At 63.4% G+C, this 57671-nt stretch carries 47 protein-coding genes and 2 tRNA genes (1 of these 49 only partly in view); 24 read left to right on the top strand and 25 right to left on the bottom strand.

All coding sequences use genetic code 11. The features are described from left to right. The 4 genes from ABFX19_RS09285 to ABFX19_RS09270 form a co-directional block, all read right to left on the bottom strand. On the bottom strand, positions 1-378 hold the 5' portion of the coding sequence (locus tag ABFX19_RS09285) for a DAK2 domain-containing protein (RefSeq protein ID WP_346028413.1). Its footprint begins 597 nt before the window's first position; the window shows 378 of its 975 coding nt (coding positions 1-378); its start codon is at positions 376-378; its stop codon lies beyond the left edge, outside the window. A 22-nt stretch (positions 379-400) separates the two neighbouring features. Further along, positions 401-1405 carry a thiamine-phosphate kinase gene (locus ABFX19_RS09280; RefSeq protein WP_346028167.1) on the bottom strand — a complete coding sequence of 335 codons (1005 nt, stop codon included), beginning with the start codon at positions 1403-1405 and terminating at the stop codon, positions 401-403. Between the two features lie 85 nt (positions 1406-1490). After that, the gene (locus tag ABFX19_RS09275; protein ID WP_346028166.1) at positions 1491-2144 is read right to left on the bottom strand and encodes a DedA family protein; all 654 of its coding nucleotides are present in this window, start codon (positions 2142-2144) and stop codon (positions 1491-1493) included. Next, positions 2119-3147: an LCP family protein gene (locus tag ABFX19_RS09270; RefSeq protein ID WP_346028165.1), complete on the bottom strand. Its 1029-nt coding sequence runs from the start codon at positions 3145-3147 to the stop codon at positions 2119-2121. The genes ABFX19_RS09275 and ABFX19_RS09270 overlap by 26 nt, the downstream gene beginning before the upstream one ends. A gap of 118 nt (positions 3148-3265) precedes the next feature. Here ABFX19_RS09270 and ABFX19_RS09265 point away from each other — a divergent pair, with 118 nt between their 5' ends. The 8 genes from ABFX19_RS09265 (at position 3266) to ABFX19_RS09230 (ending at position 11258) form a co-directional block, all read left to right on the top strand. Continuing rightward, positions 3266-4516 (top strand): MFS transporter, encoded by a 1251-nt coding sequence (locus ABFX19_RS09265; protein ID WP_346028164.1) that lies wholly within the window; start codon positions 3266-3268, stop codon positions 4514-4516. A gap of 33 nt (positions 4517-4549) precedes the next feature. Then, positions 4550-5482, top strand: coding sequence for a PfkB family carbohydrate kinase (locus ABFX19_RS09260; RefSeq protein ID WP_346028163.1), 933 nt, complete (start codon positions 4550-4552; stop codon positions 5480-5482). A 43-nt stretch (positions 5483-5525) separates the two neighbouring features. Continuing rightward, the gene (locus tag ABFX19_RS09255) at positions 5526-7868 is read left to right on the top strand and encodes a glycoside hydrolase family 65 protein (RefSeq protein WP_346028162.1); all 2343 of its coding nucleotides are present in this window, start codon (positions 5526-5528) and stop codon (positions 7866-7868) included. Between the two features lie 138 nt (positions 7869-8006). Next, positions 8007-8129: a hypothetical protein gene (locus ABFX19_RS09250; RefSeq protein ID WP_346028161.1), complete on the top strand. Its 123-nt coding sequence runs from the start codon at positions 8007-8009 to the stop codon at positions 8127-8129. 52 nt (positions 8130-8181) lie between these two features. Next, on the top strand, positions 8182-8673 hold the full coding sequence (locus tag ABFX19_RS09245) for a DUF3515 domain-containing protein (RefSeq protein WP_277358486.1): 492 nt from the start codon (positions 8182-8184) through the stop codon (positions 8671-8673). Between the two features lie 147 nt (positions 8674-8820). Further along, complete coding sequence (locus ABFX19_RS09240; RefSeq protein ID WP_346028160.1) at positions 8821-9594, top strand: hypothetical protein; 774 nt, start codon at positions 8821-8823, stop codon at positions 9592-9594. Positions 9595-9600: 6 nt separating this feature from the next. Beyond that, positions 9601-10278 carry a class F sortase gene (locus ABFX19_RS09235; protein WP_346028159.1) on the top strand — a complete coding sequence of 226 codons (678 nt, stop codon included), beginning with the start codon at positions 9601-9603 and terminating at the stop codon, positions 10276-10278. Positions 10279-10331: 53 nt separating this feature from the next. After that, entirely contained in the window at positions 10332-11258 is a 927-nt protein-coding gene (locus tag ABFX19_RS09230; RefSeq protein ID WP_277358484.1) for an aldose 1-epimerase family protein, read from the top strand. A gap of 11 nt (positions 11259-11269) precedes the next feature. Here the strand turns inward: ABFX19_RS09230 and ABFX19_RS09225 are convergent, their stop codons facing one another. From ABFX19_RS09225 to leuC, 7 genes are all read right to left on the bottom strand, one after another. After that, complete coding sequence (locus ABFX19_RS09225; RefSeq protein ID WP_277358483.1) at positions 11270-12265, bottom strand: LacI family DNA-binding transcriptional regulator; 996 nt, start codon at positions 12263-12265, stop codon at positions 11270-11272. 19 nt (positions 12266-12284) lie between these two features. Beyond that, positions 12285-13418 carry a D-alanine--D-alanine ligase family protein gene (locus ABFX19_RS09220; protein ID WP_404800718.1) on the bottom strand — a complete coding sequence of 378 codons (1134 nt, stop codon included), beginning with the start codon at positions 13416-13418 and terminating at the stop codon, positions 12285-12287. Continuing rightward, the gene (locus tag ABFX19_RS09215; RefSeq protein ID WP_277358481.1) at positions 13415-14440 is read right to left on the bottom strand and encodes an NAD(P)H-dependent glycerol-3-phosphate dehydrogenase; all 1026 of its coding nucleotides are present in this window, start codon (positions 14438-14440) and stop codon (positions 13415-13417) included. Before ABFX19_RS09215 ends, ABFX19_RS09220 begins: the two co-directional genes overlap by 4 nt. Beyond that, positions 14437-15195 (bottom strand): lysophospholipid acyltransferase family protein, encoded by a 759-nt coding sequence (locus ABFX19_RS09210; protein WP_277358480.1) that lies wholly within the window; start codon positions 15193-15195, stop codon positions 14437-14439. Before ABFX19_RS09210 ends, ABFX19_RS09215 begins: the two co-directional genes overlap by 4 nt. A gap of 17 nt (positions 15196-15212) precedes the next feature. Further along, complete coding sequence (murA, locus tag ABFX19_RS09205) at positions 15213-16556, bottom strand: UDP-N-acetylglucosamine 1-carboxyvinyltransferase (RefSeq protein ID WP_056548381.1); 1344 nt, start codon at positions 16554-16556, stop codon at positions 15213-15215. Between the two features lie 196 nt (positions 16557-16752). Continuing rightward, a complete protein-coding gene (leuD, locus tag ABFX19_RS09200) occupies positions 16753-17352 on the bottom strand; it encodes a 3-isopropylmalate dehydratase small subunit (RefSeq protein ID WP_277358479.1) in 600 nt (199 codons plus the stop codon). A 23-nt stretch (positions 17353-17375) separates the two neighbouring features. Continuing rightward, positions 17376-18848, bottom strand: a complete 1473-nt coding sequence (leuC, locus tag ABFX19_RS09195; protein ID WP_346028158.1) for a 3-isopropylmalate dehydratase large subunit — start codon at positions 18846-18848, stop codon at positions 17376-17378. 114 nt (positions 18849-18962) lie between these two features. On the opposite strand from leuC, the gene ABFX19_RS09190 reads away from it, so the two are divergent. Then, a complete protein-coding gene (locus ABFX19_RS09190; protein ID WP_056548220.1) occupies positions 18963-19682 on the top strand; it encodes an IclR family transcriptional regulator in 720 nt (239 codons plus the stop codon). 94 nt (positions 19683-19776) lie between these two features. Beyond that, on the top strand, positions 19777-20307 hold the full coding sequence (locus ABFX19_RS09185; RefSeq protein WP_346028157.1) for a DUF1697 domain-containing protein: 531 nt from the start codon (positions 19777-19779) through the stop codon (positions 20305-20307). Between the two features lies 1 nt (position 20308). Here ABFX19_RS09185 and ABFX19_RS09180 read toward each other — a convergent pair whose 3' ends face one another. From ABFX19_RS09180 to ABFX19_RS09150, 7 genes are all read right to left on the bottom strand, one after another. Then, positions 20309-21967, bottom strand: coding sequence for a GTPase family protein (locus tag ABFX19_RS09180; protein WP_346028156.1), 1659 nt, complete (start codon positions 21965-21967; stop codon positions 20309-20311). Beyond that, a complete protein-coding gene (locus ABFX19_RS09175) occupies positions 21964-23769 on the bottom strand; it encodes a dynamin family protein (RefSeq protein ID WP_346028155.1) in 1806 nt (601 codons plus the stop codon). Before ABFX19_RS09175 ends, ABFX19_RS09180 begins: the two co-directional genes overlap by 4 nt. Positions 23770-23871: 102 nt before the next feature. Further along, positions 23872-23944: transfer RNA gene (locus tag ABFX19_RS09170), tRNA-Glu, on the bottom strand. Positions 23945-24074: 130 nt separating this feature from the next. Further along, a tRNA-Gln gene (locus ABFX19_RS09165) sits at positions 24075-24146 on the bottom strand. 68 nt (positions 24147-24214) lie between these two features. Continuing rightward, the gene (locus tag ABFX19_RS09160) at positions 24215-24943 is read right to left on the bottom strand and encodes an HAD family hydrolase (RefSeq protein ID WP_346028154.1); all 729 of its coding nucleotides are present in this window, start codon (positions 24941-24943) and stop codon (positions 24215-24217) included. Then, positions 24933-26432: a glutamate--tRNA ligase gene (gltX, locus tag ABFX19_RS09155; protein WP_346028153.1), complete on the bottom strand. Its 1500-nt coding sequence runs from the start codon at positions 26430-26432 to the stop codon at positions 24933-24935. The genes ABFX19_RS09160 and gltX overlap by 11 nt, the downstream gene beginning before the upstream one ends. Positions 26433-26479: 47 nt before the next feature. Next, on the bottom strand, positions 26480-27253 hold the full coding sequence (locus ABFX19_RS09150; protein WP_277358472.1) for a fumarylacetoacetate hydrolase family protein: 774 nt from the start codon (positions 27251-27253) through the stop codon (positions 26480-26482). Between the two features lie 457 nt (positions 27254-27710). On the opposite strand from ABFX19_RS09150, the gene ABFX19_RS09145 reads away from it, so the two are divergent. Beyond that, positions 27711-28739: a hypothetical protein gene (locus tag ABFX19_RS09145; protein WP_346028152.1), complete on the top strand. Its 1029-nt coding sequence runs from the start codon at positions 27711-27713 to the stop codon at positions 28737-28739. Positions 28740-28818: 79 nt separating this feature from the next. On the opposite strand, the gene ABFX19_RS09140 is transcribed toward ABFX19_RS09145, so the two are convergent. Beyond that, complete coding sequence (locus ABFX19_RS09140; RefSeq protein WP_277358470.1) at positions 28819-28971, bottom strand: hypothetical protein; 153 nt, start codon at positions 28969-28971, stop codon at positions 28819-28821. Positions 28972-29209: 238 nt separating this feature from the next. Between ABFX19_RS09140 and ABFX19_RS09135 the strand changes: the two genes are divergently transcribed. Continuing rightward, positions 29210-30253, top strand: a complete 1044-nt coding sequence (locus tag ABFX19_RS09135; RefSeq protein ID WP_346028151.1) for a hypothetical protein — start codon at positions 29210-29212, stop codon at positions 30251-30253. 58 nt (positions 30254-30311) lie between these two features. Here the strand turns inward: ABFX19_RS09135 and ABFX19_RS09130 are convergent, their stop codons facing one another. Further along, complete coding sequence (locus ABFX19_RS09130; protein WP_346028150.1) at positions 30312-31871, bottom strand: chitinase; 1560 nt, start codon at positions 31869-31871, stop codon at positions 30312-30314. Positions 31872-32108: 237 nt separating this feature from the next. Between ABFX19_RS09130 and ABFX19_RS09125 the strand changes: the two genes are divergently transcribed. Genes ABFX19_RS09125 through ABFX19_RS09115 form a run of 3 tightly spaced genes read left to right on the top strand, consistent with a single transcriptional unit; the run spans position 32109 to position 36420 of the window. Continuing rightward, entirely contained in the window at positions 32109-34433 is a 2325-nt protein-coding gene (locus ABFX19_RS09125; protein WP_346028149.1) for a glycosyltransferase family 2 protein, read from the top strand. A gap of 60 nt (positions 34434-34493) precedes the next feature. After that, entirely contained in the window at positions 34494-34877 is a 384-nt protein-coding gene (locus tag ABFX19_RS09120; protein ID WP_277358466.1) for a DUF7793 family protein, read from the top strand. Further along, entirely contained in the window at positions 34867-36420 is a 1554-nt protein-coding gene (locus ABFX19_RS09115; RefSeq protein WP_346028148.1) for a putative bifunctional diguanylate cyclase/phosphodiesterase, read from the top strand. Before ABFX19_RS09120 ends, ABFX19_RS09115 begins: the two co-directional genes overlap by 11 nt. Before the next feature lie 60 nt (positions 36421-36480). Here the strand turns inward: ABFX19_RS09115 and ABFX19_RS09110 are convergent, their stop codons facing one another. Together ABFX19_RS09110 and ABFX19_RS09105 are read right to left on the bottom strand one after the other, a co-directional pair. Then, positions 36481-37587, bottom strand: coding sequence for a branched-chain amino acid aminotransferase (locus ABFX19_RS09110; RefSeq protein ID WP_277358464.1), 1107 nt, complete (start codon positions 37585-37587; stop codon positions 36481-36483). A gap of 117 nt (positions 37588-37704) precedes the next feature. Beyond that, the gene (locus ABFX19_RS09105) at positions 37705-38760 is read right to left on the bottom strand and encodes a 3-isopropylmalate dehydrogenase (RefSeq protein WP_056548199.1); all 1056 of its coding nucleotides are present in this window, start codon (positions 38758-38760) and stop codon (positions 37705-37707) included. A gap of 195 nt (positions 38761-38955) precedes the next feature. On the opposite strand from ABFX19_RS09105, the gene ABFX19_RS09100 reads away from it, so the two are divergent. The 6 genes from ABFX19_RS09100 (at position 38956) to ABFX19_RS09075 (ending at position 45938) form a co-directional block, all read left to right on the top strand. Further along, positions 38956-40065 (top strand): hypothetical protein, encoded by a 1110-nt coding sequence (locus tag ABFX19_RS09100; RefSeq protein ID WP_346028147.1) that lies wholly within the window; start codon positions 38956-38958, stop codon positions 40063-40065. A 53-nt stretch (positions 40066-40118) separates the two neighbouring features. Then, complete coding sequence (locus tag ABFX19_RS09095; RefSeq protein ID WP_277358462.1) at positions 40119-41318, top strand: sensor histidine kinase; 1200 nt, start codon at positions 40119-40121, stop codon at positions 41316-41318. Beyond that, complete coding sequence (locus ABFX19_RS09090; RefSeq protein WP_277358461.1) at positions 41319-42011, top strand: response regulator; 693 nt, start codon at positions 41319-41321, stop codon at positions 42009-42011. Positions 42012-42122: 111 nt separating this feature from the next. Next, entirely contained in the window at positions 42123-42890 is a 768-nt protein-coding gene (locus ABFX19_RS09085) for an ABC transporter ATP-binding protein (RefSeq protein ID WP_346028146.1), read from the top strand. A gap of 2 nt (positions 42891-42892) precedes the next feature. Then, a complete protein-coding gene (locus ABFX19_RS09080) occupies positions 42893-45370 on the top strand; it encodes an ABC transporter permease (protein WP_346028145.1) in 2478 nt (825 codons plus the stop codon). A 58-nt stretch (positions 45371-45428) separates the two neighbouring features. After that, positions 45429-45938, top strand: a complete 510-nt coding sequence (locus ABFX19_RS09075; protein WP_277358542.1) for a hypothetical protein — start codon at positions 45429-45431, stop codon at positions 45936-45938. Between the two features lie 66 nt (positions 45939-46004). Here the strand turns inward: ABFX19_RS09075 and metG are convergent, their stop codons facing one another. Then, positions 46005-47573 carry a methionine--tRNA ligase gene (gene metG, locus ABFX19_RS09070; protein WP_056548187.1) on the bottom strand — a complete coding sequence of 523 codons (1569 nt, stop codon included), beginning with the start codon at positions 47571-47573 and terminating at the stop codon, positions 46005-46007. Between the two features lie 99 nt (positions 47574-47672). Here metG and ABFX19_RS09065 point away from each other — a divergent pair, with 99 nt between their 5' ends. After that, positions 47673-48215 carry a hypothetical protein gene (locus tag ABFX19_RS09065; RefSeq protein WP_277358544.1) on the top strand — a complete coding sequence of 181 codons (543 nt, stop codon included), beginning with the start codon at positions 47673-47675 and terminating at the stop codon, positions 48213-48215. A 188-nt stretch (positions 48216-48403) separates the two neighbouring features. Further along, positions 48404-49387 (top strand): AfsR/SARP family transcriptional regulator, encoded by a 984-nt coding sequence (locus tag ABFX19_RS09060; RefSeq protein WP_277358545.1) that lies wholly within the window; start codon positions 48404-48406, stop codon positions 49385-49387. Positions 49388-49639: 252 nt separating this feature from the next. Here ABFX19_RS09060 and ABFX19_RS09055 read toward each other — a convergent pair whose 3' ends face one another. Continuing rightward, positions 49640-55351 carry a peroxidase family protein gene (locus ABFX19_RS09055; protein WP_346028144.1) on the bottom strand — a complete coding sequence of 1904 codons (5712 nt, stop codon included), beginning with the start codon at positions 55349-55351 and terminating at the stop codon, positions 49640-49642. 147 nt (positions 55352-55498) lie between these two features. Between ABFX19_RS09055 and lepB the strand changes: the two genes are divergently transcribed. Then, complete coding sequence (gene lepB / locus ABFX19_RS09050; protein ID WP_277358547.1) at positions 55499-56011, top strand: signal peptidase I; 513 nt, start codon at positions 55499-55501, stop codon at positions 56009-56011. Here the strand turns inward: lepB and serA are convergent. Then, positions 56008-57597, bottom strand: a complete 1590-nt coding sequence (gene serA, locus ABFX19_RS09045; protein ID WP_346028143.1) for a phosphoglycerate dehydrogenase — start codon at positions 57595-57597, stop codon at positions 56008-56010. The two genes, lepB and serA, sit on opposite strands and share 4 nt — an antisense overlap. Positions 57598-57671 lie beyond the last annotated feature (74 nt).

Below are 57671 nucleotides of genomic sequence, written 5' to 3'. Positions count from 1 at the left end.
CACCGAAAGCATGGTGCCGGGAACAGGGTCACTGAGTGCCGACCAACTGCGGATCTGGGCGCGGTTCAGTGCGGTGGCCAACAACGGCCCCGAGAGACGGGACGCGCCGTGCAGCGGCTCTGCTATTGCTGACAGGAAGACGGCGAAGAGCGTCCCGGAGTTGCCACGCGCATCTTCCATGGCGGCCTGTCCGGCAACCTTCAGCAAGTCACCGAGGTCATGGGTGTCATGATCCGCTGCAGCCTGCGCTGCTGCCCGAACGGTCAGGTAGAGGTTGGTGCCGGTGTCCCCGTCAGCTACAGGAAAAATGTTGATGGCATTGAGGCGGTCGCTGTGGTTGCCAAGGGAGACTTCAGCCTTGCTCAACCATCGCTTCATCGCAGTCGCGTTTGCGGTGATTTTAGTCTGCAAAGTGATCCCATCCCACGTTGGCTGGAGACTGTGACCCGACGGTCACTTCGGCATGTCCGGCCTCTACCGAGCCTACCGCAGTGAATCCTGCCAGCGGCATAACGTTTGGGTTAACGGTGGCCAGCAGCCCATGGTCTTCGCCCCCGCCCAGAACCCATTCCAGCGGGTCCATTCCCAGCAGGCTCGCGACTCCGCGAAGCGGTTCGCCGAGATACCGCAGGGCTTCGGGATCCAGGTCAATGTGTACGGAGCTGGCCGCGGCGATCCTTCCTGCATCACGCACCAGGCCATCGGAAACATCCATCATTGCGGTTGCACCGGCCGCTGCGGCCGCTGGTCCCGACTCCAGCGGCGGACGCGGCCGGCACTGCGCACGAATGAACCCACGTAGTTTCTCTTCCAGCGAACCGTATTCATGCACTGACTCCAACAGCGCCAATCCTGCCGCGGCGCGCCCTACCGTTCCGGCCAGTACGACGACGTCTCCCGGCTGCGCTCCTGACCGCAGCACCGGAGGGCGCCCGTCCAGTGAACCCGTAACCGCCGCAGTGACCGAAATTTCGGTTCCACGCCCCAGGTCACCCCCGACTACTGCACAGGTGGAAGCCCTCAGCTCATGAATTGCCGCCGTGAGGCCGTCCGCTAGGTCCTCAACCCACTCGACCGTTGTGTTCCCGGGCAGTGTGAGACTGACGACGAGGGAGGTGGCACGACCACCCATCGCGTTGATGTCACTCAGGTTCTGCGCGGCGGCCTTCCACCCGACGTCAAACCCGGTGGTGCTGTACCCATTGGGCCAGTGCAGCCGAAAATCCATGTCCTGGACCTGGGTATCGATGGAGATGAGCACCCGTGCGTCCGCAGCGGCAACGATGGCGGCGTCATCCCCCGGGCCGAGAAGCACACTTGGGGGGCTGCCAACAGGGCTGTGAAGACGCGGCAGAATGCGTTCGAGCAGGGCCGATTCGCTCAGCTGGCTGACGGTAAGTGGCATACTTCCACCGTACTTTGCACCCCGCACATTCGGGTGTCGCCTGTGGACAAGGGCAGTCAGCACCCACAGGAAGGGAGCCGCGGGACTAGCCTGCCCTCCGTCGTCGTACCCGTCGGAAGATGAGCCAACCGAGAAAAGCGGCGAGAGCCGCATAAAGAAAAAGGTCAAAGTACTGGGAGTACTGGTCAACAAGGTGGTACTGGGTTCCGAGGAAATAGCCCAGGCCGATGAGCAGCACATTCCACAGCAGACTTCCTGCGACGGTGAAGAGAGTGAACGTGGCCAGCGGCATGTGTTCGGCACCCGCCGGCAGGGAAATCAGGCTCCTGACACCCGGTATCAACCGGCCGAAGAAGACCGCCGAGCGACCATGGCGGTGAAACCAGCGCGCCGCCCGCTCGAAGTCGTCGCGGTCCACCAGCGGCAGCCTGGAGAGCCCGCGCACCACACGTTCCTCGCCCAGCTTCGCACCGAGTAGGTACAGGAGCAGAGCGCCGATGAAGCTACCAAGGGTGGCAAGCGCGAGTACAAGCACCGCGTTCATCTCGCCTCGCTGGGACAGGAAGCCGGCCAGCGGCAGGACGACTTCACTCGGGATCGGAGGAAAGACCGTTTCCAGGAGCACGAGTACGCCGACACCAATCTCGCCGAGCGCACTCATGACATCCGTGATGACTCCGGTCAGCCCTGACTGATCCTGGGCTCCACCCGTACTAGCCTGCGTTGGTGTTGTCCACATACTCCCCCAGTGTTCCCTGATCGAGTGCCTCAGCGATGCGGGCTATTGCTTCCTCATCCTTCACGACGATGGACTGGCCGTCCGGCGAAGTTCCGACTCCCAGATTCGGCAGCGTGAAGAAGACGACGTCCTCGGACCGGACCTGCCACATACCGAGCGCGAGGGAACCGGCGGTCAGCGCGCCGAAGTCCGCATCGACGCTCAGGTAGGGGGATATTTCATTCACGACCCGGCTGAGCTTCACGGGGTTGGTGAAGGTCTCGGCAGTCAACAGTTCGGACATGATGCCCTTGATGAAGAGTTGCTGGTTCTGTACCCGCTGAAAGTCACCGTCTCTGAACGCCTTGCGTTCACGCACGAACTTCAACGCCGACTCGCCGTCGAGCGTGACCGGGCCCTGTTCGAAGAACTCCCCCTCTGTTCCTTCGGACTCGAAAGCAATGGGATTGTCGACGGTCACTCCTCCCAGAGCGTCCGTGAGGCCTTTGAAACCCTCGAAGTCGACAATCATCACGTGATCAACGGGCGCATCAAACATGTTCTCGACGGTCTGGACAACCAGCGGCACTCCTCCGAGCGAGATCGCAGCGTTGATCTTGTTCTCGCCGTGCCCGGGGATTTCCGTCCAGGTATCACGCAGGATTGACATGACATAAACGTTCTCCCGGTCCGCAGGGATGTGCACAAGCATCATGGTGTCGGATCGGGAATCGGTGAATCCGTCTTCTGTTGCCTCCGGCCTCGCGTCACTGCCCATCAGCAGGATGTTCATGGCGCCTTCTGCGGCCGCTGTACGCTCGGGCCGCGTTGACGAGTCCGGAAACGCTGGTTCGATGGTGTTCGTTTTGGTCTCGAACGCTATGGCGAGGCTGATCAGGTAGCCGGCAAGAAGTGCCGCAAGTGCGAGAACGACGCCGAGCAGCACCAGCACGGCCGTGCGCAGCGGCCGCTTTTTCTTCGTGGCGCGTTGCGGAACGGGATCAGTGTAGTCATGCGTGGTCAATACGGACGCTCCCTGCCATAGTTGCTGGCCCTATGCTACCGAGCGGGCAGGAGAGCTCCCTGAGCAACTCCCTCCCCTTGTCCTTGAGTTTTCCCAATCGCTGTGGGACTGTTCACCCATGGTTAGCGAATCAGTGCAGGTCAATGAACAGGCCCGTGCGCCGCTCGGCGCTTCCTACTGGAAGCTATGGACATCATCCGGTCTCTCAAACCTCGCCGACGGTGTGTTCAAGATTGCGCTGCCGCTGCTTGCCATCCAGTTCACGCAGTCGCCCACCCTGATCGCCGGGGTGTCGTTCGTCGCTACCCTGCCATGGCTTCTCTTTGCGCTGACAGCCGGCGCCCTTGCGGACCGCCTGGACCGCCGTCGGCTGATGCTCGTCGCCAATCTCACCCGGGCAGCCTTACCGGCCATGCTCATTGCGGTGATCCTGCTCGATCTCGGCTCGATCTGGGCCCTTTATGTCATCGCACTGCTGGTGGGGGTCGCTGAAACGTTGTATGACACGTCCGCGCAGTCCATCATGCCGCAGCTGGTGCACCGCGATCAGCTTTCACGGGCCAACGGGCGGCTGTACGCCGTTGAACTGACCACCAACCAGTTCATTGGTCCTCCGTTGGGCGGGCTGCTCGTGGCAGCCGGAGTAATCGGCGGGTTCGCAGTTCCAGCCGTCCTGTGGCTCGCAGCCGTGGGTTCACTGTTCCTGGTGCGAGGAAACTTCCGGATCGAACGGGAACAAAAAACGACGCTGCGGCACGACATCGCCGAGGGCTTACGCTTCCTCTGGCACCAGAAGATCCTGCGCACGCTCGCCGTCATGACCGGCACCTTCAACTTTGCCTCGAGTGCGGCCTTTGCCCTGTTCGTGCTCTTTGCCGTCGGACCGTCGTCAGCGATGCAACTTTCAGAGGTCGGCTTTGGAGTGCTCCTCACAACCTCGGCGGTCGGCGCACTTCTCGGCTCTTTCATCTCGGAATGGGCGGAGCGGAAACTGGGCCGGTCAAAGTCGCTGGCGCTGACGATCTTCGGCGGATCGTTCTTTGTGGGCGCGCCTGCGCTCACGGACAACCCCTACATCCTTGGCTTCGTGTTCTTCGTGGGCGGTGTGCTGGTCATGCTCTGGAATGTCATCACCGTCTCCCTCCGGCAGCGCATCACGCCCAATCACCTGCTGGGGCGCGTCAACAGCGCCTACCGTCTCCTCGCCTGGGGCACCATGCCGCTGGGCGCAGCGGCCGGCGGTCTTCTTGCGACGTGGCTTGGACTTCAGGCAATGTTCGGAATCATGGGAGTGCTGACGCTGGCCCTGCTGGTTCTGATGCCGATTGTCACCGACAAGGCAATAGACGCAGCCGACGTCGAATCCTGACTGTTTCTGCGGAACCAAGCAAGGAGGAAAGCGATGCCGAGTGTCGTGGTTGTGGGTCAGGTGGCGAGGGATCTCGTGCTGAGGATCGAAGGGATGCCGGCAGAAGGACGCTCGGTTCCCGTGCAGGAGCGTTCCGAGCTGCTCGGCGGGAAGGGAGCTAATCAGGCGGTCGCGTGCCGTCAGCTGAAGGCAGAAGTGGAACTTGTCGGCGTCGTCGGGGATGACGAGCCCGGCCGCACCGTTACGGGTCAAGCCGCAGCGGACGGTATCGGCGTTGGCGGTGTCATTCGGCGGAAGGGTGCCCCAACCGCCCTGCTCGTGGACATCGTCGAGTCCGGTGGAGTTCGACGCCTCTTTGAAGATGTCGATGAACGGGTGCTGCTGACGGCGGAAGACCTCCGCGCGAGCAAAGAGGTGCTGGGTGCGGCGGACGCCGTGCTCGTTCAACTGCAGCAGCCCGCTCAGGCCGTCTCGATGGCGCTCGACGTCGCTGCATCCGGCGGCGCAATGGTAGTGACGGACGGCGCCCCGCCGGATAGGGAGACGCGTGAGCTGGTACTGCGCTGCGCCGCCGTCGTGCGCGCCGATGCGGAGGAAACCGAAGCACTGCTTGGATGGAAACCCCGCGATCTGGCTCACACCATCAAAGCTGCGCAGTCCCTCGTCGAGGCCGGTCCGCGCATCGCCGCCCTCGCTTGCCCCACCGGCGGAAACGTGGTGGCGTGGGCTGAAGGGCTCGTGGTGCTGCCACTGCTAGATGAAGATCCAGTGGACCCCACCGGCGCCGGTGACGCGTTTGTCGCCGCCCTGGCTATCAGCCTCCTGCAGGACGATGACCCGCGGTCCGCCGCATGGCTGGCAGCAGCAGCCTCCGCGGAGGTAGTTGGTAAGTCCGGCGGCAGACCCCAACTCAACCTCGGTGAACTGCGTGCCGCAGCGCGCCGGGCGCGGGACGTACACGGGTAGGCCTGCCGTGCGGGCCAATCATCAGTACGGTTAGCATTACTGTGTGGCCGACCTTCCGATCGAGACAGACTTCTGGCGGATTACAGAGTCCGCATTCGCTTGGGATGGGCCTGAAGTCGCAGAATCCGTCTTTGCACTGTCCAATGGATACATCGGGACGCGCGGCACCTTGGACGAAGGAGAACCGGGCGTTTTCCCCGGAACATTCATGTCAGGCGTGTTCGAGTTCCATCCGCTCTCCTACCCGGAGGACGGATACGGGCATCCAGACCGGGGCCAGGCAATAGTGGGCGTTGCAGACGGCACACTGATCACGGTGGAGGTCGACGGCGAGCCGCTCGACATCCGGCACGCACCCCTCGAACGGCATGCGCGCACTCTCGACCTGCGCGCGGGAACGCTGGATCGCGAGACGGAGTGGACTACAGCCGGTGGCCGCCGCATGCGGTTGCGCTCCACCCGGCTGGTTTCATTGACGCAACGCTCAGCCACAGCAATCCGTTATGAAGTGGAAGCGGTGGACTCAGCGGTCCAAGTAGTTGTTCGTTCGGACCTGGCTGTCAACCGGACCGCCCGGCAGGTGGATAACCCCGATCCCCGGGTCGGCGAAGCGCTCACGCAGCCCTTCGCTCCTTGCTTCCACCGGGTCTACGAAGTCGGCGGGCTGCTCGTACATAGGACACGCGGCAGCCGGATCGGTGTAGCCGCGATGGCTCAACACGACGTTCAGCTTCCTGCGGGCGCCCACGTTTCCACCTCCGGCAGCCAGGACGAGGTGCTCACAACCGTGGTTGCTGACCTCGAGCCGGGCGAAAAGGTGGCGTTCGTCAAATACCTGACCCATACACGGTCAGCCGATGACTCCCCTACCGACCTCGCCGCCCAAGCGCTCGCGGCGATGAGTGATGCGCGGAGCCGCGGTTGGGAAGGCCTCGCCGCTGACCAACGCGCTTTCCTCAATGGGTTCTGGGACGACTCGGACGTGGAAGTGGACCCCGAGACGGACCTTCAGCTGGCTCTCCGCTTCGATCTGTTTCATATTCTCCAGGCATCGGTTTGCCTCAGTAACGCCCCGATCGGAGCCAAAGCGCTCACCGGACCGGGATACAGCGGGCACACGTTCTGGGACATCGAAGGGTTCGTCGCACCCACGCTGACGCTGCTCAATCCTGACGGCGCTGCGCGGCTCCTTCGCTGGAGGGCATCAACCCTGGATGCCGCCCGCGAGCGCGCCGACGTCCTGGGCGTGAAGGGAGCTTCATTCGCCTGGCGCACGATCGATGGGAACGAGGTCTCGGCATACTGGCCAGCGAGCACTGCGGCCATGCACCTCAATGCCGGCATCTCCCGTGCCTATACCCTGCATGCCAACGCAACGGGACGGCCGCTCACCGAAATTGCCGGCGTGGATGTCCTTATTGAAACAGCCCGCATGTGGGCGTCGACTGTTCATCAGGACGACGACGGGCGCTTCCACCTGCGCGGTGTGACCGGGCCTGATGAGTACACAGGGGTGGTGGACGACAACGTCTTCACGAATCTCATGGCACAGCGCAATCTCACCGCGGCGGCTGACGCTTGTCTTGCCTATACCGAACCCGCCGCACGGCTCGGCGTGAACCAGTCCGAGGTGGATCAGTGGCGCGCAGTGGCCGGTGCCATGTACGTGCCGTACGACGACCTCCGCCAGGTCCACCCGGCCAATGACGGCTTCACGACCTACCGGGAATGGGACTTTGAGGGCCGCCGGGACGCTTATCCGGTGCAGGAGCACTCGCACTACGCCAAGATCTACCGACGGCAGGTTGTGAAGCAGGCGGACCTGGTACTTGCTTTGTGGTGGTGTTCGGAGTCCTTCACCGAGGACCAGAGCGCCCGCAATCTTGAGTACTACGAGCAGCGCACCGTCCGTGATTCATCGCTGTCCGCCGCCGTTCAGTCGGTTGTCTGTGCACGGACAGGGCATCTCGACCTCGCCCTCGCCTACCTGCGTGAATCTGCGCTGGCGGACTTGCGGGATGTGCGGGGCGACAGCCACCGCGGCGTGCACCTCGCGGCGATGGCCGGAGCGTGGCTCGCGCTGGTCAGTGGTTTCGGTGGTCTGACAATGGATGATGTGCAACTGCGCCTTGCTCCCCGCCTACCTGCACGGTTGAACCGAATTGCTTTCCGGCTGAGGTGGCAGGGCAGCCGGATCGCTGTCGAGATCCTCCGCTCGGGGACCACAGTGCGGATGCTTGATGAGGATGGGACGGATCAGCAGGTGTGGATCGACGGTCGCCTCTTGCGTCTTACAGCAGCGCAACCGGTAACAGTACCGCTGGTCGAGCCAAGACCAATAACGACGACGCCGCGCCAACCGCCGGGGAGGGAACCACGAACCTGAACACCTCGCTGCCCCTCGCCCTAGGGCGATACTCGGAATGGATGCGCCGATGAGGAAAGTAACGCTTGGGCTGGTTGCCGACCCCGGCGGGACAGCGCTGGAGCGCCCTGCCGGTCTCGTCCACTGCGCGAAACTGTCGTGGCTGGCACCATCGCAGGAGCTCTCGGCTCGAACTTCGACAGCGACGAGGCGATTCGCGAGGCCACCTACAGCAGACGCCAACACGAACGCAGGAAGCTTGCCGATTCCTACGAGGACTGACAGTCCAGTGCCCTCGGGTCCTTGCCGCCTGAAACACCCATAAACTGGGTCAATGCCTCTGAAACCGCGTTCCTTCATGCCGGTCGCCGCTTTACTCCTCGCGGCGTCGCTGAGCGCATGCTCCCCCATTGTCGATGTCGATGCTGCTCCGGATGCGGTCAACCCGGCCTGCGCGAGCGTGATGATCGCGCTGCCCGAGCAGGTCGCAGGCAACGAACTGCGTGAAACCAACAGCCAGGCAACAGCAGCATGGGGTGACCCGTCGCAGGTTGTCCTGCGCTGCGGTGTCCAGATTCCGGGACCCACCACCGATGCCTGCGCGTCGGTGAACGATGTGGATTGGATCATCCAGGAATCCACGGAAAATGACATCTGGACAGCCACCACGTATGGCCGCGACCCGGCCGTGGAAGTTCTCTTCGATCCGAACCAGGTCGCTTCCAGTACGGTTCTGGTTGACCTCGGCGGCGCAGTTTCTCAGGTCGAGCAGACCGAGCAGTGCCTGAGCCTGAATGACACGGTGGACCTGCCCTCGGAAGGTTAGCGGCCGTCGTCGGTCTGCACATTGGCGACTTCCGCGTTATCGAATCGAAACCGGAAGCACCCCAATCCCTCACGGAAGGCACTCCGAAGGCCAGATATGTGGGTTCAAGAGCTGAACCTTGCATTTTCCGATGAGGAGGTAACTCTGATGAAGAAGAAACTAGCTCTGCTAGCCCCCGCCGTAGCCCTCGGGCTCACCACCATGGCAGCAGCACCTGCAATGGCCGATCACGCGGCCGGGTCCTATTCCACGACGTTGAACCAGCTGAACAACAGCGGTGCGTCGGGCACAGCGTGGATCGACGTCAATGGAACTGAGGCCACCGTGACGGTGAAGACCAGCGGTCTTGCCGAGACATTCATGGACGGTCCCTACCCGCACGTGCAGCACATCCACATCGGCGCGCAGGGCACCTGCCCAACCATGGCCGATGACGCCAACGGCGACGGTGTTCTCAGCACCGTCGAGGGCCAGCCTGCCTACGGCTCAATCGGTACCACCCTGTCCCTCGAGGGCAGCACCGGACCTGAAGCCGGCACGGATATAACCGTTGCCCCTTCGGGCAGCAGCTACACCTACGAGCGGACGTTTGAGCTGAACCAGGAAACCCAGGACGCCCTTGCTGCCGGAACGGGCGTAGTGGTGGTTCACGGACTGGATCCGGCAAACCAGCCGGCTGCAGCCACCGAAACCATGAGCGGACTTCCCGGCGCTGAGGAGCTTCCCCTTGCCGCAACCGCACCGGCACTGTGCGGACCGCTTGAGATGCAGCCCGTCGGCGGCGCAGACACGGGTGTGACCGCTTCCGAACCGGTTGCTTCCGATGCGAACGGCACGGGCGTCGCTCTGCTCAGCGGCGGCCTGCTTGCCGCAGCCGGTGGTGCGTACGCAGTTCGCCGGCGCATGGTTGCCGACCGCTAAGCACTCATGAACAACAGTGCTCGGGATCGCCGCCTCCGCCTTACCGCGGGGGCGGCGCTCCTCTTCCTGCCTTTGACCTCCTGCGGTACGGGCGGGGAACCGTCCGGGAACCCGCACACCGCCTCATCGTCGCCCTCCCCGGTGGCGCCGACACCGCCGTCCACACCTTCTGAGGTGCCGTCGTCGTCCGCTGCCGATGCGCCGCCAGAGATGGAGCTGGCGATGGACGCCTCGAAACCGGTGAGCTTCACCATCCCAGCCCTGGACAGGCAGGCGGAAATCATCGAAACAGGGTTGCGGGACGATGACACGCTGGAGGTGCCGCCGGAGCATGAAGGGGCACCGGCGAGCTGGTACAACGGCTCTCCCACGCCAGGGGAGCAGGGACCGGCTGTCCTGCTCGGACACGTGAATTCCACGGCCGACCAGAGCGGGGTGTTCTACAACCTCGAAGCCCTGAAACCGGGAGACCGGATCACGGTGGATCGTGAAGACGGCTCAACCGCTATCTTCGAGGTCTATCAGAGCGAGGTTTATTCCAAGAACGAGTTCCCTACGAAAGCCGTCTACTTCCCGGTGGACCAGGCGGAACTGCGGCTCATCACCTGTGATGACTTCGCGGCGTCGTCGGGCGAGTTTGAGGACAACCTGGTGGTGTACGCGAAACTGGTGGACACGGCCTGACCTGTGTCCTGAAAATGCCACGTCGGAGAGGCCACGCCCTAGACTTGGGTTCGATGAAGACCACCGATTCCACTCCACTGTCCGGTACCCAGTACACCCTCCAGCACGGCGCGTACACGGCGTCGATCGCCAGCGTCGGAGCAACCCTGCGGTACCTACGCCGGAACGACCGCGACCTCGTGGTCCCCTATGATGCCGAGGAGATCCGTCCCTCCTTCCGCGGCGCGGTGCTGGCGCCCTGGCCCAACCGGGTGGTGGACGGCAAGTACTCATTCAACGGCGCGGCACATCAGCTCGCCCTCACCGAGCCTCAGCGCTCCCACGCCATTCACGGCCTCCTCGGGTGGGTGGACTGGACGCTCGCAGGCCAGGCGCCGGCCTCGGTCCGCCTGAGCGCATCCGTTATCCCGCAGAAGGGATACCCGTTCCGGCTTGAGGTCGAAGTGCTCTACTCCCTCGACGACAGCGGCCTCACCACTACGATCACCGCCGCGAATCCAGGCCCGTCAGCAGCACCCTATGGGGCGTCGGCGCATCCTTACCTGGTAGCCGGCGAAGGACTGGTGGACGACTGGACGCTGGAGGTGCCGGCGTCATCGGTCCTCCAGGTGACCGAAGACCGGCTGATCCCGATGGAACTGACCGACGTCGCGTCGTCGCACTTTGATTTCCGCGAGCCTCGCCTCATCGGGGACACATTCGTGGACCACGCCTACACGGGCATCAACTACGACGACGACGCCACCGCCACCGTCTCGGTGCGCGCTTCAGACGGCAAGGGAACGGCCATCACCTTCGACCGTGGCTGCCCCTGGGTACAGATTCACACCGCGGACAAGCCGGATCCAGCGGTCTCGCGGCTCGGCCTGGCCGCTGAGCCTATGACCTGCCCGCCGGACGCGTTCAACTCGGGGACGGACCTGATCGTGCTCGAACCCGGCGCATCCCACTCGGTCGGCTGGCGCATTCACGCACTGTAGGCATCTGCCGGCTAAGGCGCAGAAGTGCAGCGCCCGGTTGAGCTTCGCACGAGGAACTCGGGGCGGAACGAGACAGAGGCCGGAGCATCGTCGTTCACCACTGACTCAATTCCGGCGGCCACAATCGCGGCTTCGTCCCAGCCAAAGGTGGTGAGGGCGGGGCTGATGAGGGGAGCCAACTCGCTGTCGTCGAAGCCCAGAATCGAGACGTCTCGGGGGATGTCCAGATTAAGGGACCTGGCGGCCCGGTACGCGCCGAAGGCGAGCGAATCACTCAGGCACAGCAACGCCGTCGGACGCGCTTTACGGGCAAGGAGGGCCGTTGCCGCTTCCGCTGCACCGGCAACTGAGGACGCCGACGACGCAACGGCAACGCTCATTCCCCTCTCCTGGCCCAGTTGCTGCACCAGCAGCTGCGCCGGGCGGCCGGGCGTCGACGGCAACGACGGCGCAAGAAGCCCGATGGACTGATGCCCCAGTTCGGCGAGGTGTCCGAGTGCGGTGCTGATCCCGTACTCATTGTCGAACAGTACGGTGTGTGCAACCGGCCGGTGCAGGAGCGCGTCCCCGATCGATACCAGTTGAATTCGCTCGGGAACCTCAGCCCAGTAGAGCGCGGATGGATCGACCGGTAGCACTATTGCTGCATCCACCCGGCGAAGCGTGAGGGCGCGCAGCGCGTTCCGCTCGCGTTCAGGGGATGTATCGACGTCGGAGATTGCCGAAAACATGCCTTGCTCGTGCAGCGCCTCAGACAGCATCACCGCCAGGCCCTGACGCCAGAGGTCTCCCAGCGATCCGATGATTGCCACGTTTCCGCTGCGGCCTCCCGCGAGGGCGCGGGCTACCGGATCCGCAGTCCAACCCATGTCCCGGGCGATGCCCTGTACCCGGGCGATGGTTTTCTCAGAGCCACGAATCCCCCGCAGCGCGTAGGACGTGGCTGCTTTGGAAAGACCCGCCGCGAGGGCGATATCACGGAGGGTAGGCCGCCTTGGCTCGTCCATGAACTGGTCCCGGCTGCGCCTAGCGCAGGCCCGTCTTGCGTTCGAGCGCCAGCTCGATGAGTTCGTCGATCAGTTCAGTGTAGGTCAGCCCCGACTTTGCCCACATTTGCGGGTACATGCTGATCGGGGTGAAGCCGGGCATCGTGTTGATCTCGTTGATGATGAGCTCGCCGGCAGGAGTGTAGAAGAAGTCAACCCGGGCAAGCCCCTCGGTGCCAAGTGCGTCGAATGCATGGGCAGCCAGCGCCCGAACACGATCCGTGACATCCGGCGGGAGGTCAGCCGGGCAGCTCAGCTCCGCTGCGGCACCGTCAACGTATTTTGCCTCGAAGTCATACCACTCGTGCTCCCCGGGCTGGACTGCAACCTCCCCAGGCAGGCTGGTGCGCGGCTCATCCAGGCCCCGACCCTGCAGGACCGCGACCTCGATCTCCCGGCCAGTGATCCCGGCCTCGACGATCACCTTCGGGTCGAACTGGCGCGCGGTTTCCACGGCTGCCTCAAGTTCCGCCGGAGAGGCCGCCCGCGAGATGCCCATCGACGAACCCGCGCGGGCCGGCTTGACGAAGACCGGGAATTCGAGCTTCCCGGCACGTTCAAGGCATCCTGAACGGTTGCGTGACCATTCCCGGTCGGTGAGCACCTCGTACGGACCGACGCTAAGTCCCGCGGAGGCAAATACGACCTTCATATAATGCTTGTCCATCCCCACGGCGGACGCCAGAACGCCTGCGCCGACGTAACGGATGTCGGCCATCTCGAGCATTCCCTGGAGGGTGCCGTCCTCGCCGAAGGGGCCGTGCAGCAGCGGCAGCACGACATCCACTGCGCCAAGGCTGCGTGGCATCCGTTCCGTTGCGGTTGCCACGAGTTCCTGTGCTGCACCGCCGTCGGAAGCTGTTGCCAGCACCACGGACTCCGGCGACACCGGAACCTCCGGAAGCACTGTCGAGCGCAGCGACCACTGGGACGGATCCAGGGACACCAATGACCACTGACCGTTCTTCGCAATACCCACCGGAACGACCTCATACTTGCTGCGGTCAATCGCTTCCAGCACGCCTGCGGCAGTCACGCAGCTCACTGCATGTTCACTCGAGCGCCCGCCGAAGAGCACAAGGACGCGGGGCTTCGCAGATAGGGTCACAATCAGCCTTCGGATTTCAGTTCGCGGGCCAGCAGTCGCGGGCCGAGATCATGTACGGACAGGTTGCCCTGAAGTACCGCAACAACACTATCCGTAATGGGCATATAGACCTTGAGTTGGTGCGCGAGATCAAGCACCGCCTGTGCGGATTTGATGCCCTCGGCCGTCTGGTTCATGTGCGCTGTTACTTCATCAAGGCTGAGCCCCTGGCCCAGCAGCCTGCCAGCCGTGTGGTTACGTGAGAGCGCGGATGAACACGTGGCGATGAGGTCTCCCATACCGGCAAGCCCGGACATTGTCTCCGGTTCCCCACCCAGCGCAACGGCGAGCCGCGTTGTCTCGGTGAGACCACGCGTGATGACCGAGGCCTTGGTGTTATCCCCCATCTGCTTGCCCTCGCAAATGCCGACCGCCAGTGCGATGACGTTCTTCACGATGCCGCCGATTTCCACCCCGACCACATCGGTGTTGGTATACGGCCGGAAATATGTTGCCGTGCAGGCTGCGGCAATCCACGTGGCCACTTCGGCATCCGGGCAGGCCACCACAGAGGCGGTCGGCTCACAGCGGGCGATCTCCATGGCCAGATTGGGACCGGAGACAACGGCGATGCGGTCCTCGGGAAGGCCGAGTTCTTCGGCAAGAACCTGGCTCATGCGCGCGTCGGTGCCGACTTCCAGGCCCTTCATCAGCGAAACGACCACTGCATCCGGTGAGATCAACGGCTTCCAGGCTGAAAGCTGCGAGCGAAGGGACTGAGCCGGCACCGCAATGACCACGAGCTCCACGCCGTCAAGGACGGCAGCAGTATCAGTGGAGCAGCTGATGTTGTCAGGTAATACCGTCTCGGCAAGGTAGCGGCTGTTTGTGTGGTGGGTGTTGATTTCATCGGCGATCTCCCCGCGACGCGCCCACAGGCGCACCTGTGTGTCAGCACTCTCACCGGCGTCAGCCAGCACCTTCGCGAACGTGGTCCCCCAGCTACCGGAGCCCAGAACGGCAACGACGGCGGGAGGCCGACGGGTCACTGAGCCTCACCCGCAGGCGACCGGAAGTTTCGACCCGTCTGCTTCTGGTTCTTTGACGCAGGGTCCCACCGCTGGGCCGGCGGTGTTTCGCCGCGCAGCTCGGCAACGAGCTCGGTCAGCGCATCCATGATGCGGGTAGTTGCCGCATCCAGCGTGGTACGGGTAATGGGGCCGCCGTGGAACTCAGAGAGGTCCACAGGCTTCCCCACGAGGACGCGGGACTTCTTGCGCGGAAACAGGTAGAGGCGCTTCGCGTAGCGCGGAAAAACCTCCTGCGCGCCCCAGTGTGCAATGGGAACAACCGGCGCACCCGTCTGAAGGGCCAGGCGCGCAGCACCGGTCCGGCCCTTCATGGGCCACATGTCAGGATCCCTCGTCAGCGTCCCTTCGGGGTAGATGATGATTCCTCCGCCGCCGTCGATCGCCTCTCTGGCGACATCGAGCGAGTGGTTGGCTCCCGCCGTCGTCCGTTCCACCGGCACCTGCAGTGTGGCACGCAACGCGGCGCCGAATACCGGAACCTTGAACAGCGATGCTTTCGCGAGGAAGTGCGGCAGCACCTTGTTGTTGTAGAGGAAATGCCCGATCACAATTGGGTCGATCTCCGTGACGTGGTTGGGGCACACGATGAAGCCGGTGTCGCGTGGGAGGTTCTCGGCGCCTTTCCATTCCTTGGCCATCATTGCATTCATGAGGGGCCGGAGAATGGTGGCTAGAATCGCGAAGGTTGCGCGGGACGAAGCGGGTTCGGTCATGCTGTGTGCGGCCGCGTTCAGCGGCCGATTCCCGCGTCTGCCGTTTCGGCGACGTCAAAATCAGCGCCGAGTCCTTCAAGCTTGTCCTGGAACCGCTCGTAACCGCGGTTGATGAGCTCGATACCGGTGACGCGGGAAGTTCCGTTCGCCGCCAATGCGGCGATGAGGTGGCTGAATCCGCCGCGAAGATCCGGCACGTCGATATCGGTTCCGTGCAGTTGCACAGGCCCGGAGATGACGGCTGAATGCAGGAAGTTCCGCTGGCCGAATCGGCAGGGGACGCTGCCGAGGCATTCGCGGTGCACCTGAATGTTGGCGCCCATGCGCACGAGGGCGTCAGTGAAGCCGAAGCGGTTCTCATACACGGTCTCGTGCACGATCGAGACGCCCTCCGCCTGCGTAAGCGCAACCACCAGCGGTTGCTGCCAGTCAGTCATGAAACCGGGGTGGACGTCCGTCTCCAGAACCAGAGGCGAGAGCTTGCCGCCCGGGTGGTAGAAACGGATGCCGTCGTCATTCACATCGAAGGCACCGCCGATTTTGCGGTATGTGTTCAGGAAGGCGGTGAGGTCCAGCTGGCGTGCACCTTCAACATAGATGTCGCCGCGCGTTACCAGAGCAGCAGAAGCCCACGACGCCGTCTCATTGCGATCGGAGATGGCCTTGTGGTTGAAGCCACCCAACTCGGCCACGCCCTCGATCCGGATTGTCCGGTCCGTCTGCACGGTGATGATGGCGCCCATCTTCTGCAGCACGGCGATGAGATCCATGATCTCCGGCTCAACAGCTGCGCCCTTGAGCTCGGTGATGCCCTCTGCGCGGGTGGCGGTCAGCAGCACCTGCTCGGTGGCACCGACACTCGGGTACGGCAGCTCGAGCTTTGCTCCGTGGAGACCCTTGGGCGCGGAGATCGAGATCCCGCCGGGACGCTTGTCGACCACGGCACCGAAATTCCGCAACACCTGAAGGTGGTAGTCAATGGGCCGGTCACCAATTTTGCATCCACCGAGGTCCGGGATGAATGCCTCACCGATGCTGTGCATGAGCGGACCACAAAAGAGAATGGGAATGCGGGAATCGCCGGCGTGCGCGTCGATGTCCTTCGACGCTGCCATTTTGGCGTTGGCGGGATCCATAGTGAGGTCTCCGGTGACCGGATCCTTGCTCACCTCGACGCCATGCAGCTTCAAAAGGCTGGTGACGACCTCGACGTCCTTGATCTCAGGGACGTTCCTGAGAACCGACGGAGAGTTCCCCAGAAGCGCAGCGACCATCGCTTTCGGTACCAGATTCTTGGCACCGCGGACGGTGACCTTGCCTGCGAGAGGGACACCACCACGGATTGTCAGAACGCTACCCATGAACACCTATTTCCTTCAACGTGTAAGCCCCAACAGCAGATAAGACTCCTGCTAAGCATAGGAGCTACTGTTACCAGACTGAAATACCGACGGCTTGTCAGCGGGACCGTGTTGGTCCCTTCACGGAGTGCAAACAGCCCGGCTCAGTCCGAAATTCCGGTGCGGGACGTGATTTTCCTTGCACCGGTGAACCAGGTCAGGTTCGGGCAGGCAGGGTTGTGGGCTTGAAGCTCGGGCGCACGGCTTCATAAGCGGTGATGGCCTCTTCATGGCGCAGCGTCAGTCCAATGTCATCGAGCCCTTCCAGGAGACGCCAGCGTGTGTAGTCATCGATCTGGAACCCGGCGATGATCGCCCCGCAGGTAACCAGACGTGACTCAAGGTCGACTGTAATCTCGGTGCCCGGATGGTTCTCGAGCTCTTTCCAGATCAGCTCGATGTCGTCCTGGGCCACCTGAGCGGCTACGAGCCCCTGCTTGCCGGAGTTACCGCGGAAGATATCGGCGAACCGCGACGCGAGCACAGCCCTGAAACCGAAATCCTTCAACGCCCAGACGGCGTGCTCCCGGGAGGACCCGGTACCGAAGTCAGGTCCTGCAACCAGCACCGAACCGTGGTTGAACGGCTCCCGGTTGAGGATAAAGTTCTCGTCCTTCCGCCATGCGGCGAACAGCGCGTCTTCGAACCCGGTTCGGGTGATCCGTTTCAGGTAGACGGCCGGGATGATTTGGTCAGTGTCCACGTTGCTCTGCCGCAGGGGAACGCCGATCCCGGTGTGTGTAGTGATCTTTTCCATGGTCTTCTCCTCTTGCCCCGGTCTCAGGCAGCGTGGATGGTGGAGCTGTTTCCGGCCTGCACCGCCGCGGCGGGCGGTACGGGGTCCAGATCGGAAGGCGAACTCAGCGTTCCGCGCACGGCAGTGGCTGCCGCGACGACGGGAGAAACCAGGTGCGTCCGCCCGCCCTTGCCCTGACGGCCTTCGAAGTTGCGGTTCGATGTCGACGCGCACCTCTCCCCCGGCGCCAGCTGGTCCGGGTTCATGCCCAGACACATCGAGCACCCGGCGAAGCGCCATTCCGCACCGAATTCCTTGAAAACCTTATCCAGTCCCTCTGCCTCAGCCTCAAGGCGCACGCGGGCGGAACCGGGCACCACCATCATGCGGATGTCCGGATCTTTCTGCCGTCCACGAATGATGTCCGCTGCCAGCCGCAGGTCCTCAACGCGGCTGTTGGTGCACGAACCCAGGAAGACGGTGTCCACCCGGATGTCCTTCATTGGCGTACCGGCTTCAAGGGCCATGTACTCCAGCGCCCGGCTGCAGGCCGCCTTCTCATTTTCGTCGGCGAAGTCATCCGGAGACGGGACTGCCTGGCTGAGCGAGACGCCCTGACCGGGGTTGGTTCCCCACGTGACGAATGGTTCGAGCTCATCCGCGTCCAGGAAGACCTCCGCGTCGAACACCGCGTCATCGTCGGTTCGAAGCGTGCGCCAGTTCTCGACGGCGGCGTCCCAGTCCTCACCCTGCGGTGCGTGGGGACGACCCTTGAGGTACTTGAAGGTGGTGTCATCCGGTGCAACCATGCCGGCCCGGGCTCCGGCCTCGATCGACATGTTGCAGATGGTCATGCGGGCGTCCATGGACAGGGCACGGATAGCGGAGCCCCGGTACTCCAGGACATAACCCTGCCCGCCGCCGGTTCCGATCTTGGCGATGACAGCCAGGATGATGTCCTTGGACGTAACGCCCGGCTTGAGCGTCCCCTCGACGTTGATCGCCATGGTCTTGAACGGGTTCAGGGAAAGGGACTGGGTGGCCATGACGTGCTCGACCTCGGAGGTTCCAATGCCCATGGCCAGCGCTCCGAAGGCGCCGTGCGTGGAGGTATGCGAGTCTCCACACACCACGGTGAGTCCGGGCTGGGTGAGGCCGAGCTGCGGACCGATGATGTGAACGATGCCCTGCTGCGCGTCCCCCAGCGAGTGCAGCCGGACACCGAACTCCTTGCAGTTGGCGCGCAGGGTCTCTATTTGCGTGCGGCTCGTCACGTCCGCGATCGGCTTGTCAATGTCGATCGTCGGAGTGTTGTGGTCCTCGGTGGCAATTGTCAGATCCGGCCGGCGCAGCTTCCGGCCGGCCAAGCGGAGGCCCTCGAACGCCTGCGGGGAGGTGACCTCATGGACGAGGTGCAGGTCAATGTACAGCAGGTCCGGCTCGGCCTGTCCATTGACAACCTCACCCTTGCGCACAATATGCGATTCCCAGACTTTTTCTGCGAGCGTCTTGCCCATGGCCGGTTCCTCCGCGTGCCTTGATCAGATCTTTCAATAACTGAAGCAGGAGCGTGTCCATGCGCGCCACTCCGAACACTTGCGTCTCAGATAATGAGACGGCAATATCAGTCTATGGACAATTCTAGTGGTGTCGGCGTCATTGATAAAGCGGCTCTTGTTCTGGACGCGTTGGAAGCCGGCCCAACTACGCTCGCCCAACTGGTTACGTCCACCGGCCTGGCACGTCCGACAGTTCACCGGCTCGCCCTCGCGCTGGTTCACCACCGACTGGTCAGCAGGGATATCCAGGGCAGGTTTGTGCTGGGTAGCCGCCTTGTGGAGCTAGCCTCCGCCGCAGGAGAGGATCGGCTGATTGCCTCCGCCGGTCCCGTCCTCCTCCAGTTGCGCGATGCAACCGGCGAGAGCGCCCAGCTCTTCCGGCGCCAGGGAGACGCACGGGTCTGCGTCGCCTCTGCCGAACGCCCGATCGGCCTGCGCGACACCATTCCGGTAGGTACCCAATTATCGATGAGAGCCGGATCAGCCGCCCAGTGCCTCCTCGCCTGGGAAGATCACGACCGCCTTCTCCAGGGCCTCCAGAACGCACGGTTCACGCCCACCGTGCTGGCAGGAGTACGACGGCGGGGCTGGGCTCAGAGCCTCGGTGAACGTGAGGCCGGGGTCGCCTCGGTTTCGGCCCCGGTGCGCGGCCCTTCCGGGCGCGTCATCGCCGCCGTGTCGATCTCCGGACCCATTGAACGCCTCACTCGCCAGCCCGGCAGGATCCATGCCGAGGTTGTTGTGACCGCCGCACTCCAGCTGACCAACGCAATCGGCAAGTCCGCGGAATAACGGAACTTTTGCGGATCTATGGCGACTTCGGATGCTGACCACGTCGCCGCAGCTGCCCGAAATTTCCTGGAACCTGGAGCGCTAGGCTGACCTTATGACCAGATATGCGGTCTTTCTGCGCGGCGTCAACGTAGGCGGCGTCACCATCAAGTCAGCAGACCTTCGGGCAACCTTTGAGGTGCTCCCTGTCTCCGGTGTGAGAACCTTGCTGGCGTCCGGCAACATCGTCTGCAGCAGCGACCTCACAGCGGATGAGCTGAAATTCCAAAGCGAACAATTGCTGCGGCAGCGCTTCGGGTATGAAGCCTGGGTGGTTGTGCTGGACGCCGCCACCGTGGGAAGCATTGTTGAGGACTGTCCCTTTCCTGCGGACGATCCAGACACGCACACCTACCTCACGCTCTTCTCCGACCCCGCCGTGCTGACCGGGATGGTCGAGTTCGGTTTCTCGATCAATGAACCGGTCCAGCCCCTCGGGACCATCGCCGCTGCCTGGCAGACGCCGAAGGGCGGAACCCTGGACAGTCCGCTCAACGCCTTCACCAACCGGGCTGCCTTCAAAAGGGCAACGACCACGCGAAACCTGCGCACGCTACAGAAGGTGCTCGCCGCCCTGCAGGGCTGACTTACCGGCGTGAACCCGCTGCAGCCACAGCGCGGACGAAGCCGTTGTAGCGTTCGATCTCCGCCGCCGCCGGCCCAACCGCCACCGTCTCTGTGGTCTCGCTGATCGAGGCGACCAGCCGCCGTCGTACGCGCTTTCCCCGCCTCCGGGCTCCGAGGCGAGCCAGCCCGGCACACAGAATGCCGATCGCTATGCCTGCTGCCACTCCCCCTACGGCCAGCAGCGTCGGAACGGGAATCCCCTCTACGGTCGGTGATTCCGGAACAGGAAACTGCAGGAATGCCAGCGCTGCCAGCAGCGCCAGCCAACCGATTCCCACCACCATCGCGGCCAGGAAGAGCCATTGCAGCACCCCGGCCACCGGCCACCACCAGGCCCGTGAACCGGAGGCGAAATCAGTGCGGGCAACAGCCTCATCCAGATGCTCCAGAAGCTCCGGTTCAGGGCTCTTCGCTGCGTCGCGAATGGCTGTCCGCCACGGTTCCACCGCACCGGCTGAGAGCTCGTCGCCGAACGTTCTCAACGCCCGGTCAACGGACGCCCGCTGCGCCGGGCCGGGTTCCGGGAGGGACGTCCGGCCGACGAAGTCCTGCACGTCCCCACGCCGGAGGTTGAGGCGCCGCAGCGGATCCGAGCGGAGTCTGCCGAGCCAGCGCGTTACCGGCCACCCCGTGACAGCGTGGGCGTCCCGGCGGTAGGAACGGACGACGGCGTCGATCACCGCATCAGCACCTGTGGCCCCCGCGAGGCGGTCCGAGAGCGCAGCACGCGCCGCTTTCGACGGCGGCGGAAGTTCTGGGCCGCTGAACTTTTGCAGCGATTCAACGGCGACGTCGACGTCCGCTGACAACCGACCGGTCGCGGCCTCCTTCCGGCGCACGATGCTTCTGATCTCTTCGGCGAGGCCACCCAAGCCTGTTCCGGTGAGTGCGGAGACCGTGTGGACTACGGCGGAGCCATGGCCTTCAGCGGCCAGAATCTGTTTCAGCGATCCGGTTACCTGCGTGAGGTCGGATTCCGAGAGCCTGTCAGACTGATTCAACGCAACCAGTATGACGGACTCGTGGGTTGCCAGCGGTTCCAGAAACTCCCGGTGCAGGGCGGCGTCCGCGTATTTCTGCGGATCGGTGATCCACAGCAGGACATCCACCTGCCCTGCAAGACGCTCCACAATCACGCGGTGCCCTAGCTCCGTCGAATCGAAGTCCGGCAGGTCGAGCAGGATCAACCCGCCGTCAACGCCGCCGTCGCTGCTGCCACGTCTGCGGTCGCCGGAAACGGCGAGCAGTTGCGCGCCGTCCGGCATGACGTGGCGGTTGGGCACCTGCAGCCAGTCGAGCAGATCCTCGCTTCCATCCTCGTTCCAGATCACTGCAAGAGGTTCGGCGGTTGTTGGGCGGCGTGCGGCAACCCGCGCCAGATCAGTTCCGGTGAGCGCGTTCAGCAGCGACGACTTGCCGCTGCCTGTCGGTCCGAAAATACCCACCACAGTGTGTGCTGAGGACAGAGACCTGCGCGAGCTCGCCCGGTCCAACACCTCGTAGACGGCGCCGAGCTGATCCTCATCAACCCGCCCCTCAGCCAGCTCCCGGGCTGCGTTGAGCGACTCGAGGCGAACCTGCAGTCGCGAGGATGATCCCTCTCCGCGGTGCCGGCTCACTGCCCACCCTCCGGCAGGGCGCCGTCGTTCCGCAGATCCTCAGCCACTGAGCGCCGCTGCGTCAGATTCACAGCCAGTGCGCGGAGGTCCTGCGAAGTTGGTTCCCCAGCCAGTACGTGCAGCGTGTCGGTGAAGCGCTTCCGCTCTTCTGCGAGCAGCTTCTCGCATCGTTGCTGCAGCTGCATGCGCGCCGTCCGTGTAAGCCGCCGTACCGCTTCTTCGCCGAAGATGGCCTCCAGCAGCTTCTGCCCGACGACGGCGGAGCCGCCTGCAATGAGGACCTCACCTCCCGTGAGGCCGGCAGTGGATGCGAATACAACGATCATGAGCGCCACTGCAACACCGTTGACCCCGAAGGAGAGCATCCTGGCGGCGAAACGCTTGTCTGCACCCTCGGAACGCACCAGGTCCAACAGATCTTTCTGCCACGCACGGATTTCGCGGGCGACGGTGTCGGTGAAATCAGGTGACATGACGGGGGTTCCAGGATCCAGCAGCGCGCGCCCTGCAGGTTCGGCTCGCCATTGCCGCTGGGTGCGGTCGGCAGCCTTCGCCGCTTCCTCGACGATCACGGTCTGCAGTCCGCTTTCAATTGCATCCTCGACGGTTACCGCACGCGGGGGTTTGCCGGTAAGGAATCCGCCGATCCGGTCCCGGATGCGCCCAACCGTGGATTCCAGACCGCGCATGAACTCTCCGGTACCGACGAAGTCCTGCCACCGGGCAAGCACCTCACCGCGAAGCAGGGTGCCGTCCTTGGTCGACTCAAGGACGGCGTCGAGCGCTGCGGCGTATGACTCACGCGCCGCTTCCCCGAGCCGTGCGGCGGTTTCCGCCTGATCGTCGAGGGCATCGGCAACGTTCTGCACGCGGTGCCCGAGTGCCCTCAGCGCACCCTCCAGAGTGCGCCGGGCAATTTCCCGCCGGCCCTCCGCGTCAGCCGAAATAGCACGCAGCCAGCGCTGCAGCGGCTCCACGCTCTCCGGCGGGAGCATGCCGAGCGGGTCAAGCTGTTCTTCGGGAACCACGAAGATAGGAGCATGCCCCAGCTGCTCGGCGGCTAGCAGAGTGTGCAGATCAGCGCGCACCTCCTCCTCCACGCCGTGCGGAACCCGGTCAAGAACAATGGCGAGCAGAATGTCACGCTGCGCCGCTTCCCTCAGCAGCTTCCAGGGGACGGCGTCGGCATAGCGGTTCGCTGTAGTGACGAACAGCCACAGATCAGCTGCCGCCAACAGCTGTGAGGCGAGGCGGCGGTTTTCGTCTGCGATGGAATCGATATCCGGTGCATCCAGCAGGGCAAGCCCGAGGGGGATCATCGTGTCCGGTTGTAGCAGCAGTTGGGCCGCGCTGCCGGCGTCGTGCGTTGAAGGGATGTGGGACGCCGGCACGGTTTCCGCTTCCTCAGTGACGACGACGGCGCGCTGTCTGGTGAGCGAGGGCAGCACGCGGTCATCGGCGAACCAGTGCCCTTCCGCCGGGTGGTGCAGCAGGATCGGTTGGCGGGTAGTGGGCCTGATCGGTCCGGAGCGGGTCACCGGATGTCCCACCAGAGCGTTCACCAGTGTTGATTTGCCCGCTCCGGTGGAGCCGCCTACGACCGCCAGGAGCGGTGCGTCCAGGCTCTTGATGCGGGGCAGGATGTAGTCGTCGAGCTGCTCGGCCGCGGTGCGCGTTTGAAGTTTGGCGGCAGTAGCCCCGGGAGTGTCCAGGGGGAAGGTGAGACGGCTGAGCGTTTCGCGGACACTGCCCAGCAGATCGGCAAGCCCCGCAACATCAGCGTCCGGCAGCGAGGCATTCATGGTCCCATCATGCCAGTTCTGCACGTGTTGTCCGGGATTTGAGGAGTCGGCCGCTTAAATGAGAATCCGCCTCAACCGGAATGGTTGAGGCGGACCCTTGTGTGACCCCAGCGGGATTCGAACCCGCGTTACCGCCGTGAGAGGGCAGCGTACTAGGCCGCTATACGATGGGGCCAGTACTGAGTTGTTTGCCGGTCTCCCGCCAAACGAGCTAGATGATTCTTTCACATCCGATGCTGTGAAACCAAATTGAAGCAGACCGTTCCGCCGAGGCTTCTGTTCGCTCAATTTGTGCTTTTACAGCGCTGGGGTACCAGGACTCGAACCTAGAATGTTGGTACCAGAAACCAGTGTGTTGCCAATTACACCATACCCCAATGGCACTTTCGGGTGATGTTTACCCTGCTTCGCAGCAGGTCAACCCCCTCCGCGCCGAGAAACAACTTTACCGGATCTCCTGCACGATGCGCAAAACGTCGGTCAGGCTGGTGATCCGGTGGCCGCTGAAGCCCTCGTCTTGCCGACTGCGACGGTCCAGCCAGATCCCGATGAGCCCCGCCGCATCCGCTCCCTCTGCATCGACAACAGGGTTGTCCCCAACATAAAGGGTGTTTGCAGGATCGGTTCCGAGCAGCCGCGCACCCTCGAGGTAGATCGCTGCATTGGGCTTTGCGACCCCGACGGCGTCGATTCCGACGAGCGCGGCGACCCGATGCAAGCCAGCTTTGTCCAGCTTTGCACGCTGGTAATCGTGCACGTTGTTACTGACCGCACCGTACGGGATTCCCAGCCGGTCCAGCTCATCGAGGACGGGAACGACGTCCTCATACGGTTCGAAGTGGAGCGGCAGTGTTGCCTCGTATGCTTTGTTCCACCGTGCCGCTGAAGCGCCTTCAAGCGGTTCACTGAGGAACTCGGCCTGGGCGTGCCGAGCGCGGTGGATCCGTTGCTCCGTGAAGCTCAGTTCTCCGGCCAGGAACTGGTCGTAGTAGCCGTGCGGATCCCGGGTGTACAACGACTTGTATTCCGCCCAGTCGGCCTCGGTGAGATGCGCCAGGGTTTCAGCCCCGATGTGGTGCAGGGTGCGCCCCATCGCAGTCTCAAGGTCCACCAGGGTGTCATCGATATCGAAGAGGACCCCCTGAATGGAATGCGCGGTTAGCTCACTGACCACGCAGAGTCCTTATTCGGGCGAGCGACGACTCCTTGCCGAGAATCACCATGGATTCGAACAACGGCGGTGAGATTTTGCGTCCCGACACCGCAGTCCGCACCGGCCCGAAGGCGAGCCTGGGTTTGAGCCCAAGCTCGTCGACGAGGGCAGCGCGCAGAGCCGCCTGGATGGAGTCAGCGGTCCAGTCCCCGATGGGTTCGAGCGCTCCGAGCGCGGCATCGAGAACCTCTTCGTAGTTGGCGGGCAGGCCTTTGCTGGCATCGGCAGCGACCTCCACCTCGCCGTCCGGATGGAACAGGAAGCCGAGCATCTCAGGTGCCTCCCCCAAAAGGGTGATCCTTTCCTGGATGAGCGGCGCTGCCTCAGTGAGAATGGACAGCTCGCCGGGGCTGAGAGTCTGACCGACCAGACCTGCCGACTGCAGGTATGGAACCAGCCGCATCCGGAAGTCCTCAGGGTCCAGCAGACGCACGTGTGAACCGTTGATGGCTTCGGCCTTTTTGACATCAAAGCGTGCCGGGTTGGCGAGGACATCATGGATGTCGAACTTCTCAACGAGTTGGTCCACGGTGAAGATATCCTCGTCAGCGCTAAGGGACCAGCCGAGCAATGAGAGGTAGTTAAGGAGTCCTTCCCGGATGAACCCGCGCTCCCGGTGCAAGAAAAGGTTCGACTCGGGGTCACGCTTGGACAGCTTCTTGTTGCCCTGGCCCATGACATAGGGCAGGTGACCGAAGAGCGGCATATACCGGGCCACGCCGATATCGATGAGGGCCCGGTACAGCGCAACCTGGCGGGGCGTCGAGGAAAGGAGGTCCTCACCGCGCAGCACATGGGTAATGCCCATCAGCGCGTCATCGACCGGGTTTACCAGCGTATAGAGAGGTGCGCCGTTTGCCCGCACTACTGCAAAGTCCGGCACGCTCCCGGCTGCGAACGTGATGTCTCCGCGCACAAGGTCGGTGAAGGTGATGTCCTCGTCCGGCATGCGTAAACGCAGAACGGCAGGACGACCTTCCGCTTCGTAGGACGCCTTCTGATCCGCTGAAAGATTGCGGTCAAAATTGTCGTACCCGAGCTTCACATCCCGGCCGGCGGACCTGTGCCGCTGCTCGACCTCGTCCGGTGTGGAATAAGACTTGTACAGATGCCCGGCAGCGACGAGCCGCGAGATGACATCCTGGTAGATCCCGCTCCGCTGCGACTGACGGTAGGGAGCGTGCGGTCCTCCGACCTCCACGCCCTCATCCCAGTCGATCCCCAGCCACTTCAGCGCATCGAGGAGCTGCTCGTAGCTCTCTTCGCTGTCACGCGCGGCGTCCGTGTCCTCGATGCGGAAGATCATCTTTCCACCGGTATGTCTCGCATATGCCCAGTTGAACAGGGCGGTCCGGATCAAACCGACATGCGGGACTCCGGTAGGCGATGGGCAGAAGCGAACCCGTACGGGAGTTTCGGGCGTGACAGTGGGGAGATCAGCAGTAGTCATGATGGGCTCAGTCTACTGTCCTGGCTGTTGGCCACGGGGCATTCCTGTCAGCGGCGTACCGGGTTGGACAGCCTGCCGATCCCCTCGATCTCCACGTCATACCTCTGCCCCTCGTTGATCAGGCCCACACCGGCAGGGGTTCCGGTAAGAATGATGTCGCCGGGCAGGAGAGTGAAGGCCTGGGAGACGTAGGAAACCAGCTCTTTCACACCCCAGATCATCTGGCTGGTGGTGCCGTCCTGCATCAGTTCTCCGTCGAGCCATCCGCGGACGGCAAGGTTCTCGGTATCAAGCTCCGTTTCGATCCAGGGCCCGATCGGGCAGGAAGTGTCAAACCCCTTCGCCCGGGCCCACTGGTTGTCAGTCTTCTGGATATCGCGGGCCGTGAGGTCATTGGCGCAGGTATACCCGAATACGACGTCATCCACCCGCTCTATGGGCACGTCCTTGCAGATCCGGCCGATGATGACGGCCAGTTCGGACTCGTAGGAAATCTCGTCAGAGAAAGACGGAAGCACGACAGGATCTCCGGGACCCACAACCGATGTATTGGGCTTGAGGAACATCAGCGGCGCCGGCGGCACCTCGTTCCCCAGCTCGGCGGCATGGTCAGCATAGTTGCGGCCGATACCGATGACCTTACTGCGCGGAATCACCGGCGCCAGCAGCCGGACATCCTCCAGTTTGTGGCGCACGCCCGTCGGCTGTACCCCTCCGTAGAATGGGTCGCCGCTGATGACGGCTACCTCTTCTTCGCCAACGAGGCCCTCAACAAGGCCGAACGCTGGATCATCATTGAGCACAAATCGGGCTATACGCATGAACACAGGCTAGTACAGACCTGGTCAGTAAACGCTAGAAACCGTTCAGAGAACATTGGTCCTCTGAACGGTCCCAGTGTCAAACTTCAGCGGTGATCAGTGAGGCCAATTGTCAATGAGCGTGCCATAGGTGACAACACCCGTCCTCTGTGCGGGCGCGCTGTCGTTGGCGACAGCCGCGGCCCCCCCTCCCACTGCCAGGGCTGCTGTAATCAGGAGAACTGCGGAAAGTCGTTTCATAACGGATTCCTTAACGGTAGGAGTACAGCGTCACTGACACCAGATAAGTTCAGTATACGAAGCATCTGTGATATGCAACACCCCTAACGAGCGGATCTCTTTAGCTTTGCCCGACTCTGTCTCAACCGGAACTTTGCGCATAAACTCAAGGACAGTCACGTCGAGTGCGCCGGGAGTCCCCTGCCTGTCCGACGCAGCCTTTGAATGAGGGGGAAGTGTGGCAGCACAGCAGTCAGGCGAACTCGTGATGTATGAGCTGCGTGCGAGGGAAGCTTGGAGCCAGCGGGATTACCGGACAGCACGGCTTCTCGCAGCTGCCGCGGTAGAACTTGGTGCACATACGGAAGACCACCATGCCTGGTGGAACATGACGTTCCTTCAGGCTGAATGTCTGCGGGAGGAAGGGTCGCTGGAGGAATCCCTCCGATGCGCTGAGGCCTTAGAGGAAAGCAGCCTCACCCTGGAATCGGAAGCTCTGAGCGCACGAGTCCATACCCTGGCTGCCGTCTGTCAGCAGGGTCTGGGACATCTTGATCAGGCTGTGAACAACGCCAGTATGGCGGTGAAAAGCGCTTCAGTGGTAGCCGACTCCCCTGAGCTTCAGATTGAGGCCCATCACGCTCTGATCGCTGCGCTTGCCGAAAGCGACCGGTTGGATGAAGCCTGGAGCACGTGCCTGGACCTTTCAACCCACATTACGCCGGCCATCCACACGCAGACCGCGGGTAAGGCCCATTGGGTCATTGGAAATGTGGCGTTCATGCGCCACCAGGTGGGCGACGGCATCCGGTTCCACGGGCTCGCAGCCGAACAGCTCACTCCAAACAACGACCTGGAGTTGTGGGCTCATTTCAACCGTGCCTCGGCTGCGCTACGCCTCACCGCCGGAGTTGTCGATGCGGAGACGCTTGAGTGCATTGAGCGGGCGGAGATCGCCAGCTCAATTGTTGGCGGCACGGAGCGGGACCAACTCCAGCTTTCTCTCACCAGGGCTCACTGGCTCTTCCTCACAGGCCAACTCAACGCCGCAGTCGAACGCCTGCGGCCAATCTGCACTGAGGGCTCGGCGCTCTCCCGGCAGACAGAGGGAGAGGCAAACCTGCTGCTAGCCCAGGCGCTGTCGGCCCGCGGGGAGGAGCTCGAGGCGTTCGCTCACTTCGAAACCAGTGAACAGTGCTTCGACGACGCCGGTGCACCGGACAGGGCCGCGCACGTCCGCGACATTGTGGCCGACATTCGAAGCTGAAGTTACTCCTGTAGGCATGCAAAAGGCCGTGAAGATCAGCTAATTAGCTTGCTCTCCACGGCCTTTGGAACAATGACGACTAAACAGCCTGGTATGTGCTGTCCGGCCAGTTGCCGCTCTTCGTCGTTGTGACCGTGTCCGGCCAGTTTCCACTCTTGGCAGCTTGAGCAGCCGTGCCGCCCCCAACCAGAAGCAACGCAGTCAGCAACAGAGTTGCGGAGACCTTCTTCATACTTGTTCCTTGTCACTTGATGGACGCAGAAGAACGATATGCCTTCTGCGTTGCACAGCATCCCCAGTATATGGATCGAGTTACGATAATTCAGAGACTTTTGTCTCATCTTTTCCGCAGTTTTTTCCTGCACTCTGAAGAAATGGCAAACTCGATACTTGCCCGAGGGAATATTGGCTAGTCATTCTGACAGAATGATCCGCGGGGACCCATCACAGCACACCGTTGGAGCGAGGCCATGGAGCATACACAGGAACCCGGACAGCACGTTTTCCTGGAACTGCGTGCCCGGGATGCGTGGACTCAGCGAGACTATGGGGCAGCGCGGGAAATTGCCGGAGAGGCTCAACGTGCTGCCGATGCCAACGGGGATGAAAACGCATCTTGGAATATGGCCTTTCTGCAGGTTGAATGCCTGAAGAAGGAAGGCTTTTTTGAGGACGCGGCTGCGACCGCGGAGACGGTTCGAATGCATCCCTTGACCCAGCACTATCCGGACCTGGCCGCCAGGGTCTCGACATTTCTCGCCGACACCCTCGTAGGCATGGGAAATCTGGAGTCGGCAGTAATCGAAGCACGCCACGCGGTTGCTGAATCTGAGCAGGCTTCCGGATCTCCTGATCTTCGGATACGAGCGCAGCACGCACTCATTGCAGCCCTCGCGGAGAGCGACCAGCTTGATGATGCATGGGAAGAGTGCCTCCGCCTGGCTGAACTCATCACACCTGACGTCAACTCACAAACTGCCGGCAAGGCCTACTGGGTCATCGGGAATGTGGCCTATCTTCGGCGGGATGCAGCTACAGGAACTGATTACCACCGGCGCGCGGCCAGTAATCTTTCACCCTCGAACGACCTTGACCTGTGGGCCCGGTTCAATCGCGCTTCCGCCGCGCTTCGCCTGGCCGGCGGCGTTGTGGAGCCTGAGACGCTTGAGTGTATCGAAAGGGCTGAGCTGGCTGCCTCCATTGTGGGCGGAAGCGAGCGGGACAAGCTTGAGCTGTCCCTCACCCGTGCACACTGGCTGTTCCTTACTGCACAGTACGATGCTGCCGTAGAACGATTGAGGCCTATCTGCGACGCGTCTTCCCTTATTGCCAGCCAGACGGCCGCGGAAGCGTACCTGCTGTTAGGGCAGGCGCTCGCGCGGTCCGGCGATGCGCTGGAAGGGCTGTTCCAGCTCGAAAAGAGCCAGGAACTGTTCAGGCAATCAGGTGCCCCCGACCGCGAGGCGCAGGTCGGGAAGCTGATCGACGAGGTCCACCGACGGGCCGAAGCCTAGGCCCCCGGACGTTCTCGCCGCCAACGGCCAGTCAAAGCTTCTCCCCGCCAACGTCCAATCAAGGCTCCAGTTCCTCGAGTACGTCCTGAACCTCATCATTGGAGAACTTACGCCACGGGGACGCATCGGAGGTCTGTAGTGCTGCCTCCGGGCTGTCGCTCCGATTCCACCACTTCGCTTCGAAGACATGGCCGTCGAACAGGATCCGATCGCCCTTCTCATACGTCTTCTCGGCATCCCAGCCGGGGTAAGTTCCTGCCGGAGCAGTCACAACAGGGACCGGCTTTTCTCCGGGCAGTACCGGACCGATCAGCGTCCACGGGGTCTCGGCAGCCTGCAGCACCGGGTTGTCCGGCAGGTCACCCGAGGTCCAGTACTTCGCTGAATACACTTTGCCGCGCCACACGACGCGGTCATCCAACACGTAGGTCGCTTCCTCTGACCAGATCGGGTACGGGCTGGTCTCCGGATCATCAACGACCAGCTCGGGTGTGGGTTCGTCTGTGGTGGGTGCCGAATTCAGGGTCGCCGCGCGCCCCTCGAATCCTGCGCCCAGAACGTCCGCGAACAGCGTGCCGTCCTGCTCAATGCCGCTGCAGCTGTCCGACACGATCTTCGCGTTGCCATAGTTGTCGCTGCAGGTGGCATCACGGTTGAGCGACCACATTGACATCCGCCCAACGCCTGTTTCCAGGGCGAAGGCGTTGAAAGCGGCAGCTGCTTCCAGGTCGAACACCTCCGCCGGGACATCATTTTGACCGATCATGGGCGTCAGCCCGATCTTCTTCCACAGCGTCTGCGGACCGAGGCTGGTGCCCGCCCTGTCATAAAGGATTCCGAGTTGGGCGTGAGTTGCCCGAGCAGCCGCGACTGAAGCGTCCAGCTGGGAAACCCCAGGTTCCCTGCTTCCGCCGTAATCCATGGTCATGATATTCACGCCCGCGAGATCCACGCCGCCCTCAAGCATGGTTGTCACCGCGTCGGTGCCCTGAAGGGTCAAACCCGACGGGGCCACAGGCAGCGTCAGCCAGACGTTGAGTGGCTTGCCATCCGCACGCCGTTCCTCCTGCAACGCGGCCACCGCTTCTGCCCTACGTGCCGCAGCTTCGGAATCGGCCAGGTCCTCACCCTCGATGTCGAGGTCGATTGTTGTCAGGTTGTACCGTTCAACGACGGCACGGTAAGCGCTTGTGAGTTGGCGGACGTCCGTACAGGTCCGGGCCAGCTCATTGTTGATCAGCCCGCCGAACGACACAGCAACCTCGCCGCCATCCTGGATCAGCCGCGCAATTCGGCGGTCGAGATCCAGCTCCGACTGCGCCTCGTCCAGCGAGTACGCAGCACCCCACGATGGGCGGCAGTCCTCGGCAGGATCAGCAACAATGAACGACAACACGACGCTCTTGCCCTGCTCCGAGGCAGGCTGCTCGAAAGGATAGAAAGGCGTTGCGGTGGCATCCACATACCCGGCGAACCACGACCCGCCGTTGGCGGCAGCGCGCACATCCTCGAGCCGGTTCCAACCCACAACAGTGGACGCTACCAGCGTGCCGACGATGGCAGCCAGGACGGTGAGGCGCACAGGCGAAAGCCGGCGGCCGGGAAAACGTTTGGACATGGGTCCCCCAGATACAAGACCGTTCGGACGGGAACGGTGAGCGTATCGTAACGGTGGAAGAGCACTGAATCAAAATGGTGTACTGTTTCGTCCGTCACATCCCGCACACCGATGCCGCTGAGCCGTCACCTCAGCCGGACCGGGATGGACACTGCTGAACGTCGGGCCCGTCACCTGCCGCAGCGACACTCACAGGACTCTCCGTAAGGAATGTCCATCAGATTATTTGGGGGGCGGATGAACCAGCAAGTCTCTGTGCCGGAATCGGCTGTCGGTGCGTCTTCGACGTCCGGCACGGTATCGCGGCGGCGTCAGTGGGGATCGGAGAAGCGGTCCGAACCGCTTTCGATTGTCCATCCGGCACCCTCGCGCCGGAAGGTCGCGCTGGGCCGGTTGGCGATCGTGGTCACAATCCTCGGATGGGTTGCGTATGTCGTCTCGACGATCCTGAGGGAGCTCGCAGAGAACCCGTCGGCCAGCTTCCGATTCCAGCTCGAAGCGGTTTTCTACCTCGTGGTGGTCACCTTCCTGACATTCTCCGCACTGATGTACCTGCTGGCCCGGCAGGGAGCGCTGTACCGTTTCCGCGACCACCGCCGCGTCCCGCGCGGTGAACTCGATCGGCACTTCGCCCGCTACGACGAGAGCATCACTGTTCTGGTGCCGTCCTACGCTGAAGAGCCCGAGGTGGTCCGCGCAACGCTCTGGTCCGCGGCGCTTCAGGAGTTCCCCAACCTGCGGGTCACGCTGCTGCTCGATGACCCGCCGTTTCCAACAGACCCGGGCGTTCTGGCCCGGCTTGAGGCCACGCGCGCACTCGCTGCCGAGATCGAAGGCCGGCTCCTCGAGCCCTCCATGCGCTTCACCAGCGCACTGTCCGCATACCAGGAGCGCCTGGCGTCGGACACGCCGGCCAGCGGTGAACTGCCGCGCCTGATCGCCGAATACGAGGCAGCCGCGGTGTGGCTGGAAACGATGGCTGAGAATGAGACCGTCGGGGATCACGTCGATGAATTCTTCGTTGACCTGGTGCTGATGGGCCTGGCGCGTGAATTGCGCCTGACCGTTCTCGCTCTGACCGCTGCCGACGCCCAGCACGCTGCGCCGGACCCGGATCGAATGGTGGAGCTCTACGTGCGCCTGGCACGCATCTTCACCGCTTCCATGAACACGTTCGAGCGCAAGCTCTACGCCTCCCTCTCACACGAGGCGAACAAGGCAATGAACCTCAACGCCTACATTTCCCTCATGGGCGGGCGTTGGCACAAAGAGAAGGCGGCCAACGGCGTTGTGCTTCGTCCTGCCACAGAACACCACGTCGATGACCTGGAGATCCCAGACTCGACTTACCTGCTCACGCTCGACGCCGATTCCCTCCTGCTGCGCGATTACTGTCTCCGCCTGGTTCACCTGCTGGAGTCACCCGGTAATGAACGGGTGGCTGTCACGCAGACTCCCTACTCCTCGTTCCGCGGTGCGCCTACTCGTATTGAGCGCGTTGCCGGCGCCACGACCGACATCCAGCACATCCTTCACCAGGGCATGACCTACTACGGCGCCACCTTCTGGGTCGGCGCCAACGCAGTCATCCGCAAGCGCGCGATCGAAGACATTGTCGAGGTGGAGAGCGTTGGCGGATTCGATATCAAAACCTACATCCAGGACCGCACAGTCATCGAAGACACGGAGTCGAGTGTTGACCTCGGAACTCACGGCTGGACCCTGGTGAATTACCCCGAGCGGCTCAGCTACAGCGCCACACCGCCGGACTTCGGTTCACTCGTGGTGCAGCGGCGCCGGTGGGCCAACGGCGGGCTGCTGATCCTTCCCAAGCTGTGGAATCAGATGCGGGAGCGCAAACACCGCCGGGAACGGATCCTCGCGCGGGAGATCCTGCTGCGGGTGAACTACATGGCCTCCATCGCCTGGGCCAGTTTCGGTCTGCTGTTCCTGCTCGGCTACCCCTACGACAGCCGCTTACTCAGTCCGCTGGTGTTTATCACTGCGCTTCCCTATTTCCTGGCAATGGGCAGTGACCTCCGGGACTGCGGGCACCGCTTCAGCGATATTTTCAGGATCTACGGATTCAATATCGTGCTCCTGCCCGTGAATCTGGCCGGCGTCCTGAAATCCGTTCAACAGGCGTTCACCGGCGAGAAGATCCCTTTCGTCCGCACACCCAAGGTCAAAGACAGGACAGCTGCGCCGGCGCTCTATGTCGTTGTGCCTTTCCTGATTGTCGCGTACTCCCTCTTCACAGTCTGGCGGGATGTCGTCAGTGAAAATTGGGGCAACGCGGCCTTTGCGCTGCTCAACGCGCTTCTGGCCTTCTACGCCATCCGTGCCTACATCGGCCTGAAAAACTCTGCCGTGGACATGGTGCTGGGCGTGCTGAACTGGCTCCATGTCGCGCCTCGGGAGCCACGGCAGCAGCCGTCACCCGTCATCGACAAGGCACCCGAAGAGGCCGATTGGGAAGCGATCCTCTACCACGGCGACCGACGCCTGAACCGCGACATGCGTCAGGGCAATGACCGCCGCCGTCGTATTTCTGTACGGTAGTTTCAAGAACCGGATGCAGCGCCGTACCCCGGCGCTCCAGCAAGGAAAGTGACGCTCGGCATGAATGCACTCTGGCTGATACCTACCGAGGTATCGGACACCACGGCTCCGGTATCCGTCATCCGCCTGGTTCTGCCGCAGGCCGAGCACATCTCCGAAGAGATAGCTGAGGCTTTTGCGCAGCGTGCCCGTGCAGAAGCCGGCGGCGGCCTGAAACCGATCCTTCTTGACATCACCGGTGTGGCGTCGATCAGCCGCGAGGCGCGCGCCGTTCTGAGCCGCTCCCGCTCAGCATCAGCTATTGCAGTGTTGGGAACGAGCGCGGTGGACCGGGTACTCGCGAATTTCCTCCTGGGAGGCGAGCCTCCCCCGTGCCCCACCCGCTACTTCGGGGACGAGGATACGGCCGTTGCCTGGCTGTTGGAGCGTGCGGATGACCGCTGACGGCGGGGACCCCCGCCTGGCGATGCTGGTCGACGGCATTGTGCGGCTCTCCCGGGGAGACCTCAGCAGCAGGATGACGCCCTCCCCCGTGCGTGATGATGTCGACGCCGTCATCACCGGCGTGAATCTTCTGGCTGAAGAACTCGAACTGGTCTACCGACAGTTCGAAATGCGCGTGGAAAACCGCACGGCAATGCTGCACCAGGCACATCTGGACATGAAGCGGATGGCAATGACAGACGCGCTGACCGGGTTGTCCAACCGAGTGGATCTCGTCGAGAAAATTGAGCAGTCCCTCTCAGGCCAAGCCGACGGCGATCCTCCTCCCGCGCTGCTGCTCCTGGACCTTGATTCGTTCAAGAATGTCAACGACCGCTTCGGGCACGACGCCGGCGACGACGTTCTGCGCGAAGTGGCGGAGCGCCTCCGTGGAGTTGTACGGGCAACTGACACTGTGGCCCGCCTGGGCGGGGACGAGTTCGCGATCCTCGTGACGCAATCAACCATGGAGATTGCGCTCGGAGTTGCCAACCGTACGCTGGAAGTCCTCGCGAAGAGCATCGACGTGGACGAGTTCAGTGTGCATCCACGCGCCAGCATAGGCCTGCGCCTCGCTACCCCGGAGCACACCGCCGAGTCCCTCCTGTATGAAGCCGATACAGCTATGTACGCGGCGAAAAACGAGGGGCGCAGCATCATCAAGACCTTCGAGCCGGTCATGCTTTACGACCGGCAGCTCCGGACGCTGATGGCATCCGAACTGCGCGATGCCATTGGGACGGACCAGCTGTGCGTGCACTACCAGCCGATCGTGAATCTGCGCGATGGTTCGGTCAATGGAGTGGAAGTCCTGGTGCGCTGGAACCACCCGACCCGCGGGATGATTCCTCCCGATTCGTTCATTCCCCTTGCCGAGGAGATCGGCGCCATTTCCGAAGTTGACCGATGGGTCATGGCGACAGCCCTTCAACAGTATGCAATCTGGCGCGCGGCGCTCCTGGTACCCGAGAATTTTCAGGTGCGCGTCAATATCTCGGCAATCGAACTGCGCCAGCTGGATATGGTCGACTTCGTCCGCGGACTTCTCAAACGGATGTCTGTGCCGCCGCCCTCGCTTGTCATTGAGATCACCGAGTCCGCGCTGGTGAGCGGCGGCGAGGTGGAAACCTATTCGCTGCTAAGCCTCAAACAGCTTGGCGTGTGCATTGAAATTGATGATTTCGGCACGGGCTACTCCTCGATCAGCTACCTGCGCAATCTGCCGGTCGACATGGTGAAGGTGGACCGATCCATCCTTCGGGAACCCGCGACAGGCTCCTGGCAGCCCGACTTCGTGGCAGCGGTCTTCCAGCTCATCCGGGCTGCCGGCCTCGGGGCAGTATTCGAGGGCATCGAAACCCAGGAACAGGCCGATTTCCTGAGATCCCTCGGAGAAATCAGCGGACAGGGCTTCTACTTCAGCAGGCCGCTTCCCGAGCCCGCGGTCACGGAGCTGCTGCGCTCAGGAAACGCACTCCCGCTCGGCCCGGCCGTGCAGAGCTGAAGAAACACCGAAGCCCGGCCTTCCTCGGGGAAAGCCGGGCTTGATGCTGATGCGGAGCCGCTACACGAGGCGGGTCATCCAGCCGTGCGGGTCCTCGACCTTGCCTGTCTGGATGCCCAGAAGCTGTTCACGGATGCTCATGGTGACCTCACCTGCCGAAGGATTCGGCGCGCTGATGACCTCGTCGCCGTCCTTCAGCTCGCCGATCGGTGTGATGACTGCTGCGGTGCCGCACGCGAATACCTCCGCGATATCACCGTTGCCCACGCCGTCGCGCCACTCATCCAGCGTGATAGTGCGCTCCTGAACCTCCAGGCCGCGGTCCTTTGCCAGCTGGATGATCGAGGAACGGGTAATGCCTTCAAGGATGGTGCCGCTCAACGCGGGTGTGACCAGAGTGCCGTCCTTGAAGACGAAGAAGACGTTCATGCCACCGAGTTCCTCGACGGCATTGTTGTTGAACTGGTCGAGGAAGAGCACCTGCTTGCAGCCGTGCGCCTCCGCCTCCAGCTGTGCTGCGAGAGAGGCCGCGTAGTTGCCGCCGCACTTGGCCGCGCCCGTGCCGCCGCGTCCTGCCCGTGCGTATTCGCGAGAGACCCAGATTGACACTGGAGCCAGTTCCCCGCCGAAGTAGTTCGCCGCGGGCGAGGCGATCACCCGGTAGGAGACCTCACGGGCCGGACGAACACCGAGGAACGCTTCGGTGGCAATCATGAACGGACGCAGGTAGAGGCTCTCGCCCTCGCGGGTGGGCACCCATTCCTGATCAGCGGCAACCAACTGGCGGAGGGACTCCAGGAACACGTCTTCGGGCAACTGCGGGAGTGCAAGCCGGGCAGCGGAACGGTTGAGCCGCGCCGCGTTGGCCTCCGGCCGGAAGGTCCAAATGGAACCGTCAGCGTGACGGTACGCCTTCATGCCTTCGAATATCTCCTGCCCGTAGTGCAGCACGGCCGCTGCCGGGTCCATGGCGATAGGCCCATACGCCTCCAGTCGCGCATTCCTCCACCCGCCGACGCCTGCCGTGTCGACAGCGAAATCCACCACCGCGGTGTGGTCGGTGAAATGGTTACCGAACCCGGGGTTTGCAAGTATCGCTTCCCGGTCCGCCTCCGACCTCGGGCTGGCCGACGGGTACTGGGCGAATTCCAGCTGCGTAGCTGTCATGGTTCCTCCACGGTTACCTGCCCTCCGCAAGCGCTACGAAAGACACGATCATGCCTGGCGGTGATCCCGAACGGGATACGCACAGACGATCACTTGAGTTAATGGTTCCTAACCAGCTTAGGACACTGCAGCCGCAATCGCATCGCCGATTTCAGCGGTAGTGCGCGGAGCGCCGGACCGGGTGGCGACGTCGTTCTCCACCGCCCCCTCGATCCGCTCTGCCTGCTCACTGAAACCGAGGTGGCGCAGCAGCAGCGCTGCCGAAAGGATCGCTGCAGTGGGGTCTGCTTTCTGCTGCCCCGCGATGTCCGGCGCCGAACCGTGCACCGGCTCGAACATCGAGGGCGCCGTGCGGTCCATATTGATGTTGCCGGACGCGGCGAGGCCGATACCGCCGGTGACGGCTGCCGCCAGGTCCGTGATGATGTCCCCGAAGAGGTTGTCGGTCACAATGACGTCAAAACGCGAGGGGTCCGTCACCAGGAAGATCATGGCTGCATCGACGTGCAGGTAATCGTGGGTAACCTGCGGAAATTCGCCTGCCACGGCCTCCACCGTGCGCTTCCACAGGTGGCCCGCGTGCACCAGCACATTGTGCTTGTGCACCAGGGTGAGGTGCTTGCGGGGCCTCTCGCTCGCCCTGCGGAAGGCGTCACGGACCACGCGTTCAACGCCGTGTGCGGTATTCACGGAGACCTCAGTGGCTATCTCATGGGGAGTGCCCGTGCGCAGGGCTCCGCCGTTGCCTACGTACGGTCCTTCGGTTCCCTCCCGCACAACCACGAAGTCGATCTCGCCGGGATCGGCAAGGGGGCTTGGCACCCCGGGGTAGAGGCGTGAGGGACGGAGGTTGACGTAGTGGTCGAGGCTGAAACGGAGCTTGAGCAGCATTTCGCGCTCGATGAGGCCCGAAGGGATGCGGGTATCTCCCGGGGCGGCACCGACGGCCCCGAAAAGGATGGCGTCGTGGGAGCGCAGGCGGTCCAGTACCTCCTCCGAGAGGGTCTCCCCCGTAGTCAGCCAGTGCTCGGCACCGAGCTTGTAATCCGTCAGGGTCAGTTCCGCATCCGCAGCAGCCGTTGCTGCGCGCAGCACTTTGACCGCTTCGGTAATGACCTCCGGTCCGATGCCGTCACCGGGAATTACTGCCACATTGATGCTGGATGAAGTCATGGGATCAGCCTAGGCAACCATCCCGCATCACGGACAATTCAGTTCCGGATAGTGAGACATACTGCATGGAAGGAAAACCTGAGCCAACGTTGCGCTTCGGCAGGCGCCATCTCTGCGGAAAACCGTCAGGTTCATCCGGATAATCGATCCTGGCGCTGTCACCGCGCAGCGAGTCTGCAGCCTTCCAGGAGTCTCATGAAAGTTCATTACCCCCGCATCCGCCCGCTCACAGCGGCAGCGGCCGCCGTCGTCGTCGTTCTGGCCGTGAGTGCTGTACCGGGCGCTTCCGCAGCCGACAATTCGACGATGACCACAGATCCCGGTCCAGCAGGTGATTTCACGTGGGAAGGCTATAACTGGCTCAAGCGTTCGTGGACCGGAGGTCCGCACTACAACGGCAGTTTCGATCCAGCCAATGTCAGTGGGCCGGACGCAAACGGGAAAGTCAGCCTTGCCCTCACCAATCCGTCGGGAAATGCACCCGTGGCGGCAGAGTTCCAGTCCACCCGTCGCGGCTTCGGCTACGGCACATACAGCGCAGTGGTCGAACGGAACCTGCAGACGCTACAGAAGGAAGTGGTGTGGGGATGCATGTTCACCTATGACCCCGATTCCGCACCGGGCCACAACGAAATCGACGTCTGCGAAGCGTCCGCGTGGGGCGGCGGCGCGGCCTGGGGCGAGTCGCGTCCGGTTCGGCAGGGCCATGGTTACTGGTTCGACGCCACCAAGCCGGCCGGAACCGGCAGCACCGTTGTGAATTTCGATGTCACGCCGGACCCCGTGCTCACTCACCGGCTGGTCTGGGAACCCGGCAGGCTGACTTATGAGACCTTCGCCGGCGAGGGCTACTCCGGCACCCTGCTCAAACGCACTGTCCTGGAGGGTGCCACCGTTCCCGTTCCCGCACGGGAGGCGGTCCACTTCAACCTGTGGGTCACCGGAGGCGGGGGCGGGTATCCGAACCAGGTCCGGCCCGAGCAGGTCACGGTCCGCGACTTCTCCTTCACACCCCGGGCTGCCGAACCGACGCTGCCGGCCATTCCCCTTGCGCCGGCGCCGACCATCACGGGCACCGCAAAAGTAGGCCAGAGGCTGACCGCGAACCCGGGCTCCTGGAGCACCGGCACCGCACTGACCTACCAGTGGTACCGCGCCGGCACCCCGATCCGGGGCGCAACCGCCAAGACCTACACGGTCCTCAAGGCGGACCGGCACAGCGCGCTCACGGTGGCGGTCACCGGCTCGAAAGCAGGCTACGCATCCGCTACCCGCGTCTCTGCTCCTACGGCGCGCGTACGGTAACTCCACCCCTGGGGCGATGTTCACTGCAGTAAGCCGCCCTAGAGTGGGACGTTATGGATGCGCACCACCGGTTAGCCCGCTGGCTACGGGAGAACCAGGAGAAAGTCGACCGCCTTGTGGCGGCAGCGGCCTTCGTCCTCCTGGCGCTGCCGTACGTGCTCCTGGGTTCACCCGTCGAGTTCATGGTATCGGCGGCGCTGGTCATCCCCCTGGCCTGGCGGCGCAGTAGGACCGTCGCGGCTGCTTCGACGGTCGCGGCAGTGTCCATCGGCCAACTCCTGATCAACCAGCCGCCTGTTGCGGCCCAGCTCAGCGTCCTCGTCATGGTGTACGCGCTCGCTGCCTATGCCCCACGATGGGCAAGCCTGGGCGGTGTGGGTGTTGCAGCCTTCGGGATGGTGGCCGGCGTTGCGCAGTTTGGACTGAACCAGTACCAGACCGGCATTGCTGCTCTTCCCCTGTACGCGCTGTACATCTTCTTCGCCGTGGCCGTGGTGCTGTTGTGCTGGGCCTTCGGTGACCTTGCCCGGAACCGCAGGCTCGCGCTGCAGGCGCTGCAGGACCGCGCCCGCCGGCTGGAAATTGAGCGCCAACAGGAACGCGACCTCGCGGCCGCAGATGAACGCAGTCACATCGCCCGTGAGATGCATGACATCGTTGCCCATTCGCTCTCGGTCATGATCGCCCAGGCCGACGGCGCGCGCTACGCCGGTGCCGCGGACCCCGCCGTCGCTACCTCTACTTTGGGCACCATTGCGGAGACCGGCAGGGCATCGCTGCGGGAGATGCGCAGGCTGCTCGGTGTCTTGAGAAACGACGACGACGCCCCCACCCGCCCCCTGCCGTCCCTTGCCGATGTTCCTGATCTGATCGGAACGGTGCGGCAGGCGGGCCTTGACGTCGCGCTGACCTGGCAGGGTACTCCTCGTCGGCAGTTGGCAACGGGCGCAGAACTCACTGTCTACCGGGTGATTCAGGAAGCACTGACAAACGTCCTCAAGCACGCCGGCCCGCGCGCATCAGCGTCCGTTTCGCTGTCCTGGACCGGAAGGGGCCTGGAAGTGGCAGTCGACGACGACGGGCGCGGCGCAGCATCCGACGGCGGGTTCCTTGACGGGAACAACGCTCACCCCGGCCAGGGCATCCGTGGCATGGCCGAGCGGCTGAAACTCTACGATGGGACTGTGGAAACCGGTCCGCGTGACGGCGGCGGTTTCGAAGTCCATGCACTGATTCCCTATACGGAGGCCTGAATGAGCACCCCGTCCTCCACCGCAACCATCCGCGTTGGGCTGGTCGATGACCAGCAACTGGTCCGCAGCGGTTTTTCGATGCTGATCAACTCACAACCGGATCTCGACGTCGTGTGCCAGGCAGGCACCGGCACCGAGGCGGTCTCCGTGCTCGCGTCCACGGCAGCCGACGTCGTGCTGATGGATGTCCGTATGCCCGGCATGGACGGAATTGAGGCAACCAGGCGCATTCTCGCGCAGGCACAGGGATCCGGGCCGCGCATCATCGTCCTGACCACGTTCGACCTGGACGAATACGCACTCGCAGCCATCCAGGCCGGGGCCAGCGGCTTCCTGCTGAAGGACGCGCCGCCCGAAGAGCTGCTCGAGGCGGTGCGGACGGTTCACCGGGGGGATGCCGTCATCGCTCCGTCAACCACGCGCAGGCTGCTGGAACACGTGGCACCGCTGCTGAGGGCGCCGTCCGGAGCCAACGAACGGGCGAAGTCCCTGGTGGGGAGCCTCACGGTCCGCGAGCGCGAAGTGTTCACGCTGATAGCGCAGGGTAGGTCGAACACCGAGATCGCCTCGGATCTGTTCCTCTCGGAGGCGACAGTGAAAACACACGTGGGACACATTCTCGCCAAGTTGGGCGCGAGGGACCGCGTGCAGGCAGTGGTGCTGGCCTATGAGGCCGGCGTCGTACAGCCCTGACCCACTCATCCCGAACCGTCGCCGGTCTCATCCTCCAGTAGGAGAACGGCGCGGCGAAGAACCTCCCGCCGTCCGATCCGCGGTAACCCACGCATTTCATAGCGTGGAGGCATGACACCGAATCTTTCGACGGCCGCCGCGCCGTCCTCCGTTTCCGCCGCAGCGGTTGCTGCCGAATCCATCAACAAGTCCTACGGCCGGGACAACACCACAGTGCACGCTCTGCGCGATGTCTCCGTCAGTTTTCCGAGCGGACGATTCACCGCCATCATGGGCCCCTCAGGCTCCGGGAAGTCCACGCTCATGCACTGCCTCGCCGGCCTCGACACTGCCGATTCCGGCCGGATCCTGCTGGGCGGCACGGACATCACCGGACTGAACGACGCCGAGCTGACGCGGCTGCGACGCGATCGCGTGGGATTCGTGTTCCAGTCCTTCAACCTGATCCCCACCCTTACTGCGGAACAGAACATCACTCTTCCCGTCGCGTTGGCCGGCAGGCAGGTGGATCGCGAATGGCTGCAGCAGATCTGCACCATCCTCGGTCTGACCGACCGGCTCAGCCACCGTCCACATGAACTGTCCGGTGGGCAGCAGCAGCGGGTGGCGGTGGCACGCGCGCTGCTCACCCGCCCGGATGTCATTTTCGGCGATGAGCCGACCGGCAACCTCGATTCCCGTTCGGGAGCGGAGGTGCTGGCCCTCCTGCGGCGCAGTAGCCAGGAGATGGGACAAACCATCATCATGGTGACCCACGACCCGGTTGCGGCTTCCTACGCCGACCGCGTCATCCTGATGCAGGACGGCGCCCTGGTGGGGGAACTGGAACGAAGCACCCCCGACACCATCCTCTCCGCCCTCTCACAGCTGGGAGCCTGACCGTGCTGGCTGTTGCCCTGTCCCAGGTTTCGCGGCATGCCCGCCGCTACATCGCCGTCGGGCTTGCTGTCATGCTCGGCGTCGGCTTCCTTGCCGCCACCCTGATGGTCGGCGCCACCACTACTGCAACTCTTCAGAACAGCATCGGTGCGGAGTACTCCAAAGCCGACCTCGTGGTGACCTCGGCTGACGGCTCCTTGCCGCCGGCAACGGCCGACGCTGTTCGTTCAGTAACCGGAGTCGATGTGGTGCATGCGGAACAGCAGGGGTATTTTGTGCTCCGGGCCGGCACCGCAACAAACATGGCGAATCTTTCCGCGCTGGCACCGCCCGTACTGGAAGGCCTCGTCCTGCAGGAAGGCAACCTGCCCGAATCCGACGGCCAGGTGGTGATTGACGCTGCGTCGGCTCAACAACTCGGTGTGGAAATCGGCGACACAGTGCAGGGCGCGGCTCTTCGCGAGGGCACCCTCGAGGAAAACCTCGCAGCATGGGGTACCGGGCTGACGGTAACCGGGTTCAGCGAACCGTCCGCCCACCCTTTCCTCTCCGGGGCCATCGCGCTCCATGCCGTCCCGTCCCAGGTCGATGAACTGGTTCCGGAGGGTGCAACGACACAATTGCAGCTCACTCTCACGGATTCAGCCGAGGCGGCACAGGTGGGAACCGCCGTCGGCCAGGTGTTGGCGGACGCCGGTGCTGACGCCAGCGTGCTCACCGCAGTCGAACAGACGACCGAGGACGTCGCTGCCCTGTCCGGCGGACAGGACCAACTGACCATCGTGCTGCTGGCGTTCGCCGTTGTCGCGGTGATCGTCACGGCTCTCGTGATCGCCAACACGTTCTCGGTGCTCGTCGCCCAGCGCACGCGGGAACTCGCGCTGCTGCGCTGTATCGGGGCGGGCCGCGGGCAGATCCGCCGCTCGGTCCTCCTGGAAGCCGCGGTGGTCGGCACGGTGTCCTCCGCGCTCGGGGTACTGCTCGCCGCAGGTGTGATGTGGGTGCTCGTGTCCCTTGCACGCACTGTTCCAGGCAGTGAATTCGCCACCCTCGCCGTGCCGGCATCGGCTGTCGTGGGCGGCATGGTGGTTGGAATCCTCATGACCATCGCAGCCGCCCTCGTGCCGGCACGGGCAGCCACCGCCGTCGCTCCACTTGCCGCGCTCCGGCCGGCCGAACACGCCGGTGTCACCACCCGACGCGGCCGGATCCGCCTGGGAATCGGTGTGCTGGCGGTCGTGGCAGGCAGCGCTCTGCTCGCGGTCGGAGCCGCTCAGGCCAACCTGTTGCTGGCGTTGCCCGGAGGTGCACTGTCCTTTCTCGGATTCCTGCTCTGCGCCGGCCTGTTTGTCCCGGCACTCGTCACGGGCGTCGGCCGGCTTGCCTCGCCGCTGGGCGTACCCGGGAAGCTCGCTGCGGTGAACGCAGTACGCAATCCGGCGCGAACGACGGCGACCGCAACGGCCCTGCTTGTCGGCGTCACCCTCGTCAGCATGATGATGGCCGGAGCACAGACATCGCGGACAGCGTTCGATGACGCCCTGGCGCAGAACTACCCGGTGGATCTGGCCGTGCAGCTTGAAGGCGGAGAAGACCCGGATGCTGTGAGTACCCTGCAGGCGCTGGAGGGCGTCGACGCAGTGGTGCAACCCATGCCGGTGGGCCGCACCACAGACGAAGCAGGCGGGCAGACGGTCTACAGTCTCTCGGCAGCCGACGCGGAAGCGGTCCTGCGCTCGGAGACCGCCTACCCGCAGGACGGCGAAGTGGTGATGCCGGACGGCACCGCAGTGACCGAACTCGAAGTGGCCGGGTCCTCAACTACCCGCCTTCTTCCCGTGAAGGAAGCCGAAAGCCGAACGATCGTTCCCCTCATTACGCCGGCCACTGCAGAACAGCTCGGGCAGCTGGAGGCAACGGACACGGGTGGAGTTCTCTGGCTGAAGCTGGACGACTCCCTGGGAACGGGTGAGATCATGCAGCTTCGGACGAGCGTTGTGGACGCCCTGGGCGTGTCCGAGTATCTCGTCTCGGGAGCAGCGCTGGAACGCGCAACCTTCAACCAGATCATCGATGTGCTGCTGCTTGTCGTCACAGCTCTCCTGGCGGTCGCCGTATTGATTGCGCTCATTGGTGTAGCCAACACGCTCTCCCTCTCGGTGCTTGAGCGCACACGCGAATCGGCACTCCTTCGGGCGCTGGGGCTGACCCGGGGCCAGCTGCGCGGCATGCTGGCAGTGGAAGCCGTACTGATCGCCGGAGTGGCAGCGCTGATCGGGATCGTACTCGGAATGCTCTACGGCTGGCTCGGCGCGCAATCGGCGCTGGGCATGGTGGCTGTTGTGACGCCGTCGTTCCCGTGGCTGCAGCTGGCAGGCGTGCTGGTTGTCGCTACCGCTGCGGGACTGGCGGCATCAGTACTGCCTGCCCGCCGCGCGGCGCGGCTCTCCCCCGTCCAGGGATTGGCCGTGGAGGGCTGACCTGCAAGGATTGCTTCACGGTCCGCGCACTCGGGCCGTGAAGCAATCAGGAGGACCGGTGAAGAACCCCACTCGGGAAGAACGGCAATGGCTGTTTCGCTATTTGGAGGACCATCTCCTCGGAGCGACCGGCGGGGTGCGTCTCTTTCAGGCAGCTGCCCAGACCTGGGAGGGCACACAGCACGGGCGCACGCTGTCCCGCCTCCACGACGAGATTGACCACGAACGCAGTGAGCTCCTCACCTCCCTGCGCTCTCAAGGCCACCGTCCGAACCCCGCAAAGATGGTCTTCGCGCATCTCAGCGCTGCCGCCGCCCGCCTGAATCCCCTCAATGTGAGCAAGGCGGAGAACGGTCCGGGGGCACAGCTGGAGCTGGAGGCACTCCAGAGCCTCGTCCGCGGGAAGGAAGCGCTGTGGGAGACCCTCCTGGCGCTGCTGGACGACGGCTGGTCCTTCACCGGATACGACCGCGAGCGCCTCACCCAGCTTGCAGAGCGGGCGCGCGGACAACAGCGGGAAATTGCAGCCATCATGGTGAGCACGGCCGCCGAGCGTTTCCGCGCGTGACCCGCGTTGATTTGTCAGGACACGCCCCGTTAGCCGTCGCTATAGGGGTGTGTCCTGACAAATGAACTAGTCTTCCGCGGGCTCCTCGTACTTCGGGAAAATCGGAGCAGGCGCCGGTAGGGCAATGCCGGGCACCAATGGAGTTGCGATCGCGCTGAAGCGGCGGGCGCCGTCGTCGTTCACGGTGCCCTGGCCCAGAACCGTGAGCAGCTTCGCGGCGCCGTCCGGCATCACCGGCTGCACCAGGATTGATACGATCCGAAGGATCTCCAGGGTCACGTAGAGGACCGTGTTCATGCGGTCGAGGTCAGTCTTCCGCAGCACCCAGGGCTGCTGCTCGGCGAAGTACGCGTTCGTGTCTCCCAGGACCGCCCAGATCGCCTCGAGCGCGCGGGACAGCTCCTGCTTGTCATATGCGGCCCGGCAGGTATCCAGCAGCGTGTTCGCCGCAGCCAGGATGCGCTGGTCCGCCTCAGACAACGACGACGGCGCAGGCACCAGCGAGTCACAGTTCTTCGCCACCATGGACAGGGACCGCTGCGCAAGGTTCCCCAGGTTGTTCGCGAGGTCCGAGTTCATCCGGGTCACGATGGCCTCATGGCTGTAGGAGCCATCCGCTCCGAAGGGCACCTCGCGCAGCAGGAAAAAGCGGATCTGGTCCCGGCCGTACTGCTCCATCCAGTCCTTCGGCGCAATCACGTTGCCCAGGGACTTGGACATCTTCACGCCCTTGTTGTGCAGGAAACCGTGGATCATGACCCGCTTGGGCAGCTCAATGCCTGCGGACATCAGGAAGGCGGGCCAGTAGATCGCGTGGAAGCGGGAGATATCCTTGCCGATCACGTGCACGTCTGCGGGCCAGAACCTGCGGAACTGCTCCGACTCGGTGTCCGGGTAGCCCACCCCGGTCAGATAGTTGGTGAGCGCATCCACCCAGACGTACATGACGTGCTGGGGATTGCCGGGCACAGGTACACCCCAGTCGAAGGTGGTGCGGCTGATCGAGAGGTCGTCCAGACCCCGCTTCACGAAACTGATGACCTCGTTGAAGCGGGATTGCGGTGCGCCGAATTCGGGCTGCTCCGCGTACAGCGCCAGTAGACGGTCCTGGTACGCGGATAGGCGGAAGAAGTAGCTCTCCTCCTCCGTCCACGTCACCTCGGTGTCCGTGTCCTTCGAGTAGCGGATGCCGTCCTCGCGGAGCTCGGTCTCTTCCTCGGTGTAGTACGCCTCGTCACGCACCGAGTACCAGCCCGCGTACTTGTCGAGGTAGATGTCTCCGGCCGCTTCCATCCGGCGCCAGATGTCCTGCGAGGCCGCGTAATGGTCCTCATCGGTGGTCCGGATGAACCGGTCGTAGCTGATGGCGAGGTCAGCGTGGGCAGCCTGGTAGACCGCGGCGTTCCGGTCCACCAGCTCCTTCGGCGAGATCCCCTCTTTCTCCGCGGTCTGAGCAATTTTCATCCCGTGCTCATCAGTACCTGTCAGGAACATGACGTCATAGCCGTCCAGCCGCTTGAAACGCGCGATGGCGTCGGTGGCGACATACTCATACGCATGCCCGATGTGCGGCACGCCGTTGGGATAGGTGATGGCTGTAGTGATGTAGAACGGGGGTTTCTGCGCAGAACTCACCCTAGAAAGTTACCCTGCCGCCGTGGGGTTGTCGCATCATTGCGTTGCCTGGCTCCTGCGATCATGGTTTTCCCATGGTGGGGAGCGAACACTACTTGCATGGCACAGCAACTCGACGACCGCCGCGTCGCCCACCGCGCTTCCCGCCCCCGGCATCGGATGCTCATCCCGGCCGCGCTTCTGATCGGCGTGCTTGGCGGCGCAACCTGGGTACTCACCAACAATGTTGAGGAGGAACCTGCCGCGATGCTGGGTGCATCGGACACTGTGGACGGCGGAATTGCCCGGATCAACGGAATACTCCCGCTCGAATCCGACGGCTGGGTGCCTCCGTCCAACGGGGCTGCCCTTGAGACCGCAGTGCCCGACGGCGCGCATCGCGTCCGCGTGCTGCTCGAACTTACTGCGCTGGAACCGGAAGGCATCGCCTTCAGCGCCGCCGACTACTTCGTCGACGGGCTTGGCACCGGGGAACCGCACGTCATCTGGGCATCCCCGTCACAGCACATCGCGGAACAGGGAGAGACGATTGATGCCACGCTGGTCTTCGAAATTCCGAACAAGGCGCTCGCACTGGTACTCAGTGACGACGGCGAGGCGCGGCTTTCGCTCGGAACTGACCACCACACGGCCGGTCAGTGAGTGGTCCTGAGTAGCCTTAGCGGCTACTCAGGTAACTACCCTGCCGCTACGCCGGGAAATTCGAGTAGTGCCCCCGAATCCTTCGGAATCGGGGGCATTTTTTCGGGTAGGGCCTACTCGTGATCCCCGTTTCTCCAATCCCTAGGTTTGATCTCGTCATCACAAGCACGAAAGACGAGGTCTCGCTCATGTTGCAGTCAGACGCATTTTCACCGGCACATTCGGGTTCCCCCGCGGACGCACCAGGCGTGCCGGCTTTCCTGACCGTCCAGCTGATCGGCTCGCTCCGTATACGGCGCGGAGACACAGTGTTGAACGCCCGGACCCTCGGCGGGCCGAAGCCGCGCCAGATCCTGGAGATCCTCCTCCTGAGCCTCGGCACACCGGTCTCAAAGGACCGCCTGATCGAGGTCCTTTGGGAAGGACACGCACCTGCTGAAGCCCTTCCGACCCTTGAAAGCTACGTCAGCGTCTTGCGCCGGAACATCCAGCCCGGCAGCGGCAAGCAGGGTCCGCTGCGCACCACGACCGGCGGTTACGTGATGGACGCAACCATGGTGGACCTGGACGTCTTCCGCTTCGATCAGCTCCTGCGGCAGGCCCAGCAGAGCGCGCCGGAAGCAGCGCTCAAACTCCTTCACGAGGCACTTACACTCGCCACCGCTCCCCTGCTGGGCGACGAGCTCCTCCCAGCCTGGGCAGAAGACGAGCGGGAGCTGCACAGCTCCCGGGTCCTTGAGGCAACGGTGCTGGCAGCGGAAACCGCCTCAGCGGTCGGTGCAGTCTCCGAGTCGATCGACTGGGCCCAGAAGGCCCTCACCATGGACCCGCTCAATGAACGTGCATGGTTGGCCCGGGTTGCCGGCCTCGAGCGCACAGGACGCTACGCCGAGGGCCTGCAGAGCTACGAGAAGTGCCGGCGTGCAATGGTTCGGGAGCTGGGATGCGCACCCGGACCCGGGCTGAAGGCAGCGCATGCCCGCCTGCTGCAGGCCACTGCAGAGAGCGAAGGCGAACTGTCCGACGTCCTGTCCGCTCTGCTTGTGCTTCACGGCCAGCTCAGCAGGACCACCGCACCGGTGGCTGCAGCTCCGCAGAACGTCCGGCAGTCTCTGCGGGACGCCACAGTCGTCATCAACTCCTTCCTTGTGCGGGCGATGTCCGCAGCGTAGGAGAGTCCCGGTTAGAGGTATCCAAAGAGGGTTTCCCCCCAGTCGGGTGGGAAACCCTCTTTGTGTGTCGGAAAAGCAAGCCGGCGCGTGCTGTTGCATGACACGTGAACCCCGCTGACGCATCGGCACGTCGCCGGCCGTGCTCAGGGGCACTTTGCTACTGCCTGCCCTGGCAGGAGCCCACGCACGAAAGGAAGGACCATGGCGGGGATTCCCGCCATGGTCCTTTCGTCTGGGAGTGGCCCTACCGCATCAGGTGATCAGGTAGTTGCCCCACCCGTTGCCGATCTGCGTGCGGCTTCCAACCCGTCCGGTTCCTGTGCCCGGGTAGAGCCACAGCCTGCCTACGGAGTCGCGAGCCACGACATCGGAACGTGAGTCCCCGGTGAGGTCACCGATTCCCACCAGTGAGTACCCGTTCCAGCCGCTGCCGAACAGTGAACGGCTCTGGAAGCCGCCTCTGCCGTTGCCGGGGTACAGGAACAGGCGTCCTGTGCTGTCGGCTGCGATGATGTCCGAGCGGGCGTCGCTGTTGAAGTCACCGACACTCGCAATCTGGAAGCCATTCCAGCCACTGCCTGCCTGGCTGCGTGACTGGAAGCCGCCTGATCCGTTGCCAGGGTACAGCCACAGCCTGCCGTTGGAATCCCGAGCCACGAGGTCAGACCGGTCATCTCCGTCGAAGTCACCAGGAGCGGTCAGTGTGTAGCCGCCCCAGCCATTGCCGATTTGAAGTCCCCTCACAAGCCCCGCAGCGCCGGTTCCGCGGTAGAGCCACAGCCGCCCGGTGGAGTCCGAGGCGAGGATATCCGCGTTTCCATCGCCGCTGAAGTCGCGGGTGGCAATGATGCTGCGCATCCCCTGCCATCCTGTTCCCATCAGCGACCGGGTCTGCAGCCGGCCTGCTCCGTCTCCCGGGTACAGCCACAGCCGCCCGTTGGGGTCACGGGCAACCAGGTCGGCAATGCCGTCGCCGTCGAAGTCTTCGCGCAGCTCCGGCCGGGTGGGGGTAGCTGCGGCTGACAGGATTGAGAACTCCCCGGCACCCAGTGCGTTGACTGCCCGTACTTGGAACCGGTAGGCCGTTTCATTGGCAAGCCCGGTGATCTCGAGGCTCGTGGCGGTTGCACCCGCTGTCCTCGGCGCTCCCACGGGCTGTCCGTCAGCGCCGAGGACCTGGACTGCGTATCCGGTGATCGCGGATCCGCCGTCGGTATCCGGCGCACTCCAGCGGACAGTCACCGATCCATCCGCCGCGGTCACTTCACCGAGAACCGGAGTTCCGGGGACTGATCGTGGAGTGACGGCTGCCGAGGCTGCAGAAGCTGCACCCTCGCCATGAGCGTTCACTCCAAGGACCTTGAAGCTGTACGCCGTGCCGTTTGCGAGGCCGGTGACTTCCGTCGTCGTCGCTGTGCCGGTGAGCGAAATCGTCTGCACGAGGGTTTCGCCAGCGAGCACCTGCACTTTATAACCGGTGATCGCGGTGCCGGCGTTGGCAGCCGGGGTGCTCCAGGAGAGCGTGGCGATGCCGTTGCCGGCGACGCCTGTCACGTTGGTCGGCGCGTTGGGCACAATGTCCGGGACAACCGCTGCGGAGAGCGGCGAGAAGGCACTCGTTCCCAGTTCGTTGGATGCCCGGACCTGGAAGCGATAGGCCTGACCGTTTGTCAGCCCAGTCATCACCGTGCTGGTTTCATTGCCGGGAACCTGGCGGAGAGCGCCCACCGGTGCACCGTTTGCGTCCACTGCACGTACCTCGTAAGTGGTGACCGGGGAAACCGGTGCACCCCATTCGACTGTGGCAGAGCGGTCGCCTGCAACTCCTGCGGCGATCTCCGGGACACCGGGAGCCTGGGAATCCGCGAACAGGAGCTTCTCGATGTTCCGCAGGGTATCCACGCCGTCGCCGTCACCCAGCGGGGGAAGTGCATCGGGATCATCGCCGAGATGCGTCACCGTGGTGACGCTTCCCGGAGCCCCCGGGACAGCACCCGTCGGTACGGTGGTCACTGTGTAGTTCTGCTCCAGGTCCGAGAAGACCGCAGCGTCCGCATCACCGGCTTTCCCTGCGTTGACGATCTCACGCACAATGACGATGTCTCCCGGATCAACAACACCGGCGAAAACAGCGGCCTGCAGGGTCCGTGAACTGTCAGCCAGGTAAGGCTTTTCAATACTGTCAGTGCTGCCGATTTCCGTAGTCGGGTCGGCGGGATCAGTGCGTACGCTCATCCGGACGCGCAGTTCCTTGTCGCCGTCGAGGATGTCGTTGCCGGACCTGCCCTCGAGCACATCCGAGCCGGCACCACCGAGAATGATGTTGCCCTCTCCCCAGATGCCGCCGTTATCCGTGACACCTGCGGGAAGCAGTTCGCTCAGGCCGGTGATTCTTGCGACTCCCTCGGCGTCCAGCCAGTTCTTGCCGGATGTTCCTTCGCCCTCGACCAGCCGGGGAACAACGTCGTCGCCGCGAAGAACATCATTCTTCGCCGCTCCGGAGAGCCCTTCCACCTCTGCATAACGGTCGCGCAGCACGTCCACGGGAAGCGGCACGCCCAACAGGTTACGAGTCAGGTCCGTGTCCGCCGCCAGGCCGTCGACCTGGTGCGAGGTCCAGTCGAAGCCCGCAGCACCTGCATTGCGCTCGATGCCCGGGTCGGCCAGCATGATGTCGTCGCCGCCTTCGGCATCATAATCATCGTCACCGTTCTGGCCCATCAGGACGTCATTGCCGGGTGTGTTCGGATCGTCGAAGAACGGGGCACCGCTATCTCCCATGAGGAGGTCGGCACCGTCCCCGCCCTGGAGCCAGTCGTCTCCTGCGTCGCCGCGGGAGAGGTCGTTGCCTCCGCCTGCAATCAGAAAGTCGTTGCCCTCGCCGCCGAACGAATCGTTGGTATTCGCTCCGCCGTTGATGAAGTCGCTACCGCTGCCGCCGAGAACGAGATCCAGTCCTGGGCCGGCGTCCAGTGCATCATTGCCCGGACCGCCCTTCAGTACGTCATCACCCGCGGAGTCGGTCACGATGTCATTACCCTCGCCTCCGAGGGCGGTGTCAGCGCCGTCGCTGCCTTCGATGACATCGTTGCCGCCGTTTCCGAGAAAGGTGTCATTGTCGACGCCGCCCCAGATGCGGTCAGCTTCTGCGGTTCCGTTGAAGACGCTCTGGCCGTTGATGCCGGCCGGGTCCTCCGAGTTGGTGGTGCGGTAGCGAATGGTGCCGTCCGGCATCCGGATCAGCAGGGCTTCCTCGTTGCACTCGGAACGCGGATCGTCCAGCACCGTGGTGCCGTTGAACTGCAGCCGGCCAAGTTCGAACTTGCAGTCGGAGGTGCCGAACACGTCTGCCTTCAGCGCAGTGGCGCTGGTGTTGCGCATGATCATTTCGGCGAAGGAGTTGCCTTCCAACTGACCCAACAGGTTCATGCCCGGCGTGCGGACCAGGTAGTAGAAGCGGTCGCCGTTCTGCAGGTCCAGCATCTGCTGCTCGAACACGTAGTTGAACGTTGAACCGAGCAGGCCGCCGAAGAGGTTGGTGCGCTCGGCGAGTCCACCGACCCAGAGATCGATCTGGTTCAGGCCGGTTTCCTTGTCAGCCCAGGTACCTACGCCGCCCATGAAGTCCGCGGCGTCTGCGGGGACGGTGCCCTCTGCAGCATCGATCGGCGGGTTCACGATCAGCTGTGCTGCATCCCGCTTGCCCTTCAGCGTGGTTGCGACGGTGATGCTCGGGTGTTGACCATACGCCGCCACAAAGTTGACCAGCGACTCCGGGTGCTTGAGATTCAGGCCGAAATCGATCCAGTTCACGTACGGCTTGAGCTGGCTGTCGTTGGTCTTGTTGTAGATTTCCTTGCGCAGGTTGTTCAGCGACGGAATGCCCGTTTCACGGGCACGGGCGATATTGATGGCGGCCAGGTCCAGCGGAAGTCCAAGCAGGTTGTTCCGCAGGGTGTCGGTAACAAACTCGTCGAGCTCGTTGCCGACCTGGTCTGACATACCCATAGCAATGGATCCGGCTGCGTCTTTAGCTGAGAGCGGCTCGGTGCCGCCGCCGTCGTAGTACATCGGCGGGTTCAGGAAAGCGTCCAGCAGCGGCACATCGTTTGTGGAGCCGTCGGCATTCGTCCGGGACACGGTATCGGTGAGCATCGAGTGACCGAAGCGGTACACGGCGTGTGCAAACTCGGCGCTGATCGCCGGGTCCACGTCGTCGTGATAGGTGGCGAACGGTTCAAGGAGCGGCTGTACCTTGCGGGCAAATTCTTCGAAGGCGAGGTGCTGGTACTCCATTTCGGTCACAAATCGGGCAGCCTGGAAAAGGCGCTCGCCATTCCAGCCGCCCGCTCCGGCAGCGCTCTTCCACTCCGCCAGAGCTGTTACGCCGCGGCTTGTTGTATCGGCGGTGAGGGTTGCCTTGATGTCCTCGAGGAGTCGGTTGTGTTCCGAGTGGAAGACCTGGTGGATCATGGTCAGCGCGACATTCTCATTGACCCGGCCGTCACCGGCGACAAAATGCGCATTCAGCATCTCGTTGTCATAGGTGCTGGTGCTCGGGGCTCCGGGAGGGTTGATGGTGTCGTCAGCATCGGGCAGGAAGTTCGCCTTCGGGACAGCATTGTGCGCGATGTCATCGAGAAAGGATTCGTTCACCCGGAGCGCGTTGGCCGGCACTGCAACCGGAGCTTCGGTGTTGCCCTCGACCATGCCGTCTGCGGTCACGTACTGCGGAAGTCCGCGCTCGGGACCCGGGATGAACTTCCCGTAGGGGTCAACGGCGATCATCGGAACACTGTGCACGTCCATATCGGATAGCTGAAGACCCAACTGACCGGCCGCCTGGGCCTTCAGCATTGCCCAGGTGCCCATGCCGCCGTCGTCGGAGGCCAGCAGCGCTCCGGTGGAGACCGGCCTGCCGCCGGCGTTGTTTGTGTACTCCCTCAGGAAAACCTGGTGGGACGGGTCCGAGCTGTAGGTCTGTGATTGGTCTACCAGTGGGCCGGTGCGGTTGGTCGCCTCGCGGACATCATCCTCCGTGCCCAACTTCCCATCCAGGCCGGGCTGATTGGTGGCGCGGGTGAGGACCATGAACCGCTGGCGAGCGGGAAGATCGTCCGCACTCGGCGTAACGCCGTCGGGCCCCGCAATCAGCGGGTCATCCGGCTGCAGCGGGATGAAAACCGCGCTGCCCGACTTATTGACCATGTCGAGGCCGTGGTCGAAGAATTGTCCGAAGATTGTGAACAACGAGTTGTACGGGGGCGAGAGGCCGACGTCTGTGGTGATGTTCGGGATGAAGAGTGTTTCACCGGCAGGCACGCAGCCCGCCGGCAGCCCTCCGGCGTCGCAGGGCACCACGCTGTCGGCGCCGCTTTGCGTGCGTACCGGGTACTGCGCTGCGGAAACCGCCGCAGGATTCGTAGAGGTCTGGTCCACAATCAGATTGCTGATGACGCGGGGGGCGGCATCGACCACGTTGCCTACGCCGTCGTAGGTCGTGGGACCGGGCTGGCGGATGATGGCGCCGTCGTCGGCATCGAGGTAATCGGGAGTGGTGAGACGGGGGAAGAGACGGTTCGACTCCGCAAAGTCTTCGCGACCTGCCTGGAGGTTGTTGCAGGAGCCATCCACCGTGCGCAGTCCGTAGGAAACCAACGGGCCGGGCACCTGATCAGGTCCGGTACCGAGCAGTGCGCCGCAGGGACCGGTCTCGCTGGTGGTGTTGCGGACATGTGCCTCAGCGATCTTGATCTGGCGCAGAATGAACGCCAAGTCGGACGTCGTGACGGTAAAGCCCTGGCCGACGGGCGCCGCCTGCGCGGGCGCCGCGACCAGTGGCAGGCCGATACCCGTGAGCATAGCCAGTGATGTGAGTGCCGAAAGCGTGCGTCGAAACGGAAAACCTGTGAGCCGCATCTGAGCAGCCGGGTGCTCCTCCGAGGCGTGTTGTGCCTTTCCCATAATTCCTCCCAAGACCTACCGACGGTCTTCCACCGGTGCCGCAAGAGTCCCGTACGAGCGTTATGAATACCTTGGAAGGTGCAGGGTTTCCCCAACCATCCGAGCGGAGGATAACGACTAACGGATGACCGGTTGGAGGACGATCGCATGGGTGGTCAGGAGGCGAGCACCGCACGAACTTCGTCTGCGCGCTGGCCGCGGTACCGCTCGCTGGCGGGACTTATGGCCGTTGTACTCCTGCTCGTCGGCTTGCGGCTTTGGGTGATCGAGCCGCTCTGGGTCTCTTCGCCGAGCATGGAACCCACCGTTCCCGAGGGGAGCATCGTAGTGCTCTACCGGCACGGGGAACCGGCGCCGGGCGCTTTGGTCTCGTTCCGGAATCCCTCCGAAGCGGGTACCGTGCTCAAACGCGTGGTGGCCGTCAGCGGGCAGAGCGTTGCCATTGAAGATGCGTTGCTCTACATTGACGGCGTCCCGGTATCCGAACCTTTTGTCGACCACGCGCTCATAGACGGCACCTACTTCGGGCCCGTCACGGTTCCTCCCGGGCATGTCTTCGTGATGGGCGACAACCGGGCTCAGTCCATTGATTCCAGAGACTTCGGTCCGCTCCCAGTCGACAGCATCGAAGCCACAGTGGTGTGGCCGCTCCCGAACTAATCCTGCAGATCCACCTCACGAGCCACTGATGCGCCGATTGCGTCCTTCAGGCTCTCCAGCGCATCCTGCGGCACGGAGCTGTCCACGGTGAGCAGCGACAGCGCCTGGCCGCCCTCCTTGCTGCGGGCGACCTGCATGCCGGCAATGTTGATCCCGCGCTCCCCCAGCACCCGGCCCAGGGTTCCGATCACACCAGGCCGGTCCTGGTACAGGATCACGAGCAGGTGCTCGCTGATCGGGATCTCGAGATCATAACCGTTGACCCCGACCAGCTTCTGAATCTGCTTCGGCCCTGTGAGCGTACCGGCGACCGAGATCTGGGACCCGTCAGACAGCGCACCGCGGATGGTCAGCACATTGCGGTACTCCTCCGAGGACTCAGTTGTGACCAGGCGCGTGTTGATGCCGCGCTGCTCGGCGAGAACCGGTGCATTGACGTAGGAAACCTGCTCGGAGACGACGTCGGTGAAAACACCCTTGAGGGCGGCCAGTTCCAACGCCTTGACGTCCAACGAGGCGATCTCGCCAGCTACCTCGACCTCGATCTGAGTGAGTGAATCATGGGTGAGTGCGGTGAAGATACGGCCCAGCTTCTCGATCAGTGGGATACCGGGACGTACTTCCGGCGCAATGACGCCGCCTGCGACGTTGACGGCGTCAGGCACGAGTTCTCCTGCGAGTGCCAGGCGGACCGATTTGGCAACGGAGATACCAGCCTTCTCCTGAGCCTCTGCCGTGGAGGCGCCGAGGTGCGGGGTGACCACAACGTTGTCCAGCTCGAAGAACGGGAGATCGGTGCTCGGTTCCTTGACGAACACATCAACTCCGGCGCCGGCAATCTGCCCTTCCTTGAGCGCGATGTACAGCGCTTCCTCGTCCACCAGGCCGCCGCGGGCCACGTTCACCACGTACGCGCTGCTCTTCATCTTCTGAAAGGCTGAGGCTCCCAGCATGCCGACGGTCTCGGGCGTCTTGGGCATGTGGATGGTCACGAAGTCCGACTCCGCAAGCAGCTCATCGAGTGTCACAAGCTGGACCCCGAGCTGGGCTGCCCGCGCTGAGGTGACATAGGGATCATAGGCGAGGATGTCAGTGCCGAAACCCTGGAGCCGGGCTGCAACGAGTGCACCGATGCGGCCAAGGCCGATGATGCCGACCTTCTTCTCGTAGAGCTCGATCCCCGAGTACTTGGACCGCTTCCACTCGCCGCCCTTCAGAGCGCCGCTGGCCTGCGGAATGTGCCTGGCGAGACTGAGGATATGGCCGACGGTGAGTTCGGCCGCGGAGATGATGTTGGAGGTGGGGGCGTTGACTACCATCACACCCGCTTGCGTGGCCGCCTTGATATCAACGTTGTCCAGGCCGACGCCGGCACGGGCGATGACCTTCAGCTTGCGGGCGGCGGCGATTGCCTCGGCGTCCACCTGGGTTGCTGAACGCACCAGGATCGCGTCCACCTCTGCGATAGCGGAGAGCAGCTTGGACCGGTCAGCCCCGTCGGTCTGGCGGATCTCGAAATCCGGTCCGAGCGCATCCACGGTTGCCGGCGAGAGTTCTTCAGCAAGGAGAACTACTGGTTTTTCCACGGGAGATCCTTCGCAGTGCGGTGGGCAGAAGTGTTCCAGATGTGTGTTCAGGAATTTTGTTCAAGTGTAGTTTG

The sequence above is a fragment of the Arthrobacter parietis genome (assembly GCF_039530425.1).
GTDB classification, from domain to species: Bacteria; Actinomycetota; Actinomycetes; order Actinomycetales; family Micrococcaceae; genus Arthrobacter_D; species Arthrobacter_D parietis.
The sequence above is the reverse complement of the archived record's forward strand: the minus strand, read 5'-3'. Positions and strand labels throughout refer to the sequence as shown.

Bases quoted from the DNA above. Each gene is read 5' to 3' on its own strand.
- ABFX19_RS09060 (WP_277358545.1), top strand. From the start codon at position 48,404: ATGTTGCAGTCAGACGCATTTTCACCGGCACATTCGGGTTCCCCCGCG.
- ABFX19_RS09225 (WP_277358483.1), bottom strand. From the start codon at position 12,265: ATGGACGAGCCAAGGCGGCCTACCCTCCGTGATATCGCCCTCGCGGCG.
- ABFX19_RS09095 (WP_277358462.1), top strand. From the start codon at position 40,119: ATGGATGCGCACCACCGGTTAGCCCGCTGGCTACGGGAGAACCAGGAG.
- ABFX19_RS09280 (WP_346028167.1), bottom strand. From the start codon at position 1,405: ATGCCACTTACCGTCAGCCAGCTGAGCGAATCGGCCCTGCTCGAACGC.
- ABFX19_RS09085 (WP_346028146.1), top strand. From the start codon at position 42,123: ATGACACCGAATCTTTCGACGGCCGCCGCGCCGTCCTCCGTTTCCGCC.
- ABFX19_RS09235 (WP_346028159.1), top strand. From the start codon at position 9,601: ATGAACAACAGTGCTCGGGATCGCCGCCTCCGCCTTACCGCGGGGGCG.
- ABFX19_RS09100 (WP_346028147.1), top strand. From the start codon at position 38,956: ATGAAAGTTCATTACCCCCGCATCCGCCCGCTCACAGCGGCAGCGGCC.
- ABFX19_RS09115 (WP_346028148.1), top strand. From the start codon at position 34,867: ATGACCGCTGACGGCGGGGACCCCCGCCTGGCGATGCTGGTCGACGGC.
- ABFX19_RS09150 (WP_277358472.1), bottom strand. From the start codon at position 27,253: ATGCGTATAGCCCGATTTGTGCTCAATGATGATCCAGCGTTCGGCCTT.
- murA (WP_056548381.1), bottom strand. From the start codon at position 16,556: ATGGGTAGCGTTCTGACAATCCGTGGTGGTGTCCCTCTCGCAGGCAAG.
- gltX (WP_346028153.1), bottom strand. From the start codon at position 26,432: ATGACTACTGCTGATCTCCCCACTGTCACGCCCGAAACTCCCGTACGG.
- ABFX19_RS09055 (WP_346028144.1), bottom strand. From the start codon at position 55,351: ATGGGAAAGGCACAACACGCCTCGGAGGAGCACCCGGCTGCTCAGATG.
- ABFX19_RS09175 (WP_346028155.1), bottom strand. From the start codon at position 23,769: ATGAATGCCTCGCTGCCGGACGCTGATGTTGCGGGGCTTGCCGATCTG.
- ABFX19_RS09130 (WP_346028150.1), bottom strand. From the start codon at position 31,871: ATGTCCAAACGTTTTCCCGGCCGCCGGCTTTCGCCTGTGCGCCTCACC.
- ABFX19_RS09245 (WP_277358486.1), top strand. From the start codon at position 8,182: ATGCCTCTGAAACCGCGTTCCTTCATGCCGGTCGCCGCTTTACTCCTC.
- ABFX19_RS09140 (WP_277358470.1), bottom strand. From the start codon at position 28,971: ATGAAGAAGGTCTCCGCAACTCTGTTGCTGACTGCGTTGCTTCTGGTT.
- ABFX19_RS09265 (WP_346028164.1), top strand. From the start codon at position 3,266: ATGGTTAGCGAATCAGTGCAGGTCAATGAACAGGCCCGTGCGCCGCTC.
- ABFX19_RS09105 (WP_056548199.1), bottom strand. From the start codon at position 38,760: ATGACTTCATCCAGCATCAATGTGGCAGTAATTCCCGGTGACGGCATC.
- ABFX19_RS09185 (WP_346028157.1), top strand. From the start codon at position 19,777: ATGACCAGATATGCGGTCTTTCTGCGCGGCGTCAACGTAGGCGGCGTC.
- leuD (WP_277358479.1), bottom strand. From the start codon at position 17,352: ATGGAAAAGATCACTACACACACCGGGATCGGCGTTCCCCTGCGGCAG.
- ABFX19_RS09090 (WP_277358461.1), top strand. From the start codon at position 41,319: ATGAGCACCCCGTCCTCCACCGCAACCATCCGCGTTGGGCTGGTCGAT.
- lepB (WP_277358547.1), top strand. From the start codon at position 55,499: ATGGGTGGTCAGGAGGCGAGCACCGCACGAACTTCGTCTGCGCGCTGG.
- ABFX19_RS09260 (WP_346028163.1), top strand. From the start codon at position 4,550: ATGCCGAGTGTCGTGGTTGTGGGTCAGGTGGCGAGGGATCTCGTGCTG.
- leuC (WP_346028158.1), bottom strand. From the start codon at position 18,848: ATGGGCAAGACGCTCGCAGAAAAAGTCTGGGAATCGCATATTGTGCGC.
- ABFX19_RS09210 (WP_277358480.1), bottom strand. From the start codon at position 15,195: ATGACCGAACCCGCTTCGTCCCGCGCAACCTTCGCGATTCTAGCCACC.
- ABFX19_RS09230 (WP_277358484.1), top strand. From the start codon at position 10,332: ATGAAGACCACCGATTCCACTCCACTGTCCGGTACCCAGTACACCCTC.
- ABFX19_RS09120 (WP_277358466.1), top strand. From the start codon at position 34,494: ATGAATGCACTCTGGCTGATACCTACCGAGGTATCGGACACCACGGCT.
- ABFX19_RS09190 (WP_056548220.1), top strand. From the start codon at position 18,963: ATGGACAATTCTAGTGGTGTCGGCGTCATTGATAAAGCGGCTCTTGTT.
- ABFX19_RS09135 (WP_346028151.1), top strand. From the start codon at position 29,210: ATGGAGCATACACAGGAACCCGGACAGCACGTTTTCCTGGAACTGCGT.
- ABFX19_RS09110 (WP_277358464.1), bottom strand. From the start codon at position 37,587: ATGACAGCTACGCAGCTGGAATTCGCCCAGTACCCGTCGGCCAGCCCG.
- ABFX19_RS09275 (WP_346028166.1), bottom strand. From the start codon at position 2,144: ATGTGGACAACACCAACGCAGGCTAGTACGGGTGGAGCCCAGGATCAG.
- ABFX19_RS09125 (WP_346028149.1), top strand. From the start codon at position 32,109: ATGAACCAGCAAGTCTCTGTGCCGGAATCGGCTGTCGGTGCGTCTTCG.
- ABFX19_RS09240 (WP_346028160.1), top strand. From the start codon at position 8,821: ATGAAGAAGAAACTAGCTCTGCTAGCCCCCGCCGTAGCCCTCGGGCTC.
- ABFX19_RS09065 (WP_277358544.1), top strand. From the start codon at position 47,673: ATGGCACAGCAACTCGACGACCGCCGCGTCGCCCACCGCGCTTCCCGC.